Below are 56,265 nucleotides of genomic sequence, written 5' to 3' on the forward strand. Positions count from 1 at the left end.
CCGGTTTCGAGGCGGGGGCCGCAAGGCGTCCGAGTAAATCTCCACGTGTGGGACGTCCCGGATGTCACACTCACTAATCATAGCGCTTAACGGCATTCGCCGGCGTCCCACACACCTCCTGCTTAGGCGAGGTGACCTGCTCAAACCTCCAGCCGCTCGCGGCGTGGAGATTTTGGTGCGGGTGGTCACAGGGCAGGGTTTGTTAATGGGGCCGAGCCACCATGGGCGGCCCGGCAGGCTGAACGAGCTGTGTATCCGCCTGACCTGACGATGAAGCAGGAGGCTCACTTGCGCCCGGATCGGGATCGCCACGCCACACGTCTCAGAAACCGGTTTCGCGCCGTGTCGAACCGGGCGATGCGCCGACAGCGGCTGGTTCACAGCTTGCGCGTCTGGGGGCTTCGCCTGGCGCTGGCTGGATCGGCGGCGGTGCTGGTCTGGTTCGTGATCGCGAGTTTGAGTCCCTGGCCGGTACCAACGACATTGCGCCACCTCGCGGCCAGCCAGAATTGCGATACAGCCCGCGCCGTCGACCTGGCACCCGCACGGCGCGGTGAGCCAGGCTATTGGGCCGAAAACGACCGCGATCATGACGGGATTGCCTGCGAGGCCTGGCCTCCGGACCGGCAGCGCGTCCTGCGTTAGCCGCCGGGGCAGACCAGGATATGGTCGTCAAACACCGCGCCGACCAGCAGCACACCATCGCGCATCGCCGCGACGCTTGACGCGTTGAGCGAGCCGTCCATCACCAGCAAGGCCGTCTCGGTCTCGCCGGTTTGCGGGTTGAGCCGCACGGCGTGGGCGGGGGCCATGGCGCCGGCATCAGCGGCATGGGCGACGAAGTCGAAGATGCGCGGATGGCCGCCAATCCACAGATCACCGCGCTCGTCGATCTCGATATTGTCCGGCGCGGTTGGCACGGGCAGGACCCGATTGGCGCTCAGCGCACCGCTTGCCGGATCGCGGTCATAGACCCGCACCCGGCGGGCCAGCAATTCGGCGACATAGAGCTCGGTCCCGTCGGCGGATATATTGATACCATTGGCATAGGCGATGCCGTGGGCGGCCATATCGCCATTTGTGCCGTCAAACCAGGAGACGCTCGAGAGCGGCAGGCCGAAATAGGCTTCCAGACTGGCCATGATGCCGGAGTGATAGGCGCGGTCATTGGTGGCGTAGAAACTGCGCGGACCGACGGCGAGCACGTCATTGGGCGAGAGCAGGGCCTCATGACTGATGCTCTCGACATAGCTCAACAGGCCGTTCTCGCCGACATCAAAAATTTCGACCGCGTGGGCGCCGCCAGCCGTGTCGAAACTGGCGCGGTGATTGATGACGAAGAGCCGCTGGCTGCCATCGGCGCCGGTCCACAGGCTGATGCCATGGGGGTGGAAATCATCCGGCGCATCGCCGGAGACCTCCCAGACGGTATCGCGTTGATCGAGGTTGAAGGCATAGATCCCGCCGCGCTCGCCGGTGCGGCGATCATCGCTGGAGACGAAAACGAGACCGGAGGCGGGGTCGATGGTGATGTCTTCCGTGCCCGGCCCGATGTTCAGCGCGGTGCACTGACCCGGCGTCACCGGCGTCAGCTCGGCCATCATGCCCGAGGCGGGAATGATGACAATCGCCATCCGCGCCAAGGCGACCACGATGATCAGGCCCACAATGATGAGAAAATTACGCATGACATGCCCCCCGGAAATCAAGCTCGAGCCGTCACCCTAGCGCATTTTCGCGGCCTGGATATAGCCGGTCTTCCTATCCCTGACGGCCGCGCTTGCCTTGAACGCTTGCCTTCACCTTCTTGGTGAAGCCGCGCTTGCGGGCCCGGGCCTCCGATGGCGTTTCCGAGTTGTAACGGTCCTCGGCGAGGAGTTTCTCCCAGCGCTGGAAACGGTCGGCATCGATCTCGCCGGCCAGAATCGCCGCCTGGATGGCGCAGCCCGGTTCGGATTGATGGGCGCAGTCGGAGAATTTGCAGGTCGTCGCCAACTCTGTCAGATCGGAGAAGACCCGGTCGATGCCGTCACCGCTCTCGCTCATGCCGAGTGAACGCATCCCCGGCGTGTCGATCAGCCAGGCGCCGGAACGGGTCGGCCGCAGGCTGCGCGCCGTGGTGGTGTGACGGCCCTTATTGTCACCCTTGCGATTGCCTTGTGTCTCGCTGGTCTCATCGGTCAGCCCGTTGAGAATGGTTGATTTTCCAACCCCGGACGAGCCGACCAGGGCGGCGGTGGCGCCGGGCTTGAGCCAGGGCGATAGCCGGTCGAGCGCTGCCGGGTCACGGGCATCGAGGGTGATGGCGCTGACATGCGGCGATAGCGCTTCAGCCTGGCGGACATAATCGTCGGCATTGTCGACCAGATCGCCCTTGGTCAGAACGATAAGCGGTTCGGTGTCGCTGCTGGCGGCCAGGGTGAGATAGCGCTCGAGCCGGGCCGGATTGAAATCGGCATTGCAGGAGGTGACGATGATCAGGGTGTCGACATTGGCCGCGATCAGCTGATGCATCAAAACCGTGCCGGCAGCGCGGCGGCGCAGCACCGAGCGCGGCTCCAGCGCCCGTACGACCCGGTTCTCGTCTGGATCGACCAATACCCAGTCGCCGACCGCCAGATCGCCGACCGGGATATTGCCAGGCAGGGTCAGGGTGATCTCGCCATCCGGCGTCATCGCCTGGACCCGGTCGCGATGGACATCGCACAGCCGTGCCGGCGGCGTTGCCTCGATCTCGCCGGCGTCCAGCTGGGTCGCGAAAGAGTCTGACCAGCCGAGTGCGGCGAGTGATGCGTCTGTCATGGGGTCTGGTTCCGGTTGTGGTGCTGCTGCATTATCGCATGCGTCACCCTTGTGCAGCAATGGCCCGGCGGTGGGTCATGTGTCGCAGACGCGATAGCCGGCCCGGAGCACATCCACTGTCACGCGCGGCGTCAGCACATTGACCATGCCCGCAGAACCCGGATCGCGGCGGCTATAGCCGTCAAAACTCCAGGCGAAGATCGCGCCGCGCCGTTGGACGAGCGCCTCGGTCTGACCCGGCAGGGTGAAGAATGCAGCATCAGGCAGGGTGTCGAACTCAGCGAGGTGCGTGATCTGTGTCCGGCTTCGCGAATTGACCCGGTCGGCCTGCAGGAGCCGGTTCATCGCGGAGGGTGAGGGACGTTCACCCAGTTCCGGGCGGGCGCGGCCAAAGGCCCGCTGGAAGGCGATGTAATCATCATGGCGGCACAGGCCGCAGGGCCGGTGGCCGGCGGCCAGGGCGACGGCCTCATCGGTGAAGAAGAGCTCGGTATAGACGCCCGGCTTCATGATGGTGCGATTCCAGTGCTTGAAGCTGAGGCGGCAAATGACCCAGGCCTGGTGCGCCCAGCGCCGATTGCCAAGTTGGCGCCGGGCGTCATGCAGACAGCCACGATTGCCCATCCGCGTGCCGCGCGCCGGATGGGCGAGGATTTCCCCGAAGGGAGAGACCCGGTTCTGAAGGGGCATGGCGGCTCCGAGATCTGACGGCCGCACACTAGTCACGGAGCCGCCATGATACAAAGTGCGACTTGCGCGCATCCGGCGAACAGTGTTCACTTTTGGTCTGGACCGCCCGTCCATGCCGCAGGAGCGCATTCATGTCCGACGAACACTTCGATGTCCTGATTGTGGGGGCCGGCATTTCCGGCATTGCCGCGGCCTATCATCTGCAGACCCGATCACCGGACCGCAGCTATGCGATCCTGGAGGCACGCGATGCGATTGGCGGGACCTGGGACTTGTTCCGCTATCCGGGGATTCGCTCCGACAGCGACATGTACACGTTCGGCTTCGCATTTCGGCCCTGGACCGATGGCAAGGTGTTTGCCGATGGCCCGGCGATCCGCGAATATGTCTCAGACACAGCGCAACGCAACGGGATTGAGGACAAGATCCGTTTCGGCACCCGGGTCGCGCATGCCGACTGGGATAGCGAGGCGGCGCGCTGGACGGTGCGTACCGAACGCGGCGAGGATGGGCAGCGCAGGAGCTTCACCTGTAATTTCCTGATGATGTGCTCGGGATATTATCGTTACGAGCATGGCTATATGCCCGATTTTGCCGGGATGGAGGATTTCTCCGGCGCCATCATTCATCCCCAGCTCTGGCCGGAAGATGTCGATTATACCGGCAAGAAAGTCGTGATCATAGGTTCCGGCGCGACGGCTGTGACCCTCGTGCCGGCCATGGCGGAAAAAGCGGCGCATGTGACCATGCTGCAGCGCTCGCCGACCTATATTGCTGCGCGGCCCTCACGCGACGGGTTTGCCGATTTCATGCGCAAGATCCTGCCCGAGAAGATCGCCTATTCGGTGACGCGGGCGAAGAATGTGCTGTTGAACATCTATATTTTTCAATTCTCCCAATCCTATCCAGCCTTGGTCAAACGCGAGGTGATGAAGGCGATCCGGATACGCCTCGGCCCGGACTTCGATGTCAAAAAGCATTTCTCACCAAGCTATAACCCGTGGGATCAGCGCTTCTGCCTGGCGCCGGATGGCGATTTCTTCGACGTGCTGGCCGATGGCTCCGCCTCGATCGTCACCGACCAGATCGAGTGTTTCACCAGGACCGGGATCAAGCTGAAATCCGGCGACGAGATCGAAGCCGATCTGATCATCCCGGCGACCGGGCTGGAGATGCAATTGCTCGGCGGCATGACGCTCAGCGTCGATGGCACCATGGTTCGCGCCGCCGAAAAGGTGACCTATCGCGGCATGATGCTCAGTGATGTGCCCAATTTTGCCATCGCCTTTGGCTATACCAATGCCTCCTGGACGCTGAAGATCGATCTGACCTGCGAACGCGTCTGCCGTCTGCTCAATCACATGGCGGCCAGGGGATATGATTATTGCGTACCGACACCCCCGGCAGATCTGGAGACCGTGCCTATGCTCGATTTCTCATCGGGTTATGTCCAGCGGGCAATGGCGCATCTGCCGCAACAAGGCGTCAAATCGCCTTGGCGGACCTATCAGAATTATGTCCAGGACATGCTGACGATCCGCTTCGGCAAGCTTGAGGACGGCGCCATGAAGTTCGGCCGGGTCGGCGACACGGCGCAGCAGGCTCCGGCGCTGGAAGCAGCGGAGTAGCCGGCGTCGTCTCTGCACGATTTTTGCGAATGTGGTCTTGATCGGGTCATTTCAGGCGGAGCTTTGACTTCACGGAGCGGTTGGCTGGACATATTATCCAATCGGGGCCAAGGTGACGGGATCAAGCCATCGAGACTGATCATGACGCGCGCCATCGCCCTTCCCCTCGCAGATCAGAAGCGGATCCGTATCCGCCTGCTCGGCCTGGCCGCGCTCATCTTGATTATCATCGGCCATAGCCTGACCGGAGCGCCGCTCGCCCCTGCCTGACATCATGGAGATGTTGCCGCAGACCGAACCTCGCTCCGACCGGGCGAGGTTTTTTGTGTCCTTGCTCCGGTATCCCTCCCAGACCACCCGCCAGTGAGCCCGCCATGACCGATGAATTTTCTGCCGAATTCGACTTTGTTGCCGATTGCCATGCCCGCGGTATGGGGGGCGTCCTGCACACGCCCTGCCAGAGCGCCGAGGCGCTGAGCGAGCTGACCGGCTGCGATATCCGGGTGAAGCTGGAGAATCTCCAGGCCACGGGCTCCTTCAAGGAGCGCGGCGCCTATGCCAAGCTGATGAGCCTGGGCGCAGAGGAGCGCGCCCGCGGCGTCGTCGCGGCCTCGGCCGGCAATCATGCCCAGGGCGTGGCACGGCATGGCCGGTTGCTCGGCATTGATACGATGATTTTCATGCCGGTTGGCACACCGGCGATCAAGGTCAATGCCACACGCAGCCTTGGTGCAACCGTTGAGTTGGCGGGCGCCGATTTCGATGCTTCCAGCCAACTGGCCCGGGATTATTGTGCGGCGCATGGTGCGGTGCTGGTGCATCCGTTCGATGATGCGCTGGTGATGGCCGGGCAGGGGACATTGGCAACCGAGATGCTCGCCGATCAGCCCGATCTCGATGTGATCATCGTACCGATCGGTGGCGGCGGGCTGGCCTCCGGGGTCGCGCTGACCGCCCGGCGCATCAAGCCGGATATTGAGATTGTCGGCGTGCAGGCGGACCTGTTTCCGGCGTTCCACAATCTGTTTCACGGCAGCGAGCGCCCGGTTGGCGGCATGACGCTGGCCGAAGGTATTGCCGTGCGCGAACCCGGCGCGCTGACGCGGCGGATCATGGCTGCGATGCTTGATGATGTCCTGCTGGTCGATGAGCGCGCGATCGAACGGGCGCTCAATCTGTTTTTGACGCGGCTGCGGGTCTTGCCTGAAGGGGCCGGGGCGGTGGGGCTGGCGGCGGTGCTGGCACATCCGGAACGCTTTGCCGGCAAGCGCGTTGGCCTGGTTCTGACCGGCGGCAATATTGATACCCGGCTGCTATCCTCGCTCTTGCTGCGCGATCTGGCACGATCGCGGCGGCTGGCGCGCTTCCGGATCGAGTTGATCGATGTGCCCGGCCAGCTCTCCTCGGTCTCGCACGTCATTTCTGAAACTGGCGGCAATGTGACCGATGTCGCCTATCACAAGACCTTCTCCGATCTGCCGGCCAAGGTGACCTATATCGATATTTCGCTGGAGGCTCAGGATGCGGCCCATATGGACCGGGTGCATGCCGCGCTGCGCCAGAATGGTTTCAAGGTGGAGTTCGCCGACTATTGAGGTTGCGTCAGGCAATTGTCTGTTCGAAAATGGTTTTTTGTGATCGTTCGGCCTGGCGCCCGGCGTGTGAAACCATGTGTTTTCAACGGCTCAGACCCAGACGCGACAAATTGCCATACCGATTTTGTGGAATCACGAGATAAACAGGCCATGAGCTGGCCAAATCATCGGGGGCATTGATGCAATCGCCGCAGACACTGAACCGTAGCGGGCTGGATTTCAGCACCGCCATCGTATTGTTGATTACCGTCTTCGGAGCCCTGTGGGCGCTGTTTGCGGCGGCGTTCGCGCCGGACGCGGCCATGAAGGGACAGTCATGGCTGATCCTGGGCGGCTTTCTGACCGGTATTCTCCTGCTGGTCGGCAGCATCACAAGCGGCGGCGTTGAAACCGACGAGCGCGAATACAACGAGAATTTGATCAAGGCCGGGGTGATTGCCTCGCTGTTCTGGGCGGCTGCGGGCCTTCTGGTCGGCGTCATCATCGCCTTCCAGCTCGCCTTTCCGATCCTCAATATCGAGGATTGGGGCTTTACGAGCTTTGGCCGCCTGCGCCCGCTTCACACCTCCGCGGTGATTTTCGCCTTTGGCGGCAATGTGCTGATCGCGACCTCCTTCTATGTGGTCCAGCGCACCTGCCGTACCCGGATCGCCGGCGGGATCTGGCCCTGGTTCGTTTTCTGGGGTTATCAATTCTTTATCGTGATGGCCGCATCGGGCTATTTGGTCGGGATCACCCAGTCGCGCGAATATGCCGAGCCGGAATGGTATGCAGATATCTGGCTGACCCTCGTCTGGGTCGCTTATCTGCTGGTCTTCCTGGGCACGCTGTGGAAGCGCAAAGAGCCCCACATCTATGTCGCCAACTGGTTCTACCTGGCCTTCATCGTCACCATTGCGATGCTGCACATCATCAATAATCTGGCGGTGCCGGTCAGCTTCGTCGGCTCGCGCAGCTATTCGCTCTTCTCCGGTGTCCAGGATGCGCTGACCCAGTGGTGGTATGGCCATAATGCCGTTGGCTTCTTCCTCACCGCCGGTTTCCTCGGGATCATGTATTACTTCATCCCGAAACGGGTGAACCGGCCGGTCTACTCCTACCGTCTGTCGATCATCCACTTCTGGTCGCTGATCTTCATCTACATCTGGGCCGGTCCGCACCATTTGCACTATACGGCGCTGCCGGAATGGGCGCAGACGCTGGGCATGGCCTTCTCGATCATGTTGTGGATGCCGTCCTGGGGCGGGATGATCAACGGTCTGATGACGCTCTCGGGCGCCTGGGACAAGCTGCGCACCGACCCGGTCGTACGCATGCTGGTGATCTCGGTCGCGTTTTACGGCATGTCGACCTTTGAGGGTCCGGTGATGTCGATCCGCGCCGTCAATGCGCTGTCTCACTATACCGACTGGACCGTCGGCCATGTGCATTCCGGTGCGCTCGGCTGGGTCGGTTTTGTCTCCTTCGGGGCGCTGTATTGCCTGGTTCCGTGGCTGTGGAAGAAGGCCGGCATGTATTCCAAGGCGCTGGTCGACTGGCACTTCTGGATCGCGACCTTTGGCATCCTGCTCTACATCACCTCGATGTGGGTCGCGGGCATCATGCAAGGTCTGATGTGGCGCGCCTATAACTCGCTCGGCTTCCTGGAATACTCCTTCGTGGAAACCGTCGAGGCGATGCATATTTCCTACATCATCCGCGCGGTCGGCGGCCTGCTCTATCTCGCTGGTGCGCTGATCATGATCTACAATGTCTATCGCACCATCCGGAGCGATGTGACCGAAGCGGATGAGTCGGTATCGCCTCAACCCGCGCAAATTCCGGCTTAGGGGGAGATGGCTATGTCAAAGGGCAAAAGCCTGTGGAGCGAACTCCACAAAAAGCTGTTCGAAAAGAACTCGCTCATCCTCACCGTCGGCATTCTCGTCACCGTCTCGATCGGCGGCATTGTCGAAATCGCACCGCTCTTCTATCTCGACTCAACAATCGAGGAAGTGGACGGCATGCGGCCCTATACGCCGCTGGAGCAGCTGGGACGCGACATCTATGTCCGTGAGGGTTGCTATAATTGCCACTCGCAAATGGTCCGGCCGCTGCGCGACGAAGTCGAGCGTTACGGTCATTACTCGCTGGCCGCCGAGAGCATGTATGACCACCCCTTCCAGTGGGGCTCGAAGCGGACCGGTCCGGATCTCGCCCGCGTTGGCGGGAAGTATTCCGACGAGTGGCATCGCGACCATATGCGCGACCCGCGCTCGGTGGTGCCGGAATCGATCATGCCCGCCTATGCCTTCCTGGCGGAATCGACGCTGGACTATCACAATGTCGCCGCCAATCTCCGTGCCCTGCGGGCGGTTGGTGTGCCCTATAGCGATGAGATGATCGAAACCGCTGCGGCCGATATCACCACGCAGCTCGACCCCTACGCATCGGATTATGACGGCTTCCTGGCGCGTTATCCCGGGGCGACCCTGCGCGATTTCGACGGCAACCCGGATCGGGTTACCGAGCTCGACGCGATGGTGGCCTATCTGCAAGTGCTTGGCACCATGGTGGACTTCTCCACCTATGAGGCCGAAGCCGACCAAAATCTGAGATAGGGGCGCACCATGTATTCTCTTCTCGCCAGTTTTGCGCAGACTTGGGGCATGTTGCTGTTCGTGGCGCTCTTCACCGGCGCGCTCACCTATGCGCTGTGGCCCAGAAACCAGCAACGCTTCGACGAGGCGGCCCGTCTGCCGCTCGATGACAGCGATGAACCCATTATCGAACGTGCCAGCGAGGACCAGGCCCATGTCTGATCACGAGGAAAACCGCGAAACCGACGCGCATTCGGGAACCGAAACCACCGGCCATGAATGGGACGGGATCAAGGAACTCGACACGCCGCTGCCACGTTGGTGGCTATATACCTTCTATGCCTGCGTCGTGATCGGTGTGGTCTATATGATCTTCCTGCCGGCGATCCCCGCCTTGCCGGGCCTGTCTGGCAGTGGCAGCGATCACACACGCGGCCTCAGCAATAATTCCGAACGCGCCAATGTCGCCGCCGCCATGCTCGATCTGGAAGCCTCACGGGCCGAAGGTTTCGAACGCCTGCGTGGCACCTCGATCGACGCGATCGAAGATGATCCCGATCTGCTCGGTTTCGTCCGCGCAGCGGGCGATGCGGCGTTCGGCAATTATTGCTCGACCTGTCACGGCTCCGGCGCCCAGGGTTTCGTTGGTTATCCCAATCTCAATGATGATGTCTGGCTGTGGGGCGGGAGCTATGACGAAATCCGTACCACGATCCGCTTCGGCATTCGCAGCGAGCATCTCGATACGCATTTCTCGCAAATGCCGGCCTATGGCCGTGACGGCCTGTTGACCCGGTCGGAAATCGGCGATGTCGCCGATTACGTCCTTTCCCTGTCGGGGCAGGACCGTCCCGCCGATGCGGTGACCCGCGGCGGCGCCACCTATGCCAGCCAGTGCGTCAGCTGCCACATGGCCGATGCCACCGGTGACCGCACCCAGGGCGCGCCCAATCTGATCGACCAGGACTGGCTTTATGGCGGTACGCGCGATCAGATCGTCGCCACGATTTATCGCGGGCCCTATGGCGTCATGCCTGCCTGGGAAGGCCGGCTCAATGACACAACGATCGATGCCCTGGCCGCCTATGTTTACCTGCTGGGCGGCGGCGAAGCTGCGGCAAGCAGTCCCACGGGTCAGTAAGTCGCATCGCCTAAACCCCACCAACCGGATTTAACGCCGCCATGTCTGAGACTCAAAAACGGAGCATGGCGGCGCCCGGGGTCACCCGTTCGAAAGCCAAGGCGGTCAATGCGGCCGAGGAGCGTGAGCTCTACAAGAAGCGCGAGCCGATTTATCCCAAGCTGGCGCATGGCAAGTTCCGCTTCGTCAAATGGGTCGTCATGGCCGCCACGCTGGCGGTGTATTATCTCGTGCCCTTCCTGCGCTGGGATCGCGGCGCCGACGCGCCCGACCAGGCCGTTCTGATCGATTTCGCCGGCCGGCGTTTCTATTTCTTTTTTATCGAGATCTGGCCGCAGGAAGTCTATTATATCACCGGCCTGCTGATCCTGGCCGCGCTGGCGCTATTCCTCGTCACGGCCTTGTTCGGCCGCGTCTGGTGTGGCTATGCCTGTCCGCAGACGGTGTGGACCGACCTTTTCATCATGGTCGAGCGTGCCTTTGAGGGGGATCGCAATGCCCGCATCAAGCTCGACCGCGCGCCCTGGAGCTTCAACAAGGCCTGGCGCAAGGTTGGCAAGCACGCCATCTGGCTGGTGATCGCGGCGGCAACCGGTGGCGCCTGGATCCTGTATTTTCACGATGCCTATGAAACGCTGGCGAATTTCTTCACCGGTCAGGCTGAAATCTCGGCCTATCTCTTCTTTGCCGGCCTGACCTTCACCACCTACGTCCTGGCGGGCACGATGCGTGAGCAGGTCTGCACCTACATGTGCCCGTGGCCGCGCATCCAGGCGGCGATGACGGATCGCGAAGCGCTCAACGTCACCTATCGCATTGATCGCGGCGAACCGCGCGGTGCTCACAAGAAATCCGATCCCTGGGAAGGGCGGGGTGATTGTATCGATTGCATGCAATGTGTCGCGGTCTGTCCGATGGGGATTGATATCCGCGACGGCGCCCAGCTGGAATGCATCCAGTGCGCCCTGTGCATCGATGCCTGCGATGATGTCATGCTCAAGGTCGATCGGCCCACCGGGCTGATCGCCTATGAGACCGATGACAATATCGACCGTTTCCAGGCCGGGGAGAAACCGCGCTATCGCTTCGTGCGGGTCCGCACCCTGGTCTATGCCGTGGCGCTGGTTCTGGTCGCCGCCGTGATGCTGGCCGGCCTGCTCAACCGCACCGAACTGGACCTCAATGCCGCGCGCGACCGTAATCCCAATTATGTCCGCCTGTCTGACGGATCGATCCGCAATGGCTACACCATCAAAGTGGTCAACAAGGCCAATGCGCCGCGGGCGCTCGACCTGGTGGTCGACGGAGATCCGGCCCTGATCGTTCGCGTGCTGGGCGCTGCTGACGAGACACCGATGCGTCTCAATATCGAGGCGGACAGGACACGCGACTTCGTGATCTACCTGACCCTGCCGCCAGGCGCGGTGGATGTGCCGCGTGAGGATATCATGTTCCGTGTCGTCGATCCGGCAACTGGCGAAAGCGCCCAGACCCGATCGGTTCTGGTCACGGGGCTGGCCCAATGAAATCCTTCCTCAACCCGCTGCGCGGCTGGCATGTGCTGGTGATGATCCTGATGTTTTTCGGGGTCACGATCGGCGTCAATGCGACCTTCATCACGCTTGCCCTTCAGACCTTTCCCGGCGAGGATGTGCCGCGCTCCTACGTCCAGGGCATCCATTACAACGACACGCTGGAGGCGCGCCGGCGCCAGGTCGAACTGGGCTGGACGGCGAGCTTCAATGCCGTGGACGGCCGATTGGTGCTGGCGGTCGACGATGCGGCGGATCGCCCGGTTCCCGGATTGTCGCTGAACGGCGAAATGGTCCATCCGGACACGACAACCGCTTGTCCGCTGGACTTCGCCGAAGGGCAGGATGGCCTGTATCGGGCACAGCTTGCGTGTGAAATGGCCGGCCGCTGGCGGGTGCGGGTGAGTAATAGCGGCGATGCGCCGTTCGAGGTGGAATACGAGTTGTGGCTGCCCTGATTGCTGCGTTGCCCGGTTCTGCTGCGGGCCAGGCCGACCCCCAGGCCTTTGTGCGCCGGAGTGAGGGGCGCTCGCATCTTGATCTACTGGTGCGCGGCGCGACCTGCGCCGGCTGTATTGCCCGTATCGAAGCGGGCATGCTCGCCGATGATCGGGTTGAGCAGGCGCGGCTGAATCTCTCGACCGGGCGCCTGGCCCTGGTCTGGCGCGGTGACGCATCGGCCGCGCGCGGCTTCATCGCCAGGCTGGGCGAGATTGGCTATCCGGCCACGCCCTATGAGCCGGAGAATGACAGCGATCCCCAGAAGGAAGATGAGCGGCGTCTGCTGCGTGCGCTGGCCGTTGCCGGCTTTGCGATGGCGAATGTGATGCTGCTCTCGATCTCTGTCTGGTCCGGCGGGCTGGAAATGACCGAGGCGATGCAGTCCCTGATGCACCGCATCTCGGCCCTGATCGTGTTGCCGACGGTCGCCTATTCCGGCCAACCTTTTTTCCGCTCGGCCTGGTCGGTGCTCAAACACCGCCACGTCAATATGGATGTGCCGATCTCCCTCGCCGTGCTCCTGGCCTGCGGGCTTTCGATCTATGAGACCTTTATCGGCCATGGCGAGACCTATTACGACGCTGCCGCGATGCTGCTCTTCTTCCTGCTGATCGGGCGTTTTCTCGACATGCGCCTGCGCGCCAAGGCCAGCCAGGCGGCGCGCGGGCTGGCGGCGATGCAGGCCGCGACCGCCAATCGTCTGCGCAGCGATGGAGCGATGGAAGCCATTCCGGCGCGCGATGTTTGCGCTGGCGATCATCTGATCCTGGCCGCCGGCGACCGGGTGCCGGTCGATGCGGTGATCATCGATGGCGAGGGTGCGCTCGACGGCTCCCTGGTCAGCGGCGAGACCGCGCCGGTCGAGGCCCGGCCTGGCGTGCAGGTCTTCTCCGGCATGCTCAATACCGACGGCAAGCTGGTGGTGCGAGCCAGTGCCGACCGCGATAATTCGCTGCTGGCCGAGATCACCCGCATGGTCGAGGCCGGTGAACAAAGCCGCTCGCATTTCGTTCGCCTGGCCGACCAGGCGGCGCGGCTCTATGTGCCGTTGGTGCATTCGCTGGCACTGGCGACGGTGATTGGCTGGGCGGTGCTGGGCGGCGATTTGCGCGTCGGTATTATCAACGCCATTGCCGTTTTGATTATCACTTGCCCCTGCGCGCTGGGACTGGCCGTGCCGGCTGTTCACGTCGTCGCCTCCGGGCGTCTGTTCAAAGCGGGTGTGCTGGTCAAATCCGGTGATGCGCTGGAGCGGATGGCCAGGATCGACACGGTCGTCGTCGACAAGACGGGCACGATGACCGAGGGCTGTCCGCGCCTGCTCGAGCCGGAGGCTCTGCCCGATGGGATGCTCGAACTCGCAGCGCGTCTGGCCCGTACCAGCCATCACCCGCTGTCGCGCGCCGTGGCCGATGCGGCCGGCATGGGCCCTGCGGCCCGGGATGTGCGCGAGATCGCCGGTGGTGGTCTGGAATGTGTCGAGGACGGTCAGCGTTTGCGCTTCGGCTCGGCGCGTTGGCTCGGGATTGAGGCCGCCAGCGACCCGCATTCAGAGGCCTGGCTGATCGTCGATGAGGGCGAGCCGGTTCGTTTCCGTTTCCAGGACCGCCTGCGCAGCGATGCCCGTGAGACGATTGACGGCCTGCGCCGGCGCGGTTGCCGGATCGAATTGCTGTCCGGTGATCGCACCGGTCCGGTCGCTGCAATCGCAGGCGAGCTTGGAATCGAGGACTGGACCGCCGAGCTGAAACCGCAGGACAAGATCGCCCGCATCGAAGCGCTCAGGGCTGACGGTGGCCGCGTGCTGATGATTGGCGACGGCATCAATGACGCACCCGCCCTGGCGGCGGCCGATGCCTCGGTTTCGCTGGCTGCGGCGGCGGAGATATCCCAGGCGGCGGCGGATTTTGTGCTGCAGGGCAATAAATTGACCGGTTGTCTGGTCGCACTCGATATTTCACGTTCGGCCCGGCGCCGGGTGCTGGAGAATTTCTCCCTGGCGGCGGGCTATAACATGATCGCGGTGCCGCTGGCGGTGATGGGGATGGTCACACCCCTGATCGCCGCGATTGCGATGTCCGGCTCGTCAATTCTGGTCACACTCAACGCCTTGAGGCTCGCACGCCGATGAATGCCCTGATCTGGTTGATACCTGTCGCGCTCGGACTGGGCTTTCTCGGACTGGTCGGCTTTCTGTGGAGTCTGAAAACGGGTCAGTTCGAGGATCTCGATGGCGCCGGTGAGCGCATCCTGATCGATGACGACAAGCCGCTGCAGCCGCGGCCTCAGCCCGCAGAGGCCGGGGACGAGGCAGAGGGCGAGGGCGCGAAATCCTTGTAGGCATGCCAGCTGGCATGGGCCAGCCAGGGGAAGACGAGTGCCAGGCCGATCAGGAAAAAGGCCGTGCCGGCGACGGTCATGAAGCCGATCAGCCAGGCCCAGGTGAACATCACAAAGGGCTGGCGGCGCACGGCGGTGACACTGGCGACCAGCGCGGTGACCGCATCGACGTCCTGGTCGACCAGCATGGGAAAGGCGATCGCCGAAATGGCGAAGGCGATGCCTGCCAGCAGCGAGCCGACAAGGGTGCCGAGCACAAGCAGGGTCATCCCGGCCGGTTCGGACAGCGAGAATTCCAGGAAAGGTCCCGGCGAAAGCGGGGTGCCGGGGGCGATGATGACGAACATGAATTGCGCGATCTCAAGCCAGGCCATGAGCAGCAGCAGCAGGAGCAGGGACAGAAACGCGATCTGGGTAATGCGGTCGGGAAAGCGCGAAATGATGACGCGAAAGCGCGGGGCTTCACCGCGTTCGATCGCGCGGCTGACCTGGTAGATGCCGATCGCCAGGGCTGGAGCAATCAGTGCGAAGCCGCTTAGCGCCACCGGTGCGACGGCGCCGAGATTGAGTGCCCAGAGCCCGCCAGTGATCAGCGCGCCAATGCCGACGAAGATCAGACCATAGCTCAGGCTGACGCGGCGTGCCCGCATCATGTCGGCCCAGCCAGCCTTGAGCCACATCCAGGGCGCGTCGCGCCGGACTTTTTGAAGTGTGATCATCGTGTCATGCGCTCCAGAATGGCCTGTCTCATATTTCCCCGGTTCGCCGGATTATGCCACACTTTAATTGGGCTTATTGTGGGTTGGACCACAGCACGGCCCGCCAGGATGCTTTGATGGACCCGATTGTGCAATTAAGTCTCGCCGGGGGGCTGCTGGCCGGCTTTGCCTCGAGCCTGCACTGCGCCGGCATGTGCGGCGGCATTGCCTCCGGCCTCATGCTGACCCTGTCGCCGGATGGCGATACCTCGACGCGCGCGCGCACCCTTCTGCTCGCCCAGATCGGCCGGGTGGCAGCCTATGTGGTGGCCGGTGCGATTGTCGGTCTGATCGGGTCGAGCGTGTATTTTTCCTTCGACCGCGCCGAGGCGCATCTTCTGCTGCGCTGGGCCGGGGCGGTGACGCTGGTCTATATCGGTCTTTCCGTCGCCGGTTGGGCACCAAGCCTGGCCGGGATGGATCGTATTGGCACGCGGGTCGTTTCAATGCTGCGCGTGCCTTTGGGCGGTGCGTTCCAGACGGCCAGCCCGGTGCTGGCCGGCTTCGTCTGGGGCTTTCTGCCCTGCGGCATGGTCTATGCGGCGCTGTTCTACGCCATGCTGTCGGGCTCGGCCGGCGGCGGCGCGGCGATCATGGCCGGCTTCGGGCTCGGCACAGTGCCAGCTGTGATCGGTGCCGCCTTCGGCGCCCAACTGCTGATGGGGCTGTCGCAACGGCCCGGCCTGCGCCGCAGCGTCGGGCTGCTGATTGTCGCGCTGGGTGTCGCGTCGGCGGCGATTCCGTGGCGCGCAGTTGCCGCGTTTTGCGGCATTGATCTCGGCTAGCGTCTTGTGAATTGGTATGAAATTCTGGGGAGGACCGGAATTTCGCGTGCGATTGCACCGCTCGGGCGCTATGGTAAAAAATATCGGGAATGGGGAGATGTTGGTATGTTGAATTGGCGCAAGGGGGCTGCGGCTCTGGTTCTGGCTGCAGGTCTGGTCGGGTGTTCCGGGCAGGACGCGGATGTCCAGGGGCCTTCGCTCGAGACACGTTCCGCCGATGCGGCTCGCGCTGTCACCGAACCCGCTTCGAATTTTGCCTTCCTGCGTTATGAAATCGATGTCCAGGGCGATGCGCCCCGGCTCTGCCTCGGCTTTACCCAGCCGCTCGACCCGCAAGCTGATTATGAACCCTATGTCGCCCTTGAGCCGGAACGCCCCGTCGCGATGGCGGTCAGTGGCCAGTCGCTTTGTCTGGGCGGGCTCGCCTTCGGTGAAGGCCAGTCGGTCACGCTGCGTGCGGGCCTCCCCTCCGCCGACGGCCGCGGTCTGCCCACCGACGAGCAGATCGAAATCGATTTCGGTGACCGCCCGGCCTATGTCGGTATCGCGGGTGACGGGGTCATCCTGCCGCGCCTGGAGGCTGACGGCCTGGCGGTCGAGACCGTCAATATCGATACCGTTGAAGTCACGGTCTGGCGTGTCACGGATCGCGCCCTGGCATTCCGTTCGATCACATCGGGCTTTACCGCCGGATTTGACGAGTATGACTGGCAATCCGAGGAGGAGAGCCCATTTCCGGTCGCCGAACGCCTCTGGCAGGGCCAGATGGACACGGCCGGCCCATTGAATGCGCCGGTCACGACGGTCTTCCCGCTGGCGCAGACGATCGGACGCCTGCGTCCCGGTGCCTATTACATCCAGGTCAGCGATGCGGCCGAGCCCGAGGATGGTTATCACGTCCCGGCGCGCTCGAGCCGCTGGCTGGTCATCACCGATCTGGCCCTGACCGCCTATCGCGGCCGCGACGGCATTGATTACGTGGTGCGCTCGCTGCAGACGGCGCAGCCCGTGCCCGGCGTGCGCGTCGAACTGGTGGCGCGCAGCAATGAAATTCTCGGCACGGCGACGACCGATGCCGCCGGGCGTGCCCGCTTCGCCGGACCCTTGATGCGCGGTGAAGACGGCAATACGCCCCGCCTGCTGACCGCCTATGGCGCCGACAATGACTTCGCCGTGCTCGATCTGCAGCGTAATCCGGTCGATCTAAGCGGGCAGGACATCGCCGGCCGCGACCGCAGCGAAGGTGCGGACGGCTATTTCTATCTCGACCGCGGCATTTACCGTCCTGGCGAGCAGGTCCATATCGCCGCCATGCTGCGCGATGCCCAGGCGGTGTCGATCTCCAGCCGCTCCGGCGATCTGGTGCTTTACGGTCCCAATGGTATTGAGGCCGCGCGCCAGCGTTTTGAAGGCGCGCCGATCGGCGGCACCGTGTTCTGGGATTATGACCTGGCACGGGAATCCGCGCGCGGCGAGTGGCGTCTTGATGCCATGCTCGACGGCTATGGCCTGATCGCCCAGACCCGGTTTTCGGTCGAGGACTTCGTGCCGCAGCGCATCGCCCTGGATCTGAGCGCCGACGACTCAACGCCGATGCGGGCCGGTGAGGTCCGCGATGTCGAAGCCAATGTCCGTTTCCTCTATGGCGCCCCCGGCGCCGGTCTGCCGGTTGAAGGCACGATCCGTATCGAGGTCGATCCCAACCCATTCCCGGATCATGCCCGTTTCTCCTTCGGCCGTTATGATGAGAGCTTCCGCGAAACCAGCCACGACTTGCAGGATACGATTGCCGATGGTGCCGGACGTGCCGTGCTGCGCATCGATCCCGAAGGCGAGGGCGAGGGCAGCAATGCACCGTTGAGAATTCGCACCGTGATTTCCGCAATCGAGCCGGGCGGCCGTCCGGTGGCTGACGATGTGCGCATTCCCTACCGTCCGCGCGAGCTTTATCTCGGGCTTGATGCCCAATTCGATGGCCGTCTTGGCAATGATCGTGCCGCCAGCTTCGACCTGGTTGGCCTCAATGCCCTGGGTGAGATGCGCGCTGCCCGGGTCGAATGGCAGGTCATCCGCACCGACTGGAATTATGACTGGTACCGCACCGAGGGTGGCAGCTGGCGCTGGCGCCGGACCCAGAACTCCGTCGTCGTCGAGGATGGTGTGGAGGCCCTGTCAGCCGACACCGTTTCCCGGATCGACACCGCCGCCCTGTCCTGGGGCGATTATCAGCTGGTCGTCACCGATATCGAATCCGGAATTTCGTCCAGCACGCATTTCTGGGTTGGCTGGGGCCGGACCTCCTCGACCGGTGATGATGCGCCGGATCGGGTCCGCCTTGCCGGACCTGACCAGCCTGTCGCCGCCGGAGAGATGGCGACGATCAGTATTTTGCCGCCCTATGCCGGTGAAGCCGAAATCGTGATCGCCAGCGATCGCGTCCTGGCAACGCAATCCATCTCCGTGCCCGAGCAGGGCGCTGAAGTCAGCTTCCGCGTCACCGAGGAGTGGGGCGCGGGTGCCTATGCGATGGTATCCGTCTTTACGCCGCGTGACCCTGTGGCGCAGCCTCGTCCGCGCCGCGCTGTCGGTGTGACCTATCTCGCCGTCGATACTGGCGACCGCGAGCTCGCACTCAGTCTGGATGCGCCGGAGGTGGCGCGTCCGCGGCAGCCGCTCGATATTGCGATTACCGCGACGGGTCCGGTGCGCGCCGGGGCCTGGGTGACCGTGGCGGCGGTTGATGAGGGCATTCTCGCACTGACCCGTTTTGCCTCACCCGACCCGGTGGGCTGGTATTTCGGACGCTCCTCGCTGGCGGTTGATCTGCTCGATGATTACGGTCGGCTGCTCGATCCCAATCAGGGTGCAGCTGCGCCTGTGCGCACGGGCGGCGACCAGATTGGCGGCGCTGGCCTGACGGTCGTGCCGACCCGCACCGTGGCGTTGTTCTCCGGCCCGGTCGCCTTTGATCGCGCCGGAAATGCGACCGTGACGCTGGATATCCCCGACTTCAATGGCGAGCTTCGGCTGATGGTCGTTGCCTGGTCGGGCACCGGCCTTGGCCAGGCTTCACAACCGCTGACCGTGCGCGATGAAGTCCCTGCCGAACTCATCCTGCCGCGCTTTCTGGCGCCTGGCGATTCCAGCATGACGACGCTGACCATCGACAATGTCGAAGGCGCTGCCGGTGTCTATGCCGCCGCGATCACTGCGTCTGGTGCGGTGACCGCGTCGAGCGAAGACCAGATCGATCTGGCCAGCGGTGCCCGTATCGACCGGCGCTATCCGGTCAATGGAGCCGATGCCGGTATTGGTGAGGTGGGATTGAGCGTCGACGGCCCGGCCGGTTTTGCCGTTTCGCGCAGCTATCCGATCGAAGTGCGTTCGGCCTGGTTGCCGTCATCCGAAGTAGTCCGTGGCCGTGTCGAGCCCGGTGAAAGCTGGTCGCTCGACAGTGCGACCCTTGCGGCTTTCCTGCCCGGTTCGAGCGAGGTCACGGTCAGCTTCTCGGCGACGCCGCTGGATGAGCATGCCCTGCTGCGCTCCCTGAGCCGCTACCCCTATGGCTGCACCGAGCAGATCACAAGCCGGGCCCTGCCATTGCTCTATGCTGAAGGCCTGGCGACGCTGTCGGGCGCGGACGGATTCGACCAGTCCCGCGCTCAGATCCAGGAAGCGATCTCGACCCTGCTGAGCCGCGAAGCGGCGGATGGCACGATCGGCCTGTGGCGAGTGGGCGATCGGGGTGCGAGTCCCTGGCTCGGCGCCTATGTCGTCGATTTCCTCGCACGCGCCAAGATGGCCGGCTATACGGTTCCTGACGCGGCGATGGAGCGCGCCTATGCAGCGCTCGAGCATGTCGCGGCCCAGGAGCTTTGGCGCGCCTCGGGCTATGAATCGACGGTTCACCGCTGGGTCGGTCAGACCGATACGGCGCAACGCCTGTCAGACCGGAGCGCAGCCTACGCACTCTATGTTCTGGCCCGCGCTGGCCGCGCCGACCGCTCGCGTCTGCGCTATATGCATGATGAGCGGCTCGACGCGATTTCCAGCCCGCTGGCTCGTGCCCAGATCGGCGCGGCGCTGTTCATGATTGGTGACCGCGCGCGCTCGCATAATGCCTTCCTGCACGCCGAAGCCGCTCTGGGTTATTCCAATCCGGGCGATTGGTATCAGACCTCGCGGCGCGATCTGGCTGGCGTTCTCGCGCTGGCCGCGGAGGCGGATGAGAGCGATCTGGTCGGCCGGCTGGCCGAGCGTGTCGCCATCGAATTGCCGGAGCCAGGTCGTTTGACGACCCAGGAGAAGGCCTTCCTTCTGTTGGCAGCCCAGGCATTGTCAGCCGGTACCGAAGCGCTGGCCATCGAAAGCGGTGCCAGTGATGCCGCGCCAGGGCAGCGCGAATTCCTCCTGACGTCAGGTGAGCTGACCGGCGCCACAGACTTCGTGAACGGCGGCAGCAACCCGGTCTGGGTGACCCAGATTGCACATGGTGAAACCCTCGAAGCACCGGCGCCAGTCGCCGAGCAACTCGTCATCGCCAAACGCATCCGGGCAATGGATGGCACTTCGGTGGATTTGACGAAACTGGTGCAGGGCGACCGGTTGATCATCGACATCGAACTGGCTCCGAGTGAGCAGCGGACAATCCCGGCGATTCTCGTTGATCTTCTGCCGGCGGGGCTGGAAATCGAGGCGATCCTCCGCCCCGAGGATGCCGGCCCCAATGGCGTTCATGCCTGGCTGGGGACGATTGATGATCCGCGGATCGCGGAAGCCCGCGACGACCGGTTCGTTGCGGCCATTGACCTGCGATCGGGACGTCCGGCGCGGCTCGCCTATATCGTCCGTGCCGTGACGCCCGGGCAGTACACGCTGCCCGGCGTGGTGGTCGAAGACATGTATCGGCCGGACGTATTTGCCCGCAGCGTGACCGGTCAGGTCGTCATCCGGCCACGCGACTAGGCTATGCCGGGGCTGGGGCGGATATATTGGGGCATCGTTGGCGCCGTGGCGGGGCTTGTCCTCCTGCTGGCTCTCGACGAGACCTTCCCGCCGCCGCTCGAACAGGCTGCCGCGCGATCACAGCTGGTCCGCGATCGGGATGGCGAGCTGTTGCGCGCCTTTCCTGTCGCCGATGGACGCTGGCGGCTGGCCGCTGATCTCGATCATATCGATCCGGATTTCATTGCCGCGCTGCTGGCCTATGAAGATGCCAATTTCTACCGCCATCCCGGTGTCGACCCGGCAGCAGTGGTTCGCGCCGCCTGGGAAGGTTTGCGGGCCGGGCGGGTGGTGTCAGGGGCTTCGACCTTGAGCATGCAGGTTGCGCGTCTGCTCGAACCACGGCCGCGCACATTTGCCGCCAAATTGCTGCAGATGATCCGCGCCGCGCAGCTGGAATTCCGCCTGACCAAGCGCGAGATTCTCGAACTCTATCTCACCCTGGCACCCTATGGCGGTAATCTGGAAGGGGTGAGGGCGGCGTCCTGGGCCTATTTTGGCCGGGAGCCCGATGCGCTGACCATTGAACAAATCGCGCTGCTCATCGCCTTGCCGCAATCGCCCGAGGCGCGTCGGCCTGACCGTCACCCGGAGGCGGCAGTCGCGGCGCGCGGCCGTGTACTTGACCGGCTGGCCCGGGTCGGGCTCGCCCGCACGACGGCGCAGGCCGATGCTGCTCTTGATCCGGCGCCGCAGCGCCGGGCCTTTCCCGGTGATGCCTGGCAGGTCGCCGAGACGCTGGCGCAGCAAAATCGTGATCGCACCGATATGGTGACGACGCTGGATGCCAGCCTGCAGCGGGCGCTGGAACAGCAGGTCCGCGATAATCTTCCGATCGGTGATCGCTCGGCCCAGATCGCGGTGATGGTGGTGGAAACGCAAAGCCGCGCCGTGCGGGCCGCGGTGGGCTCGTCAGGCCGCGATCGGCCGGGCGGCTGGATTGACCTGACGACACGGCCCCGATCCCCCGGCTCGACACTGAAACCCTTCATCTATGCGATGGCGTTTGATGATGGGTTGGCGGCGCCGGACACGCATATCGCGGATCTGCCACGCCGCTTTTCCGGTTATCAGCCGGATAATTTCGACCGTCGTTTTCGCGGTGATGTCACCATCGCGGAGGCCTTGCAGCACTCACTCAATATTCCCGCCGTGAGTACGCTCGATGATGTTGGCGCGCGGCGGTTTTCAGCGGCGCTCGGTTTTGCCGGGGCGAGGCCGGAACGTCCGCATGGGGCCGGGCGTGATGACGGGCTTGCCGTGGCGCTGGGTGGTGCCGGCCTGAGCGTGCGCCAATTGGCAGGGCTCTATGCTGCGCTTGGCGATGGCGGCCAGGCCCGGCCATTGCGCTGGCTGGAGGCTGAGGAGGAGCTCGAAGCCGGAACCGGCTTTGCCCTTGTGAGCGCGGAATCGGCGCGCGAAATCCTCACAATATTGCGCCGGGCACCGCATCCGGGCGGACGCATGCCCGCCAGCCTGACCACGGCGGCTCCGGAAATCGCCTTTAAAACAGGTACATCATACGGGTTTCGCGATGCCTGGTCGGCGGGTGTATCCGATCGCTATACCGTGGTGGTCTGGGTGGGAAGAGCCGATGGTGTCCCGCGCGAGGGGATTACCGGACGCGAGGGGGCGCTGCCGCTTTTGTTCCGGGTGTTCGACCTGATTGATAGTCTTGAGCCGACGCAGGCCCGGCCGGTTCGCGATGACAGCGAATTGCCGCCGGCGCCTCAAACCCTGGCCCGTTTTCAGCTCGACCCGGCGCCGCAAATCCTGTTTCCCCCTGATGGATCAGAGGTTTGGGCCGAGCGACCCGGACGCGGTTTCGTGCTGGCTGCGCAGGGACAAAGCGGAGTGAACTGGTATGCCGACGGCGAACCGGTTGGACGCAATGCGCTGGGCGATGCGGTCTGGTATCCGGACGGGCCCGGCTTCTACCTCGTTGAAGTTGTTGATAATGAAGGGCGTCGCTCGCGGGCGCGCGTACGTATCCGGATGGATAGCTGACCGGAATCGCGATCCGGAGGCACCCGTTTGTGAACGGGAGGCAGGCGGCGGCCGGGCCCTGCCACTCGCCTATCGTGTGACCACTGGATCCCTGCTGCCGACTTGCCACCCGCCAACCGCTTGCTGGCTGCAAGCTCACCCCAGCCCGGTTGGCAAGGCTTGCGACCGATGTGCACCGCGCCGGCAATGCCCGGTCGAGGCGCGCCGGCTTGCATGCCGACCCGAATGAGGCAAACTGGGTCGCAATAAGGGGAGTTTTGAAACATGCGCCATTTCCTGCTTGCGGCCATGACCGCCATTCTTGCCGCACCCGCCGTTCTCGCCCAGGACGCGCCGCAATGGGCGCTGGTCGTCCATGGCGGTGCCGGCGTGATTGAACGCGGTGCAATGACACCGCAAACCGACGCGGCCTATCGGGCTGCGATGGCGCGGGCGCTGGCGACCGGTGAGGGCGTCCTCGAGGCCGGCGGGACGGCGATTGATGCGGTCGAGGCCATCATCCGCGAATTCGAGGATGATGCGATGTTCAATTCCGGACGCGGCGCGGTGTTTACCGCTGCCGGCCGCAATGAGCTTGATTCCTCGATCATGGATGGCCGCGACCTCAATGCCGGCGCGGTGGCCGGCGTGACCTCGGTCCGTCACCCGATCTCGCTGGCCCGGGCCGTGATGGAGCACTCCCCGCATGTGATGTTGCAGGGCGAGGGCGCCGAGACCTTTGCCGGCGAGCAGGGCCTGGAAACTGTTCCGCCCGCCTTCTTTTTTACCGAGCGCCGCTGGGCGTCACTGGAAGGTGAACTGGGACGGCTCGGACTGCCGATCCCGCACCGGCCCGAGGGCGCTCCGGACCCGGAGCCGGTCGATGAGGGCGCCTTGCTGCGCGATAGCCGTGAGCATCGCTTCGGGACGGTGGGCGTTGTTGCGCTCGACACCGACGGCAATATCGCTGCGGGCACGTCGACCGGCGGTACGACGGCCAAGCGGTGGGGCCGGGTCGGTGACAGTCCGATTCTCGGCGCCGGCACCTATGCGAATAATGAGTCCTGCGGGGTTTCAGCGACCGGGACCGGCGAGTATTTCATCCGCCTGACAGTCGCCAGCCGGATCTGTGCCCTGGTGGAGTTCGAAGGGCTGGCGCTGCAGACCGCGGCTGACCGGGTGATCCAGGATGAGTTGACGGCGATGGGCGGCGATGGCGGCATTGTCGCCTTGACGCCGGGCGGGGAGATCGCCTGGAGCTTCAACACGCCGGGCATGTACCGGGCACGTCTGAGCGCCGGCGGCGAACCGCTGGTGGCGATTTATGGCGATGAGGAATGAGACGGCGCCCGGCTTCGCTGCGGGCCTGACCTGCGCGCCTAGAGCACCGAGGCTGCGCCGCGGGTGAAATAGGCATTATCAGCCTTCATCTGCTCAATGATGTGGTCATAGGCGGCGCGAATGCGGCCGCTCTTGCGCACGGTCTCATGTGCGACCACCCAGAGGTCCAGCGAGGAATGGAAGTCGGGCAGGACGCGTTCCAGGTCTGGGTATTGTCCGGCCAGGCGGTGTGAAGTGACGCCGATGCCGAAACCGGCCTCGACGCCGCGCACATGTGTGGTCGGGCTATTGGCCCGGAAAGCGATATGACTGGGCAGGACGGGCGCGCCCTCCGCAGTGCTCGGCCAACCAAAATAATCGCCCATCGACCAGCCGACACAAGTGTGGTCGGCCAGATCCTCGACCCGGGTCGGCCTGCCTTGTCTGTCCAGGTAGGCTTTCGAGGCATAGAGCCCGGCCCCGACCGTGGCACCGCGCCGGCCGATCAGGCTTTGCTGGGTCCCGGGCCCGTTCCAGCGCAAGGCAATATCGGCTTCGCGGTCGGCGAGATTGGCGGAGTGATTCTTGATCGATATCTCGACGCCAATCCCGGGATTCCTGTGGTGAAAGCTGACGAGGGCACGCGGCAACCAGTCAGCACCAATTCCCTCCGACGCGGAAATGACCACCCGGCCTGACAGACTCTGGTCCTGGGCGACGACGGCGCGCTCGATGGCGGATGCCTCTTCACGCATGCGTGCGGCATGGGCAACCACTTTCTGGCCGAGCGGCGTCAAACGCGACTGCCCGTTCTCTCGCTCGAATACGGGTTCGCCGAACCGCTGTTCGAGCGCCTGCAGGCGGCGGGTTACGGTGGGCTGACTGACGCCAAGCTGATGCGCGGCGGCCGTCAGGCTGCCGGCTTCGGAAATGGCGAGGCAGACGAGATAATCGGACCAATCTTCCATTCAAATATGTATATCTATGATCATGAATTCGTCAATTCCATTCGAAGAACTTAGTTCTCAAAATGAACGCTGTTCACTCATGGAGTTTCCGATGTTCCGTTCAATCCTTCTGGCAAGCGTGCTTGTCGCCGGCGCTGCCAGTGGTGCCCAGGCCCAGGCCTGCGATGCCGCGCCACAATTTGCCGCTCACCGGACCGCCAATGGCCTGGTGCGGGCGCAGTATAATGCCGTCACGCGCAGCCAATGGCCGCAAGCCATCCACTTCGGCCAGGAAGTCGCCGGTTCCGGCGCGGCCTCGGGGCAGCGCGCTGCTGCGCTGAGCAATCTGTGCTACGCCTTTGCGGCGACCGGCGAATATGCCCAGGCCGTTGAAGCCTGTAATGCCGCGATCGAACTGCGGCCGGATGCCTGGCGCGCGATCAATAATCGCGGTGCCGCCCAATGGCTCGCCGGCGACCACGCCGCAGCGACGACCGATTTCAATGCTGCCGCGGCTCTGGCCGGGAATGAAGACGAAGTGCAGGCGAATCTTTCCCTCGCCCAATGCGGCTAGGCTTGGCGGCCCCCTGTGGGCCATCAGCCCTGTAATCGCAGTCATGCGGGCCGGAGCCATTGCTCCGGCCCGTTTTTTTGCTGACAGAGCTGTCTTCTAATGCGGCAGTTTTGCCAGTAAAACATCGGTTCGCGCCGTCCGCTGTGCCGATTCCGGCCAGCAGGACACTCGCCGCCAGTCCTGCCGATTGCGGGGCGCAGAGCCGAAATGAGGACTGATGACCCAAGGGCCTCCACACAAACTTGCGGCGGGCTATCGCCGCTTCCGTTCCAAGAGTTACCCGGCGGAACGCGCCCTGTACCAATCGCTGTCCGAAGGCCAGAAACCGCACACGCTGGTGATTGCCTGCTCCGACAGCCGCGTCGACCCGGTCCATATTTTCGGTGCGCATCCGGGCGATCTCTTCGTGGTGCGCAATGTTGCCAATCTCGTACCGCAAATCGATCTGGACGGCGGCCGTCACGGCGTCTCGGCCGCCCTGGAATTCGCGGTGAAGCGGCTGGCCGTCGAACATGTCGTGGTGATGGGGCATGGCCGCTGCGGCGGGATCGAAGCCTGTGCGATCGGCCTCGACAAGCTTGATAGCCAGTTTCTGGGCCCCTGGCTGGAACCGCTCCAGCCGGCCCGCGACGAGGTGATCGCCCGGGTGGGCGAGGACAGCCTGGCGACGGTTTGCGATCAGATGGAATTGCTGGCGGTGGAGCATTCGGTCCGGCGCCTGCATCAATTCCCCTTTGTCACCGAAGCGATCAAGACGCGCGGCATGCAATTGCACGGCGCGCGCTTCTCCATCGCTTCCGGCATTCTGGAATGGATGGATGCTGATGGTGTGTTTGTGCCGGTGGTTCCGTGAACCCGGCACGCCCATGATGCGCATGACCGAGCCCGGACCGGCAGGAGTATCGCCGTGAGTAAACTGCCCCAGATTGCCGCCGACCCGCTCTGGTTTCCCGATGCGCATGACGCCAACAGCCATGCCTTGCGGCTGAGCCGGACCAACCGCAAGGCCTTGGCCGAGGAAGCGTTTCTCGATGATCGCTGGGACCGGACCGGGGCCGCGCAAGCCGCGCACCCGGTCAGCGATTTCGCCAGTCTTGTGGCGCCGAAACGGGCGCCGCGCTTCATCTGGCACACGGCGTTTTGCGGCTCGACCCTGCTGGCGCGCTGTCTCGACAAGCCCGGCAGCAATCTCAGCCTGCGAGAGCCCGCCGTGCTGATGAGCCTGGCGAATATGAAACGCACCCAGGGTGCCGAGGCGCTGCGCCGCGAGCTCGGCCCGGTGCTGGCGCTGCTGGCGCGACCCTTCGTGCGCCGCGAACATGTCACGATCAAGCCAACCAACACCGTCAATAATCTGATCGGTGATGTCGCTGCCCTGCTGCCGGATGCGCGTCATTTGCTGCTCTATTCCGAGCTGCGCGCCTTCCTGCTCTCCATCGCCAAGAAGGGTGAGCCGGGGCGGGCCTTTGCGCGACAATTATTCACGATTTTCGCGATGGACGGCCATCCGATCGCCCAGACCCAGCCGCGCGAATTGCTCAAGCTCACCGATCTCCAGATCGCGGCGCTGGTCTGGCACATGCAGGTCGCCTGCCTGCTTGAGGCAGCCCGTACGGGCGGTGCTGACCAGGTGGCCTCGCTCGATGGTGACCGTTTCCTGCACGCGCCCGAGCCGGCCCTGATCGCGGTCGATGAATTCCTCGGTCTCGGCCTGGGCAAGGCGCACGCAGGTCAGATGGCGTCCGGGCCGATCTTCCAGCGCGACTCCAAGGATCAGGCGCAGGCCTATAATGCCGGCCGCCGGGCTGCAGAGGCCGAACAGGCCGCGGCCTCGATCGGGCCGTCGCTCGATGCCATTATTGAATGGAGTTATGGCCTGTTTCCGGCGTCGCCGCGGCCAGGACACATGCCGCATCCATTGCTGGCGAACTGACGCGGCTTGCGCCACACTGCTGGCAGGGCAAGCCTTTGGGAATTCACTAGAAGGGAAGTCAACGCACATGAAACTCGCCTCGCTCAAAAACGGCCATCGCGACGGGAAGCTCGTTGTTGTATCGAAGGATCTGGCCTGGTGCACCGATGCCAGCCTGATCGCGCCGACGCTGCAGGCGGCGCTTGATGACTGGGATCGCTGCGAACCGGCCCTGCGTACGCTCGCCGAGCAGCTCGAGCGCGAGACGGTGCCGTCGGAGCGCTTCCATGAGCGCGAAGCGCTCTCGCCATTGCCGCGCGCCTACCAGTGGGCCGATGGCTCGGCCTACGTCAATCATGTCGAATTGGTGCGCAAGGCCCGCAATGCGGAAATGCCGGCGACTTTCTGGACCGATCCCTTGATGTATCAGGGCGGCTCCGATGCCTTCCTGGCTCCGCGTGAGGATATCCCGCTCGGCGATGAGGCCTGGGGCTGTGACATGGAAGGCGAGATCGCCGTCATCACCGGCGATGCGCCGGCCGGGTGCTCGCCGGACGAGGCCGCCAAGGCGATCCGTCTGGTAATGCTGGTCAATGATGTGTCCTTGCGCGGTCTTATCCCGGGCGAGCTGGCCAAGGGGTTCGGCTTCTTCCAGTCCAAACCGCCATCGGCCTTCTCCCCCGTCGCCGTTACGCCCGACGAACTCGGCGCGGCCTGGGACGGCAAGAAGCTGCAGGGCGAATTGCTGGTGAAATATAATGGCGAGCTGTTCGGCAAGGCCGAATGCAGCACCGACATGACCTTTGATTTCGGTGAGTTGATCGCCCATCTCGCCAAGACGCGTCCTGTCACGGCGGGCACGATTGTCGGGTCCGGCACGGTGTCCAACAAGCTCGATGGTGGCCCGGGAAAACCGATCTCTGAAGGCGGCGTCGGCTATTCCTGTATTGCCGAGATTCGCATGATCGAGACGATCCAGAACGGCAAGCCGGCAACGCCTTTCATGAAATATGGCGATACGGTCCGCATTTCGATGAAGGATGCCGACGGGCATCTCATCTTCGGCGCGATCGAGCAGAAAGTCGTCAAGGCCTGAAGGGCGGGCCAGCCGGTATGAATGGCAAAGGCCAGGACCGTCACCGGTCCTGGCCTTTTTTCATCTTGGTCGCCGGCGTTGCCGTGCCGCGCTGCCGGCGCGTACCGTCAGATCGCGCTGGCCGGACGCGGAATGGCGGCAGCGCGCGGGCCCGCAGTCCGGCGCGATTTTAGTCCCAGCGCCAGCAGGGGTGCGAAACCACCCACCCGGAGTGTCACGATCTGGAACACGACGGGGGCACCGAGACCGGCAATCATGCCCAGCGCCAGACCCAATGAGGCGTCGGGCATGCCGATGAAATTATAGACCATCTGCAGGCCGAGCGCGCCGAACATATGGTAGAGATAGATCGAGAAGGAATACTGGCCGAGCCAGGCCAGGGGCGCGATCGAGAAACGGTGCATGATCAGCGCGCCGGAGAAACTCAGGCCCAGGCCCAGCGCGACGGCATCACGGCGCAACAGCTCATGTCCCGGATCGGTGAGCACGATATAGGCGTGGACCGCCAGCATCGAGACCAGGCCGCCAATCAGGACCGTCGAGACCAGCTGACGCGGCAATTGTGCGACCTTGGCCATTTCCATCCGGTTGATCACCAGTCCGAGCGCGAAGAAGGGCGCCAGATAGGGCGTGTGGAAGAAGGAGAAGAGTTTGATCTCGCCGCCAAACGGGGTCAGGAAAAGCACGGATGTGACCACCAGAAAGCCGATCGCGACCTGCAGCGGCGCGCGCGGCCAGATCCAGTCCAGCGCCGCGATGACGAGGAAGATCGTCAGGATGGAATGCAGGAACCAGAAATGCGCATAGGGCTCCAGATAGACCTGCCAGAAATCGCCCAGCGGCACGGCGTAAGCCCCGCCGAGCACAGTATTGACGACGGCAAAGGCGGTGGCCGCGAACAGATAGGGCAGGACCAGGCGGCGGCCCTTGCCGGTCAGGAATTTGCCGCCTTCACCGCGCCGGAGCGGCCGGTAGGCATAGACGAAGCCCGACAGCATGGCGAAGAGCGGCATGCGCAGATGGAAAAACAGGGCCGAGAACATGGCGAAGGGGTGATCCCAGTCGAGCCGCAGGCCGTGTTCGGGCGCTTCGCCAATGACATGGAAGGCCACCAGCAGGACGCAGGCCAGCCCGCGCAGCGTATCGATTCCCATATTCCGCTTGTCAGTCATCAGCTGCGCTCCTGGTCCAGACGCCGGATGTCTCAATCCGGGCACAGCTCGGGAGGACAGCAAGTCAGGGGCCAGAAATGGCCATTTGGGCGGTGCGGCCCGGCTGTTGTGAGAACAGGGTTTATGCCGGGTTAATTGGAGACTTGCGGCAGGTCGCGCAGAATGTAGCGCGTGCCGTCAAAGGTCTCGAAGGCCTCGTCGATCTGCGGATGGCTGATCGGTCCGTTCTCGGCGTCCGGCAACAGGTTCTGCTCGGAGACATAGGCACCGTAATAGCTGTCCTCATTCTCGGCCAGCAGGTGATAGAAGGGCTGATCGCGATCGGGGCGGACTTCGGCCGGGATCGATTCATACCATTCCTCGGTATTGGAAAATTCGGCATCGACATCAACGATGACGCCGCGAAACGGGTAGAGGCGGTGACGCACGACATCGCCCAGGCCAAATTTTGCTTCTCGCATTTCCATCACAACACTCTGAACCTTGCCGGTTAATTTCGCATGGGCCAATCGCAGTCGGTGCTGCGGGTGTGGTGCCCCCGGATCGCGCCTGCTTGCGTTACGCCGCCTTGCGGCCTTGTCGAAGACGCGTATGCTGATCATGAAGACTAAATCAGGCCAGATCGTGTTGCGCCAGCCTTTGCAGGCGCACCGTACTGGCGAGAGGACTGACATGGCGGAGCCTACGCCCCCGGACAATCCGGGGACCGGATCCGCCGCACGCAAGCGGAGCGGACGGCGTCGGCCGACCATTCCCGTGTACGGCGCGATCGATCTGGGGACGAATAATTGCCGCATGCTGCTTGCGCAACGCACGAGTAGCGGGTTTCAGGTCATTGACGCATTTTCCCGCGTCGTTCGCCTCGGCGAGGGGCTGAATGCGCATGGTGTGCTCTCCGAGGGCGCCATGGACCGGGCCGTCGACGCCTTGCGCGTCTGTGCCGACAAGCTTGGCCGTCATGCCCAGATCCGTCACCGGGCGATTGCCACCCAGGCCTGCCGCGAGGCGACAAATGGCGTCGCGTTTCTTGAACGGGTGAAGGCGGAGACCGGTATTGCCTTCGACCTCATCACGCCCGAGGAAGAAGCGCGCCTGGCCCTGCATGGCTGTCTCGACCTGCTCGATGAGGACAAGGATGCGGCGCTGGTGATCGATATCGGCGGCGGTTCGACCGAATTGTCCTGGGTCGATCTGGCCGCCTGGCGCGAGCGCGGCGGGCTGCAGAGCGGTGGCCGGCCGCCGGTGCGCTCCTGGAGTTCGACCCCGGTCGGCGTCGTCACGCTGGCGGAGCGCTTCCCCGAGCGCGAGGATCGTGAAGCCTGGTATCAAGACATGAAATCCTATGCCCGCCAGCTGATGAAGACGCCGCGCGGTGCCCGCTCCATGCGGTCGCTCTTCTCGGAGGGTCGGGCGCATCTGGTCGGCACATCGGGCACCGTGACCTCGATCGCCGGTGTGCATTTGCGTCTGCCCCGCTATGAGCGCGCCAAGGTTGACGGTTTGTGGATGAGCTGCGCCGAGGCCGAAGCCGCCTGCACCCGGCTGCGCGTCCTCGATCTGGCGGGACGCTCGAAGGAGCCGACGATTGGCCATGACCGGGCCGAGCTGGTGCTGGCGGGCTGCGCGATCTATGAAGCGGTGGCCGAGCTGTGGCCGGCAGAGAATTTGCGCGTCGGCGATCGCGGCCTGCGCGAGGGCTTGTTGCTCAATCTGATGCGCCGTAACAAATCACGCCGCCGCAAGAAAAAATCGCCGGGAGAGACCAGCACATGAGTGGACCTTCGGACGAAGACGACGACAACAAGCCCGCCGGCGATACCCCGCCGGTTGATGATAATCAGCGCCGCCGCCGTGTCGGTGGCCCGGTCACCAAGGGCGGGGATAGCCGCGCCTCGAAACAGATGTTCGAGCGCGTCAAGACCGCGCGCGGCCGCAAGACCTCCTCGAAAAACTGGCTGCAGCGCCAGCTCAACGACCCCTATGTCAAGAAAGCGCAGATGGAGGGCTATCGCTCCCGCGCCGCCTACAAGCTGATCGAGCTGGATGAGCGCTTTCGCTTCATCAGGCCGGGCATGCGCATTGTCGATCTCGGCTCGGCGCCGGGCGGCTGGCTGCAGGTCTGCGTCAAGAAGGGCGTGTCGGAAGTGATCGGCATCGACCTTCTGCCGATTGACCCGATCGATGGCGCGACGATCTTCGAGAAGGATTTCACCGAGGACGACGCGCCCGACATGGTCAAGGCGGCGATGGGCGGACCGGCCGACGGGGTGATCTCCGATCTGGCGCCCTGGACGACCGGCCACAAGAACACCGACCATGTCCGCATTGTCGGCCTGGTCGAGCTGGCGGCCCTGTTCGCCTTCGAAACCCTGAAACCGGGCGGTTTCTTCATCGCCAAGGTCTTCCAGGGCGGCGCCGAGGGCGAATTGCTCGAACAACTCAAACAACGCTTCGGCAAGGTGCGCCATTTCAAGCCGGCCTCCAGCCGTTCGGAAAGCGCCGAAACCTTTCTGATCGCGATGGGCTTCAAGGGCTGAGGCGGGTTTTCCGCGGCAAACACTCTGCCAGTCTGTCACCCTGTCATTGCGGGGTTGCAGCCCTGCCAGTAAAGGCCTAGGTGCGATGACAGGGCGCATGGCAGAGCCTGTCAGCCTGCCACCGAAGTACCGGCCCCGCGCCTGCACAATGCCCGCCGCCTGGCGGCATTCCGGCGCGGCGCGGACGCGTTTTTGGTTATCAATCGACGATGTCAAAGAGCGAAATCGCCACGATTATAACCGCGTGCCGCCAGGGGGCGGACAAGCTGGACCGCGAGGGGATACGGCAGCTGTGCTGCCGGTGCGGGTTGGCGCTGGCGTGTTGATGTGAGGCGGCGTGCGGGGTCTGCCCGTCACGAGCCGGGGCGGGGTTGGTAATGGTATTGCAATTTGGGGATTTAGGGCCGCCTAATTGCGTGTGTCCCCATTTACTTGAACAACGTCTTGAGAAACGACAACTAGGGAGGTCGAGTTCGTGCGAGCTCGCGAAGTGATGAAGCAAAACTCAGGACATGCCTGCAGCGATACGGTCCCAGTCTTGCTCAACTTGTTCAGCCCCGCGGTTGTTTGTCCCTCGAGCCCCGGGGTGAGGAACAACGTACGCGAGCGAGGTTCCAACTTCGAACGGTCTCTCAATCATCGCATTGAAACTTGGAGCAAGTGGCAGGCGGAGAACATGTCTCAGCGTGTCCCCAACGCACCTCCCCAGACAAATTACAATCAAGGGCGAAACGATGCGGACTTGCGGCAACAAGAAATGCTCTGCGGCCCACCGGGCTGCTGCAACGGGCAACCGAGCCCCCATGTCGCCAAGCTTGATGAGAGGCATCATGTTGGTCGCGTAGACCTCATCCCAACGAAGCCCGAGCTTCGAATGGAGCAGCCTTTGCAGGTTGTTGTTGGTGGGTAGCGCCGGATCATACCCGAAGCGCTTGATCTCAGAGTTTGGAGGGGCGCCAAGCAAGTCGGAAGCGGCCCAGTCTTGCCCCACAATCATAACGTCACTGCCGACATTTCCCGCTGACAAAGACCACGGCGAAACGACATCGCACTCGTAGTAGCCGTCATGGAAGTCGGTGAGATTCGCGAAGCCCGGCCAACTGGCCTGCTGTCGGGCCTTAGCCAGAGAGAGCAGCTGACCTTTCTTCGTGTTTTCCACCATCCTTCTAGATCTCCTATGCGTTCGCACAGCGATTCTTTGAGATTACCGCAGACCGGCGTTCAGTCGAGTTGGCCAACTGAATAGCCCCGCAAATAAATGGTGACAGGCACCATATTCCCAAGTCAGCGCTAGCATTTGCCTCAGAAACGCGCGGCTAACAGTGCCCGTCGACCAAATAGGTGCCTGTCACCATTTATTTAGAGAACGTTATCGAAGGCAATATTCCGCAACAAAACTTCCATGTCGATCTCCCGTCTGCTGCCCTTGCCGGTGTCGGCGGTTCGCAAGCACCCGCCATCAACGCTGGAGCACGAAGAGTGTTCACTAGCGGAGTGGGCGAAACAATAGGAGCTATTGGTGAGGGGGTGTGCACAGGGGTTGCTGAGTTTTTGGGAGATATTGCTGGAGATAAGTTGAGTGATGCCGACATTATCCCAGTAAACTTCAGGCTTACGGATGAGAACGGAGAGTGGGCACCTGGACTCGTTACAAACGAATACCTAAGTGACGTGGGAGGTCATTAGATTGATGCCGTACTTATTGATGATTCTAATTGGCCTTGTCGCCTTCCCTATACAGGCTGTATGGCGAGCCATAAATGCAAAGTGGTCCGGACCCATGCTCGCAATAGTGGGAATATTGTACTATTGTGCTAGCTTGCTAATAATTGGAGTCGTAGTAGTTTTGTTAGCGCCGTCATTTCTAAGAGAATCAAGCGCAGGATATGAATACGTAGCTCTGATTTTGGCATTTTCTGCGAGTTACATTGCAGCATCTATCATCGCGTCAAAACAGATGACAAAACGGTGAGCGGATCATGCTATTAGCATAGTACTCAGGAAAAATGGGGACATGGCCGTAATCGCGGCTGGTCACGCTCCGGGTCTATAGTGCGGGGTCTGCGTAGAGCAGGAATAAACGGGGACACACGCAATTTATTGCGCCACCGGCCATATCACCGACACCGATACCGGCATGGTCTACATGCAGGCCCGCTATTACGACCCGGCCATCGGACGGTTCCTGTCGGGCGATCCGGTGGGATTTGCGAGCGGCGGGCCGGGGTATTTCAATCGCTATGCCTATGTCGGGAATGATCCGGTTAATGGGGTGGATCCGACGGGGAGGCGGTCGAGACCATCTGGGATGCCGCGAATGTTGCGATGGGCGTGGCATCGCTGGTTTCGAATGTGAGCCAGGGCAATTTCGGCGGCGCAGCTGTCGACCTGGTTGGTGTGGTCATTGACGGGGCTGCAACGGCGGTCCCCTTCGTGCCCGGCGGCGCGGGGACCGCAATCAAGGTGGGAAGGGCTGCGAATGCCGACGCCGATGCTGCGCGCGGCGCTGACCGGGCGGCCGATGCGGCGCGACGTACGTGCTGTTTCGTCGCCGGAACGCTGGTCGACACCGAAGACGGCCTGCGCCCGATCGAAGAGATCGAAGCCGGCGATCGAGTCTGGTCCCGCGACGCCGAGACCGGCGAGACGGCGCTGCAACCTGTCACCGATCTCATTCGTCGCCATGAGCGTGTGATCTGGGACGTCGAGCTGGTCGCCGCAGACGGCGCTCATGAGCTTTTTGAAACGACGGACGATCACCCCTGGTGGATCGCCGGGCGCGGCTGGTTTGCGACTGAGGAGCTGGTGCCGGGTTCGGCGGTTGTCACCCGTGACGGCCGCGGGATGGTCATCGCCCGGGTGGAGCAAACGGACCGGGTGGATGCGACGTACAACCTGACGGTTGATGCGTTTCATACATATTTTGTGGGCGACCAGCGGGTGCTGGTGCATAATTGTGATCGCTTGCCCAGGCCGCCTAGAGGGCCAGGGAGCGTCCCTAGGGATCAGCGTGATCCGCAGCGCACATTTAGCCCGTCCGACCGAGCGGCAAAACGGGAACAACAAGGCAGTCAATGCGCCAACGGTTGCGGAACTGAAATTGACGCGTCAAACTCGCAGGGGCATCATATTGAGCGGCATGCTGACGATGGTCCAACAACATCTGAAAACCACGCAGAGGTATGTACTGATTGTCACAGACGATTGCACTCGCGAGATGACTAAGAACAATGATTGTGCCGGTAATGAAAGATTTGGAAAAAGAGCAAGCTGTACCAACAGAATGGCGCCCGGTATTATGCGAAATTGTAGATGCAATAAGAAATAATACCTACGACTTTAGCTCAGCTAAATACGGGGTAGATGCATTGCCTGAGGCGCGTGCAAATCAAATAACGAACAACATAGAAGATTACGGGTGTGAGTTGGATCGAATTACCGATGAAGTATGGAGCTCGTCGGTATGTCGGTGGCAAGATGGGTATTGGGATTTGTTGGTGGATCTGCGGACGAAGGAAGAGGGATTAAGCGATCTGGCGCTAATAGTCCGTGTGTTTGACGAAGCGCGCTATAGATTTGAAGTTATGTCGGTGCATGTTCCATAAGGATAAAACGGGGACACACACCATTTATCGCTGAGAACATCCCCGTTCAGCGAACCGGCTCGATACGCCAGCCTGTCGCGCTTCGCCCACGCTGACAGCAGGTTTGTCGTGGAATAAGTGGGGACACACGCAATTTATTGCGTCCTGCGCCTGGCGGGGCGCACAATGGTGCGGCTCTCCGAAACCTCGTCCGGCACGGCGGCGATCTTCACCCATGGCGACCATCTTGGCTCACCGCTCGCTGCCACCACGTCCAGTGGCGGCCTGCTGTGGCCATCTTTTTACTGGGACTTGGGACTACACCCCCTTCGGCGAGGCGCGCCAGCAGCCCGTCGCCAATGAAGAGGGCGACAGCTTCACCGGCCATATCACCGACACCGATACCGGCATGGTCTACATGCAGGCCCGCTATTACGACCCCGCCATCGGGCGGTTTTTGTCGGGCGATCCGGTGGGGTTTGCGAGCGGCGGGGTGGGGTATTTAACTAGCTGGGCACACACGTAATTCTCCAGAACAACGGCGCGCGTCCCCGCTCATTCAGCCGCCATTTGTGCAAACTTGTCCTGCCAGGCGGTCATCGTGGCGCGGTTATCATGGTCCCAGGGGTGGAAACCCGGCTTGTACCAGGACCAGTATGTGCCCCAACCCTTGCGGAACAGGCCCGGTTTGAACAGGAGATACCACAACACCCGCGCCCGCGCTGTCCACGGGCTGACGCCGTCGGCGATCAGGAGTTTCGAGGCATAGCGGCTGATATTCGAGGTGAAGAGCAGGGTCACGATCATCATCACCCGGGTGCGCAGAAAATAGCGCTGCCGCGGCGTCCACTTGGCGGTGACTTGCTGGTAAACGTCGAAGGCGACGGCCTTGTGCTCGGTCTCTTCCAGCGCATGCCATTGCCACAGGCGCAAGATGTCCTCGTGTGTGCCCTCGAATACACTGCCATCCTCGAGGGTCACATCGGCCATCATGGCGGTGAAATGCTCCAGCGCGATGGTCACGGAGAGCATGGCGACCGGGCCGCGCTCGCGGGTGATGCGGATGCGGTCGCGGATTTCCGTTTCAATCTCGTCGATCGGATAGTGAGCCCGGTCCAGCCCGCCATTGAGCGCCACATGTTCGCGCGAATGGATCGCCTCCTGTTTGATGAAAGCCTTCGCATCGTCCAGCAGCTTGCCCGACAGCTCGCCGCGATAATGGCGCACCGCATCCATGAAGAGGCGCTCGCCATCGGGAAAGGTCAGCGACATCGCATTGAACACCGCCGTCGCCACTGCATCGCCGCCGAGCCAGGCTTTGCCTTGTGCGGCCTCGGTCGCGAAATGGATATCGCGGGGCGTGATGGTGAGCTCGTTGGGCGGGGTGGTTTTGGTGGCGGGGCGGGGGGCGGTCATGGGCGATATCCTGAAGGCAGGACGCCATAATGAACGCTGTTCACTTCACGCGCCAGCCAAAAAGGACGGGCGCAGAAATCACGTCTTCCGGGGCGTCTGATCCGCCCGAACAGCCTTCTTCAGCATCGCCCGATAGCCCGGCGCGCTTGCGCCTTCATAGCCGTCGAAATAGCCGCGCTCGCTCAGCAGGCGGTTGAGCTTGGGCAGATGATAGGGCGGGATCGCCGCAAAGAGATGATGTTCGAGGTGGTAGTTCACATAATTGGGCGCGACCAGCGCGCGTTCGATCCAGTTGGCGTGGGTGGTGTGGGTATTATTGCGCGGCTCGGTGTCGAGCCGGTTGATGGCGACGCCATGCTCACCGATATGGCGCAGGCGCATGACGGCGGGGAAGATAAAGATCCGCGCCGCCCACCACAGGCCGATCGCCCACAACGCACCCGCGGCATAGAGCGCGATCATCATCACCAGCTGGAAGACAAGAAAGGGGAGTTTTGCCTCCAGCGTCGGGTTTTGCCATGAGCCGATCAATTCGCGCATCCCGGTCTGGCCGGTGAGGTCGCGGATGAATTTGCGCCGCAGGCTGGCGCGCGTGACGGGATAGTCCTTGACCAGGCCCTTGTCGGGATCCTTGTCGGTGCCGGCATATTTATGGTGGTCGAGATGATAGCTGCGATAGGCCAGGAAGGGCGCATCAATGGCGGCGCCGCCAATCCACTTGCCGACGAATTCATTGAGCGCGCGGCTGCGAAAGAGCGAGCGGTGGGCACAGTCATGCATGATGATGGCGAAGCTGAGCTGGCGTCCGCCGAGCAGGGCGATGGCGATCAGCAGGGTGAGCGGATTGGGCCAGGCGATGGCCAGCGCATAGGCGGCGATCACGAGGGCCATATCGCCCGCCAGCATCACGGCGCCCTGCCAGTCGGTCGGGCGTGACAGGACGCGCAGCTCCTCGCGTGACAGGCAATCGGACAGGCTGGACGTCATGGCAAATCCTCCATCATCACTATCGCGCAAAATCCAGCGCTCGGCCAGCGGCGCCCGGACGACCGTGCCGGCGCCGCCCCGGCCGGGATTGGCGGGTGACAAGGCCTTGATTTGCGTCGATTATGGCCCGCAGGCATGGGGCTCAAGAGCAAGGCGTGATGGCGTTGAAATTTGTCGATCGACGCGGCGTGCTGGCGGGGCTCGCCGCGATGGCGCTGATGCCGGCGGCATCGCCGGCGCAAAGGCGGTCGGGCCGGGCGATCGTGATCGGTGCCGGCGTGGCCGGTCTGGCCTGTGCCCGCGACATGATGCGCGCCGGTCTGGATGTCGTGGTGCTCGAGGCGCAGGCGCGCATCGGTGGCCGCCTCAAGACCAGTCATCAATGGGAAGGTCTGCCGGTGGAACTGGGGGCGTCCTGGATTTATGGCGTGACCGGTAATCCCGCTGCCAGCATTGCCCGCAGCGCCGGCCTCGACCTGCAGCCCGTCGATTTTGCCAACCGCGCCGTTTATGAAGCCGGCTCCGGCCCGCTCGGCCCCCGGGCCCTGGCCCGGCTGGAAGCGGTCGAACGCCGGCTTGAGCGCCACATGCAGAACACGCCGGGTGAAGCCCTCGCCCGCGCCTGCCGCACACGGCCGCGGGGCACGATTGCCAATCGGGTGGCGCGCCAGGTCAGTCTCGATGCGACCGGTGCGAGCCAGCATCAAAGGGCCCAGTTTGCGATCAATTCCATCGTCGAACATGAATTCGGCACGGATTTCGAACATCTCTCGCGCTGTTTCTGGACCGAGGGCGAGGCCTTGCCCGGCGGCGATGCCTGGATAGCGGGCGGGTTTGACCAGTTGGCGCAATCGCTGGCGGACGGGCTCGATATCCGGCTCGGGCAGCGGGTCGAGCGCGTTGATTATCAGGGCAATGGCGTGGCCGTCACGACCGCCAACGGGGTCGAGCAAGCCGATGTCGTCATCGTGACGGTGCCGCTGGGCGTGCTGCAGGCGGGCCATATCCGTTTCGAACCCGGACTGCCGGAAACCAAGCTCGAGGCCATCAATGCCCTCGGTTGCGGCGTGCTCAACAAATGCGTCCTGCGTTTCGATGCGGTCAGCTGGCCGCGCAATATCGAGATTTTCAACCGGCTCGCCGATGCGCGCGGCGAATGGAGCCAATTCGTCAATCTCGGCGCTTTTGGCGAGGGCGGGGCGATCATGGCCCTCAATGCCGGCTCCTTTGCCCACGAGCTCGAGGCGGCCAGCGATGCGATGACGGGCCGGCTCGCGCTGGAGGCCTTGCGCTCGATGTTTGGCTCGGGGTTTCCCGAATTCTCGGCCTTGCAGGTCACGCGCTGGGCTGGTGATGAGTACGCGCTCGGCAGCCATTCCTTCCCGATCGAGGCGACGCGGGCCGACACCCGGATTCGCCTGCTCGATGCGGTCGATAACCGGATATTCTTTGCCGGCGAGGCGACCTCGACCAATGCGCCCGGAACGGTCCACGGCGCGCTGCGCTCGGGCCGCGCCGCCGCCGTCGCCGTCGTCGAGCGCTAGGCGCGCTGGCGCTTCGGCCAGACGCGGCCGGCGACCAGACCGGCAAGGACAGCCCAGACCGGCAGTGCGCCGAGCAGTCCGGCCTGGCCTTCAAACATCGCCGCAGTGCCAAACAACACGATGATCACCGCGCCGCCGCGGACACGGCGGCGTTCGAGCGGTTCGCCATTGGCATCGCAGACGCTGGTGATTGCCGGGCAGGTCAGGATGAAAATCGCGCTGAGCGCGGTCACAATCAGAGCGGCGAGGCTCCAGGCCGGGTCAATCAGGCCCAGCGGCTCCAGTGTCAGCGGTGTCCACTCGCCGCCGCGCTGGACGACGGCGAACATCGAAAATCCGGTCGCGAAGGCGGCGAAGACGAGGTTGAGCGTGCGCTTGCGGTCATAGAGCAGGTCGATCGCCATCGCGAAAGCGGCGATCAGGCCCATCGCCCAATAGCCGTCAACGAATACCGCCAGGCCGGCCAGCACGGTGACGAGCGCGAGATCGGTGAGCTTGGCGGCTTGTCCCACCGTGCGCACGACGATGCGGGTCGCCATCAGCACGAGGGCGAGCACCCACAGGGCGGGGGTATAGCCCAGCGCAATGGCGGCGACCGTCAACGCCATCGCGATGAAGGCGGCTTCATTGCGGTCGGGATCAATCTCGCGGCCCAGCGCCCAGGCCAGAAAGGCCGATAGCAGCCCGCCGAGCCCGGTTGCGGCGCCGCCGGCCAGTCCGGCGTCGCGCAGGAGGAAGGCAGCGGCGCCGGTGACCAGGGCGATCAGTGGCAGAAGGATCAGCACGGCCCGATTGGTCGGATATTGCGGCTCCAGCGGGCGCGCGATCGACGACAGGCGGTAGATCGGCTTGGACATGATTGGCTCCTCGAATCCCTGTGATCTATCATGGCGCGGATCGGGCCGCGCGCGAAGAACAGTCTTGCGATTTCGCGGCCATGCGCTTTAGTGGCGGCAAGGCGTGCGCACCAAGCCGCCCGGCGGCAAAGGGCAATGGCATGATCTGGGCAATCCTGGTTTCCTTCGCGATCTGTTCGGTCACGATGGTGGTGCATATGGTCGGACTGGTCGTGCTGATGGCGGTGATGCGCGCCCGCACCGGCCGCATCCGCCCGCATCAGAGCATGGTGCGCCAGACCGGTTTCATCATGTTGATCGTGTTTGGCCTGTTTGCGATTCACGCCGTCGAGATCTGGTCCTATGCGCTGCTCTATCTGGCGCTGGGCGAGTTTTCGACGCTGGAAGCGGCGCTGTATTTCGCCACCAGTACCTTCACCACGCTCGGTTATGGCGATGTGCTCCTGTCCCAGGACTGGCGCCTGGTCGGGGCGATCGAGGGCTTTAACGGCTTCCTGCTGATCGGCTGGTCGACGGCATTCCTGGTGACGGTGATCGGGCGATTGCGGGCAATCGAGTTCGATTGGCTCGATCATCATCTCGAAGGCGACTGACCGGTTACACACCATGACTTGCCGCGGGGGCCGGAGCCACGTTAAACCGGGGGTCTACCGGGCGTCCGCCCGTCTTGCCTGGGGCTTTGATGTTCAAGAAAATCCTGATCGCCAATCGCGGTGAAATCGCCGTGCGAGTTATCAAGACCTGCCAGCGTCTGGGCATTGCGACTGTGGCTGTCTATTCGGAAGCGGATGCTGACAGTCTCGCCGTGGAAATGGCTGATGAGGCCGTCTTCATCGGGCCGCCAGCGCCGGGCGAGAGCTATCTGCGCCTGGAGAAAATCCTTGAGGTGATCAAGCAGACCGGGGCCGATGCCGTGCATCCCGGCTTTGGTTTCCTGTCCGAGAATGCCGCTTTCCCGATTGCGCTCGAGAAGATCGGCGTCGCCTGGATCGGGCCGAATGTGCATGCCATCGAGGCGATGGGCGACAAAATCCGCTCCAAACAACTGGCCGCCAAGGCCGGCGTGTCGACGATTCCCGGTGCCGATGGTGAAATCGCTGACGCCGACACGGCTGTCGCGGCCGCCAATGCGATTGGCTATCCGGTCATGCTCAAGGCCTCCGCCGGCGGTGGCGGCAAGGGCATGCGTATCGCCCGCAACGAGACCGAGACCCGCGAGGGCTTCGTGGCTGCGCGAAATGAGGCCAGGACGGCCTTCGGCGACGAACGCATCCTGATCGAGAAATTCATCGAGGAGCCGCGTCATATCGAGATCCAGGTGCTCGGCGACAAGCATGGCCATGTGATCCATCTCAATGAGCGCGAATGTTCCATCCAGCGCCGCAATCAGAAAGTCCTCGAAGAGGCGCCATCACCCTTCCTGGATGCCAAGACGCGCGCCGCCATGGGCGAACAGGCCGTCGCGCTTTCGGCCGCCGTTGATTATGACAGCGCCGGCACGGTTGAGTTCATCGTCGACAAGGATCGTAATTTTTACTTCCTGGAGATGAATACGCGGCTGCAGGTGGAACACCCGGTCACCGAGATGACAGTGGAGCTTGATCTGGTCGAACAGATGATCCGCTCCGCCGCCGGCCTGCCGCTTGAACTCACCCAGCGCGAGGTCAAGATCAAGGGCTGGGCCGTCGAGGCACGGCTCTATGCCGAAGACCCTTATCGCGGCTTCCTACCTTCGATCGGGCGGTTGAAACGCTACAGCATGGCCAGTGAAGGCCCATTGGGCGAGGGCGAATTGCGCATCGATTCCGGCGTGCGGGAAGGCGACGAGATATCGCTCTTCTATGACCCGATGATCGCCAAGGTGATCGGCTATGGCAAAACCCGCGACATCGCCATCGACACGCTGGCAGCCGCCCTCGACCGGCTGCATGTCGAGGGGCTGCAATCAAATGCCCCCTTCCTGTCCGCCGTCCTCGATGAAGCCGATTTCCGCGCCGGGCGCATCCATACCGGCTATATCGACCAGCATTTCCCCGATGGTTTCCATGGCACGGCGCCGCGCGAGGATCAGCTGACCTGGATGGTATGTGCCGCCGCCTTCGTTCACGAGACCTTCGTGCGCCGGGCCGCACAGATCGAGGGGCGTGTCACGCCGCCGCCGGCACCGGGGCCGCGCGAATGGGTCGTCTTGATGGATGGACGCCGCTTTCCGGTCGAGATCGAACTGGGCGGGACGGGCGAGGCACGAATCTGGGCGCCGACGCTGGCTGAAAAGCCGTTTGAGCTGACGACCGGCTGGCGTGCCGGTGCGCAATTATTCGAAGCCGAGATCGATGGCCAGGCCTTCGCGCTCGAATTCTCCGACCGTACGGAAGGCTATCGCCTGCGCCATCGCGGCTATGCGGCCGTGGCGCTGGTGTGTTCGGCGCGTTCGGCGGAGCTTCATCTCCTGCTGCCGGAAAAGGAAAAGGCCGACACGTCGAAACTCGTGCTCAGCCCGATGCCGGGGCTGGTGGTCTCGATCGCGGTTGAGGCCGGCCAGGCGGTCAAGGGCGGCGAAATCCTGCTGGTCGTCGAGGCGATGAAGATGGAGAATGTCATCCGCGCCGAGAAGGACGGCGTGGTCAAGGCCGTGTCGGTCACGCCGGGGGCGTCCGTCGCTGCCGACGAGACGATGATCGAGTTCGAATAGGGATGCAAAAATTCAACCGACCGGCGAATTTGACTTCACAATTTCGGCTATTGGGGTAGGCTCCGCATTCGATATGGGGAGACAGACATGAATGATCTGATCAAGCGCTTTACGACTTTTGACAAACTGATAGCCACCAGTTTGATCAAATTCTTGTACTGGATTGGCCTCGCAGGGATTGCGCTCAGCGTGATCGTCGGGATTTTCGGGGCGATCGGAGCAATGACACAGAGTTTCCTCGCCGGGCTCGGCATGTTGATTGCGGTGCCCCTCGGCGGCGTGATCGGCTTGGTTTTCTGGCGCTTCATCTGCGAGATCTACATCGTCATTTTTGGCATCTATGACCGCTTGGGTGAAATCCGGGACAAGTAGTCCCGGAACACTGCGATCGCGACGGGTGAACCTCTGATTCGGAGATTGACGCGGGGGCGGCGGTCATTAGGGATAGCAGGCATCGTCAATGATTGTCTGGCCGCCCATGAATCCGCTCGTTCTGTTTCTGCCCGTCTATCGCGCATCGGTGACGGCCTATTTGCTTGGGCTTGTGGCCCTGGCCTTGCTGGACGCAATGCGGATGCAGTTCGGGCTCATCCTGATTCCCTCGGGCATTGCGCTGATTGCGATCTGGTTCTTCGTCTATGCCCTGCACGCCAATCGCCGTCGCCATGCGGGGCGGGAGCCGGCGCTCGCTGTGCTGCCGGTTCTGGCTGCAGTGCTCGCCAAGGGCGTCGCTGCCGTGATCGGGATTTTCCCGGGCCTGGTTGCGGCCATGACAGATTTTGCCGAGCGCAATGGAGTCGATACCGCAGACGACCAGGCCTTCGCCGCAGCCATCAGTCAGCCCGGATTCCAGGAAGCCTTCCAGAATGACTTGCTGACCCAACCCGAATTGATGGACACGCTGACCGCGGGCATGGCCTGGCCGTCCTGGATTGGCTTCTGGCTGGTGATTGCCCTGTTTGCGATCTGGTTCGCGCGCCTGCGCCCGCCGGTCGCGCCGTCAGTCTCACCGGGCATGTAAGGTCCCGGCCGGCTCAGTTTCAGCCAGCACAGGCGGCGACACCATGCGCGCCGGGCCGAAAATCTCGTTGAAGCCGAGGTGAAGCGCTGCGTCAAAATCCGTCATAGAGGCCTTGATGCCGAGATCTGCCAGACTGGTAACGCCGTAGAGCGGGTTGGAGATGCCGCACGGCGTGATGCCGCTGAAATGCGTGAGATCGGGCGCGATATTGAAGGCGATGCCATGGAAGGACACCCAGCGGCGCAGGCGCACGCCAATGGCGGCGATCTTGTCTTCGCGGCCATCGCCGCGTTCGACCCAGACGCCGACCCGTCCCTCACGCGTGCCGGCATCGACGCCGAAACTGGCGGCGGTCGCGATCAGCCAGCGCTCCAGATTGCAGACGAATTTGCGCGCATCGCGGCCACGCTTCGTCAGATCGAGCATGACATAGGCCACCCGCTGGCCCGGCCCGTGATAGGTGTATTCACCCCCGCGGCCCGTTGTGTAGACGGGGAAGCGGTCGGGCATCAGCAGATCGTCCGGCTTGGCCGAGGTGCCGGCCGTATAGAGCGGCGGGTGTTCGAGCAACCAGACCAGCTCGCTGGCCTCACCGCTCGCGATCGCCGCAACCCGGGCTTCCATGATTGCAACAGCGTCGGGATAGGCCACCGGCTGTGGTGAAACGGCCCAGTCGACCGGATGTGCGGCATTTTCCATTTGTCTTAACCCTGCGGAAACCGGTTCGGTCAAACATCATCATTCCAGCGAGAAATCGCAAGTCCAGGAGTGTTTGTCCTTGAGCCAGCTCGGCGCCGTTCAGATCGAGATTGCCGTCCTTCTCGGGCGCTCGAAAATGCCAATCCAGCAATTCCTGCGGATGGGCCGCGGAGCCGTGATCCCGCTCGACAGCGGCGAGGACGACCAGGTCTGGATCCTGGCGAACAACCACCCCATCGCTCGCGGCGACGTGGTTTTGCAGGGTGATCGCATCTCGATCACGATTTCCGGGGTCGCAGATGCCAATGAATTCTTCGCAGCTGCTTAAACTGCGGTATTAAGCACTTCACAAGGCGAGGGGATGTTGCTATCTCCGCGCCTCTTCCACGTGCGGTCGTGGCGGAATTGGTAGACGCGCAGCGTTGAGGTCGCTGTGGGGTAAAACCCGTGGAAGTTCGAGTCTTCTCGACCGCACCATTACTTCTCGAAACTGCCTGCAAATATTCGGCGCAGCGAGCCCTGGCTCTCTCGCCTTTGCGGTGCTTGCGTCCTAGTGTGCCGCTGAATCATCCAGCGCATGGAGGGCCCCTTGAGCGACACAGCTTTCGAAGACGACCTCTATCGCACGGGTTCCGCCCGCGCTGATACGGATCCTGAATTCGTCGCCGAGCTGCGGCAGGCCATCTCTGACCTTGACGGCGATCTGATCCGGCAGCTGCTGGCCCCTTTGCATGCAGCCGATATCGCGGATGTGCTGGAGCAGCTATCGGCTGGTCAGCAAGGCATTATTGCTGAACTGACTCCGGATATCTTCTCCGGCGAGGTGCTCTCGGAGATGGATACGGGCACGCGCGAAGTCGTGATGGATTATCTCCATCCGTCGCACCTCGCTGCCGCCATCGCCGAACTCGACAGCGATGATGCGACGGACGTCGTCGAAGAGCTCGACGATGTCCGGCGCGCTGCCGTGCTGGCGGAAATCTCCGACATCAACCGCGAGGCGGTCGAATCGAGCCTGGCCTTTGATGACGAGACCGCCGGACGCTTGATGCAACGCGAATTCGTTGCGGCGCCGGACTTCTGGACGATCGGCCATGCGATCGATCACATGCGCGAATCCGCCGATGATCTGCCCGACAAGTTTCACGACCTCTTTGTGGTCGATACCGGGTTTCGGCCGATTGGCGAAATTCCCGTTTGCCGCCTGCTCAGCGCCCGGCGCGATGTCCACCTGGTCGACATCATGGAGCCGCCGCGCATCCTGGTGAAGCCGGAAACCGATCAGGAAGAAGTCGCCTATCTGTTTCAGAAATATCACCTGGTCTCCGCCCCCGTGGTCGATAGCGCCGGGCGTCTCACCGGTATGTTGACCGTTGAGGACATGGTCGAGGTCATCCAGGACGAGAACAAGGAAGACATGCTGGCGCTGGCCGGCGTGAACGAGGCCGACCTGGCCGATACCGTGCTGCGCTCGGTACGTTCGCGCGCGCCCTGGCTTTTGGTGAATCTGTTCACGGCAATCCTCGCCTCGGGCGTTATCGCCCTGTTCGAGGGGGCATTGGAGCGCGTCGTGGCGCTGGCCGTGCTGATGCCGATCGTCGCCTCGATGGGCGGCAATGCCGGGACGCAATCCCTGGCCGTTGCCGTCCGGGCAATTGCGGAACGCGATCTGACAGCCGCGAACTCGATGCGGGTGATCTGGCGCGAGCTGGCGACGGGCACGATCAATGGCGTGATCTTTGCCGCGCTTATTTCGGTCGTGACACTGCTCTGGTTCCAGGACTGGGAAATCGCCGCGGTGATCGGGATAGCGATGATCGTCAACCTATCCCTGGCAGGGCTGTCGGGCATTTTGATCCCGCTGGGCCTGGTGCGTGCGGGGGCCGACCCGGCCGTCGCCTCCTCGGTGTTTGTGACGACGGTGACGGATGTCGTCGGCTTCCTGGCGTTTCTGGGACTGGCGACAATCGTCTTGTTGTGATGATATCGGTCCGGGTGCCGGGCGGAATATTGGTGGTGTAATGGTGCATTTGATCAATTTGCTTGCGGTTGCGGCCCTGTTGTGGACGCCCGCAGCCATGGCCCAAGGTCAGGGGCAAGGCCAGGGCCAGGGGCGCTGGGAATCGGCGGCCCGTCTTGATGTGCCGCGCGCCGGCCTGGCTGTGGCGGTGCTGGACGGGCGGCTCTATGCCGCGGGCGGTGCCGGACTGACGTCGCCGCGTGCCGAATTTGAAGTTTTCGAACCCGAACTCAATCGCTGGATGCCCGCAACGGCATTGCCGCGCGGGCTGGAGCGGTTCGGCATGGCAGCGGTCGCTGGCCGCATTTATGCCGCTGGCGGTTACGCGCCCGGCGAACTGGGTGTCGAGCCAACCGCCTCGATGTGGTCCTGGTCGCCTGAGGGTGGCATCTGGCAGAGCGAAGCCGCCATGCCGGGGCCCAAGGCGGATTTCTCGATGCTGGCCTATAACGACAGGCTCTACGCGATCGGCGGCACGCGCGATGATAACAGTATCTATGTTTTCGATCCCGAGGGCCGTAGCTGGGAAACCATCGAGATCCCCGATGACCTCACCCGGCGCGGCGCCGCGATCGTCGCATTCGGTGATCATATCTATGTCATTGGCGGCTCGCTGAGCGGCGAGCTTTCAGCCCGCGTCGATATTTATGATCTGGAAGCTGATGCCTGGACGGCGGGGCCCGACCTGCCCGGCGCCAGTACGGGTATTGCCGCAGTGGCCCATCATGGCCGCCTGCACGTGCTGGGCGGTACCGGCACTGACGGCGAGCAAAGACTGACGCTGCGGCGGCATGCCTCCTGGCAGCCCGGTGAGCCGGGCTGGCGCAGCGAGCCTGATCTTCCGACACCGCGCACGGCGGCCGATGCGGCTGTCCTCGAGGGCGGTATCTATCTGATCGGCGGCGGAAGTGGCGGTGGGTTTTTTGCCCCCTTTACCGCGATGGATACGACGGATGTCTTCCTCAATGAGGCCAGCTAAGCCGTCCGGCACCGGGCTTGCAGTCGCTCTGTATTGATGCAGCGACGGGTCTCGAAACAGGACACGATGAAACCGCAAATAAAATCCTCTCCGGCGGCCCGCGCACTGATTCAGCGGTTCGAGCCCTATCGTGAACTTGCTGCCCAGGGCAGTGACGGACGCTGGCGTGTCGGCTTCGGGCACCGCGCCGCTGCCCGCGAGGGTGTGCGCGTGTCGCGCGATGATGCAGCCCTGCTTCTGATCTATGATGTCATGCAGGCCGAAGCCGCGGTGGACGAGATTTTTCCGGCCCGGCTTCCCGATTTTCAGCGCGACGCGCTGACCTCCTTTGTTCATGACATCGGAGCGGCCGCATTCCGCAATTCCGATGTCGCCCGCTATATGTTTGAGGGCCGCGTCGAGGCCGCCGCCGAGGCGCTCGCCAGCTATGGCGAGAGCAATTCGGCTCGCCGCGAAGCTGAAAGCGCCATGATACTGGCCGGGCTCGCCCCGGAGGGCCGTGCCGCGCGCAAGCCGGCCATGGTCGATGTCGTCATCAAGGTCGAGCATGCCGACGAAGCAGATCAGTCGGCCGCAGCGGCCGCGCCGGCCACGCGCCCGGCCTTGCCCGGTTCGATCATGCCGCCGCCGGCGCCGCCGGTTCTGAGCCGTCAGCTCGCCGCTCGCCGTGAAGCAGAACAGGAAATTGCCCGCATCCTCGCGACGGTCGGTGCCATGCCGCACGAGGACGAGGCGGATGCGTCAGAGGCCGTGCGCCCCGATTCTGCGCCCGAACCCGAAGCCATGCCGGACGCGGAGGCCATCGCCAAACCGGCACTTGCGCCAGAGCCCGAGCCGGAGCCAGAGCCGGCGGCTGAAGCTCACATTGAGACTGAAGCAGACGTTGAGCCAGACGCTGAGGCTGAGACTGAGACAGACCAGAATACAGGGCCGACAGCCGAACAGGTCGATGAACCCGACGACGAGACCCGGCAGGGCATCATTGTGCCGGAACCGCGTCTGCCCGAGCCGCTTGAGGCCGAGGAGAACGGATCCGCTGCTGAACCTGCGGACAGCCCGGCGCCGGCTTCGGCCCAGGTGATTGCGCGCATGTCGCAGGAAATTGCCCAGGTTGAAATTGAAATCTCCGGACGGCAGAGCGCTCAGGCAGACACGGCAGCGCAGGACGACGCCCTGCCAGCCGGTGTCACGCTGGGTTATGTCTTTGTCCGCACGATTTCCGCTTCGCTGGTGCTGCCAAGCGAAGACCAGGCTGAGACCGCAGCGGCGCAGGCCGACCTGTCTGCGGACGATGACGTAGTAGAGCCGGACAGCGATGCGGCCGAAGCCGTGACTGAGGTCACCGCGCCGGCCGACGATCAGCAGGCCGATGAGCCTGAGGCCGAGCACGAGGCCGTGCCAGATGCCGTGCCCGAGTCAGACGCCGAGCAGGAAGCAGAGCACGAGCCGGAATCAGTGTCCCCGGCTGCCGCCGAAGAAGTCGCTGATGCTGGGGGTGCCGACCCGGCCCTTGCTGCAGCGGCGATCGTCGAGCGCACGCTGGCGGTTTCGGGGCAAGGCTCGCCGCCACCGCATCCAGCGGACACACCCGCATCGAGCAATGGCGCCGTCGGCGATATTGCCGGCGAGGGCGGCCAGTCCCGCGCCGACGAACGGGGGATTGCCCATATCGATGAGCTGGCGGGCCTGTCGCAACCGGCTGATGCCAGCGGTGGCGATGATGATGACGCCCTGTCGCCGAGCGATCTGGTGGGTGACACAGACATGTATATCGAGAGCAAGCCTGCGACGCCGTCGCGTGAAGAAGATGGCTGGGGCTTCGTGGTCACGCTGATTGCCGGTCTGGTCGTTACCGGCGCCGGGGTGCTGGATATATATGGCGACTGGCCGCGGGTCTGGGTCGAGCGCGATCCAACCTGGGGTGTGCTGGCAGCGGTGGGCGGCGCCTTCCTGGCCGTCACTGCGGGCTGGATGCTGGTATCGGTACTGGCGGCCAAGCGCCGACGCCGCCGCGCGAGCTAGGCCGGAATGGGCAGGCTGCGATCTTGACGGCCCCGGCCTGAGTGCTATGTCGCTGGGCATGATCTCCAATCAATATCCTTCCCTCGACTTCGACCTCGGTGAAACGGCGGACATGATCCGCGACACCGTCCGTTCCTTTGCGTCTGACGAGATTGCGCCGCGGGCGGCCGAAATCGACCAGTCCGACGTGTTTCCTGCTGATTTGTGGGAGAAAATGGGCGCTCTCGGCCTGCTCGGCATCACGGTGCCGGAGGACGATGGCGGCACCGGTCTGGGCTATCTCGAACATGTCGTGGCGATGGAAGAGATCAGCCGCGCCTCGGCCTCGGTCGGCTTGAGCTATGGCGCCCATTCCAATCTCTGTGTCAACCAGCTGCGCCGCTGGGGCAATCCAGAGCAAAAGGCGCGCTATCTGCCCAAGCTGATCTCCGGACAGCATGTCGGTGCGCTGGCCATGTCGGAACCGGGCGCCGGGTCCGATGTCATCTCCATGCGGCTGAAGGCGGAAAAGCGTGGTGATCGCTATGTGCTCAATGGCAGCAAGATGTGGATCACCAATGCGCCGGCCGCCGATACGCTCGTTGTCTATGCCAAGACGGATATGAGCGCCGGCTCACGCGGGATTTCCGCCTTCCTGGTCGAGCGCGATTTCAAGGGCTTCTCCGTCGCCCAGAAACTCGACAAGCTGGGGATGCGGGGTTCGGAAACCGGCGAGCTGGTGTTCGAGGATTGCGAAATCCCGGAAGAGAATGTGATGGGGCCGCTCAATGGCGGTGCCAAGATCCTGATGTCCGGGCTCGATTATGAGCGCGCCGTGCTGTCGGCTGGCCCGATCGGCATCATGCAGGCCTGTATGGATGTGGTGATGCCCTATGTGCGCGAGCGCAAGCAGTTCGGCGAATCGATTGGCTCCTTCCAGCTCGTCCAGGGCAAGCTGGCGGACATGTATGTGCAGATGAATGCCGCGCGTTCCTATGTCTATGCCGTGGCGAAGGCTTGCGATCGTGGCCTGACGACCCGCAAGGACGCCGCCGGTGCCATTCTCTACGCCGCCGAAGCCGCGACCCGGATGGCACTCGATGCGATTCAGCTGCTGGGCGGCAATGGCTATATCAATGAATATCCGACGGGCCGCTTGCTGCGCGATGCCAAGCTCTACGAAATCGGAGCCGGCACATCGGAAATCCGGCGCTGGCTGATCGGACGCGAATTGTTCAACGAGAGCGCCTGATTTCGGCCCGGCGCTGCGCTGGACCGGGGCAGGGGAATGGCGCTAGGGTCGTGACCTCGTTGTTGCGATGAGGGTCTTCATGCGCATCTTGATGCTTGCTGCCAGTCTGTCGATTGGCTTGTCCGCCTGCGGCGATGCGCAGAAATCGGAAGCGCCGGACGTCCAGTCCATGCCCATGCTCTCTGCAGTCAACACGATCGAGGCCTGCCTGGGCCGTTATCCCGATCTTGCTGCGCGTGAAACCGAATGCATCGGCCAATACGCCAATACCTGTATGAGGCTGAGCGGTGACGGTGAGACCAATGCCGGCATGATCCGCTGTACGGTCGGCGAATATGAAGCCTGGGATGACCGGCTCAACACCGCTTATGGCGCCTATATGCAACGGCTCGAAGCCCCTCGCGATGCCGGCCTGCGTGAAGCCCAGCGGGCCTGGATGGCCCTGCGCGATGCCGATTGCGACTTTGCCGCCTCGGCCTATGAGGGCGGCTCGATGCAGCCGCTGGTGAGTGCCGGTTGTCATCGGGACTATGCTGCGCGGCGCACGCTTCTCCTGCTCAGCTGGCTGGAAGGCCCGCCTTACTGAGACCGGCGACTAGCCGACGCGCGCGGGCAGGCCAAGCCGGGCACGCATGTCATCGCTCAATCCCGCGAGCATGCCCTGGGCTGCCTCGAAACCCGCTTCCAGCGATTCGTCATAGCGGGCCCAGTCGCGCAGATCGACCGTGGTTTCCGGCAGGATCAGCAGATCGGCCGCCTCACGTCCGGTGTCGCGGTCATCGGCAACACCGACCGTCGCCGCACGCATCAGCAAGGAGGCAATGGGCGGCAGGGATTTGAACCCGTTCTTTCGAACCCAGTTGAAGAAATTGGGCGGGTCGATGAAATCCGCCGGATCGAGCCCCTGGGCGCGGCTGACATCGACGCCGACCACCGAGCCGCGATGGAAAGCGCGCATCTCGCGGGCCGGGAAATTGGTGAAAACGGCGCCATCGACCAGGATTTGCCCGTCCTGGACCACCGGCGGCAGCAGGCCGGGGATTGCGACGGTCGCCCGCAGGGCTTCGCGGACCAGGCCGCTGCGGTGCACGAAAGGCCGGCCGGTGGCGAGATTCGAGGACAGGCAGAAGAAGGGCCGCACCATGTCGGCAATCTCGGCATCGCCGAAATGCTCTTTCAGACGGGCATTGACCTTGCGGCCCCTGGCCAGGGAGATGACCGGGAGATTCCAGTCATCCAGCGGGTTGGAATCAACGAAGGCGCGGCGGATCCGGTCCTCGAGCTCGTCATCATTCCAGTCCAGCCCGATCCCGGCGGCAATAATACCGCCCATTGAGGCGCCGCCGACGAAGTCAAACTTCATGCCCGCTTCGCGCAGGGCGCGGATCGCACCGATATGGGCATAGGCCCGCGCGCCCCCGCCCGAGATGATCAGGCCAACCGACTGGCCGGTCAGCGTGCGTGCAAGCCGGTCTGCATCAATGCGGTCATGCTCCTGACGCCAGTGGAAAACCCGTGCCGCGTCAGACGCCGAAGCCCATTCCTGCGGGCGCGATGCCGCTGTGGTGCCGCCGAAGTGCAGCATGACGATATCGATCAGCTTGAGCTTGGCAGCAGGTGAGGGATCATCGGGCAGGAGCGGCGTGGAGGGGCGCGCATCGGAGCGCGCCAGGAGCCAGATCCGGTCCGCCCGGCCCATCGCACGCCGGGCCCAGACCGGATCGCCCAGGCGTGCGGTCAGCAGCACAATGTCGTGGCGCGTCTCGAGCGCTTCGAGGCGGCTGCCGCTCCATTCCGCGTGGCTGTCGTCACAAATGACACACGTCTTGCCCAGCCGGGCGAGCGCTTCCTTCAACTCGGCGGCCCGGTAGGCCAGGTCAATCGTTGGCGAGCTGCTGATCAGCGCGAATACCCGGGGCTCTGCGGCGACATTGCGCTGGGTGCCACGCAGGCGGGCCAGCATCATCCGGGCCAGCTCGCGCATCAGGCTGGCATGTTTACGGGTCAGCTTGTCGAAGCTTGCCTTGGGCAGGCGCACCAGCTCGGTATCGCGCAGGGCGTAGACGCTGGCACTATGCGGGCTTTCGTCGAGCAGTGACATTTCGCCGACTGGCTCGCCGGCACGGATATAGCCGATCAGATTGGGTCGCCCGAGCGCCCCGCCGCGAAACGCTGCCAGCGCGCCCGATCGCACCAGATAGAATGCATCGGCCGGATCGCCTTCGCGGAACAGCATTTGTCCGGCCGGAAGGCAGAACCATTCAACCTCGGCCTCAACCGCATTGAGGGCGGATTTCTCGACGCGCTTCAGGAAGGGCAGGAAGGAGAGGGTGAGTGCCATGAGGTGTCGGGCGAATCTTCAAACGGGTTGTCAGGCCCGCACAATGGATGATTCGCAGGAAATCATGGACTGGCACCCAGCGCAAAGCTCGAAATTGCGGGGCTTAACCCGCGGCGGTGGAATTCACGTCGCGATCAGAAGCGACGGCGAATCACCAGATGGGCCACCGGACGGAATGAACGTGCCTGCGTCTCGCCGACGGCCTGGCGGTCCATATTGTCGAGATCGTCGAGCAGGGTCATGGTCTCGCCGGTATCCTGGTCGAGGATCTGCAACCGGTCGCGGCCGCGGTCCTGGAAATAGGCACCGCCCTCGACGGTCAGGCTCCACTGGTCGAGATTGCGTACGGTGATGCCGGCACCGAGATAGCTCGTCAGTTTTTCCAGCCCGGTCTCGCGCAGGTCCTCTGTCAATTCGGCGTGCGGAAAACCGGCCCAGGCGGGGCTTCCAGCCTGTTGGGTCCAGGCCGGAACGGCATTGCCATAGAGCGGGCGCACGGCGCCAGCCGACAGGTAGAATTCATCGCCAAACGGGAAGAAGTCGACTTGCCCGGTCAGTGTGGTGATATCGGTTTCCAGGATCGGGGTGCTGGGGAGAAGGCCAATTGCCGGTGCCGCTTCCTCACTGGAGAAGTGCCAGCGCAGCAGGGCCGAATCGCCCGTTTCCCCGATGCGCGTCGTCCAGGACTGCGAATCCTGCAGGGCCTGGGCCGAAGTGGCGCCTGAGGCCAGTATCGACATGGCGGCAGCCAGTGCAAAACGCGAAACCATGGACACCTCCCTGAGTGTTATCCGGCCCTGAGTGTTATCCGGCCCTGAGTGTTTTTGGCGGTCAGAAATCTTTGTTCCTGAAGCCTGCGCTCCACCCCTGAATCAGAAGTTAAAGTGCCGACATTGATGGTTTCAAGCCATCTTATGGTTGCCAGACTATGATGAAATCGAGCGCGCTCCAAGGCTGATCGTGGAGCGCTGAAGGATTATCATATGCACGTCCGGCCCTTGCCAAGGCAGGCAAGGGCCGGACGATATTGCCCGGTCGCTGGGGAGTGATCGGGCGATGGGTGGGGCGCGGTCAGTCCAGATAGGCCAGCGGATCGATCAGCTCGAGATTCGGCGCCGAATCGATGAATTGGTCGAGCAGGTATTTATGACCGGCGCCATAGACGACCAGGACCCGTTCGCCCGGCCCGGCGAGCCGGGCGATATTGGCGAAGATGTGCAGATTGCGGCCCCACCAGACCTGCATCTGCTCGGCGCCGACAGGATTGTCGGCTGCCCCCATCTGGGCGGTCAGAAGGTAGAGCGCGTGATAACCGGCCATCTCGGCTGAATTGGTCTCGATCAGCCGGTCCAGTACCGGACGTGCCGCCTGGTCCGGCGATTCCAACTGCGCCTGGATCGGGGCCATGAAAGCGTTGAACCCGGCGAGAAGGTCATCCTGGCCGGCCGCCTCGGCCGCGGCAAACATGCCGCCAAAATCCATCTCGCTCGCGTAATCAACGGCATAGACCTGATCCAGGTCCAGCCGTGCGGCGAGTGCCAGGCCGATTTGCTGTCGTTCATTGACGGCGAGCGCGCCTTCGCCAGCTCGGTATCGCCGGTAGGTCGCGTTGAATTCCGACTCGTGTTCGGGGGGCAGCTCGACGAGAATCCGGGTCGGAGCGAAGGTTTCGAGACGGTCGAGGACGGTGGCGATCTCGGCCTGCCGTTCCGGGCTCAGGTAGTCGACGACGGGAGAATTGACGTAATCGCTGCCGCCGCCGGTGAAGTGAAACGTGCCCAGCACCATGATCGCAGGTGGGGCCACGGGTTCATTGGCCGGTGGATTCTGCGCCAGGGCTGCGGAGCTCATGGCCAGGGCCATGAAGAGGATTGCGGTGTGACGAAGCATGGCTGGGTCCCGTGTTTGTGATTGCTCGGACCTGTGATGCCCGGGGCGGGCAATTTGGATGCACGGGTGATTGCCTTGATGCG

53 protein-coding genes and 1 tRNA gene are annotated in these 56,265 nt (G+C 63.3%); 39 read left to right on the forward strand and 15 right to left on the reverse strand.

What is annotated here, in order from left to right:
- The first annotated feature begins 288 nt into the window (after window positions 1-288).
- Window positions 289-645, forward strand: coding sequence for an excalibur calcium-binding domain-containing protein (locus ACN0YJ_RS08780; RefSeq protein ID WP_417495963.1), 357 nt, complete (start codon window positions 289-291; stop codon window positions 643-645).
- Here the strand turns inward: ACN0YJ_RS08780 and ACN0YJ_RS08785 are convergent.
- The 3 genes from ACN0YJ_RS08785 to ACN0YJ_RS08795 form a co-directional block, all read right to left on the reverse strand.
- Window positions 642-1,688, reverse strand: a complete 1,047-nt coding sequence (locus ACN0YJ_RS08785; protein WP_417495964.1) for a strictosidine synthase family protein — start codon at window positions 1,686-1,688, stop codon at window positions 642-644. The two genes, ACN0YJ_RS08780 and ACN0YJ_RS08785, sit on opposite strands and share 4 nt — an antisense overlap.
- A gap of 73 nt (window positions 1,689-1,761) precedes the next feature.
- A complete protein-coding gene (gene rsgA, locus ACN0YJ_RS08790) occupies window positions 1,762-2,802 on the reverse strand; it encodes a ribosome small subunit-dependent GTPase A (protein ID WP_417495965.1) in 1,041 nt (346 codons plus the stop codon).
- Window positions 2,803-2,877: 75 nt separating this feature from the next.
- Window positions 2,878-3,492, reverse strand: coding sequence for a hypothetical protein (locus ACN0YJ_RS08795; protein ID WP_417495966.1), 615 nt, complete (start codon window positions 3,490-3,492; stop codon window positions 2,878-2,880).
- A gap of 131 nt (window positions 3,493-3,623) precedes the next feature.
- On the opposite strand from ACN0YJ_RS08795, the gene ACN0YJ_RS08800 reads away from it, so the two are divergent.
- From ACN0YJ_RS08800 to ccoS, 11 genes are all read left to right on the forward strand, one after another.
- Window positions 3,624-5,120, forward strand: coding sequence for a flavin-containing monooxygenase (locus ACN0YJ_RS08800; protein WP_417495967.1), 1,497 nt, complete (start codon window positions 3,624-3,626; stop codon window positions 5,118-5,120).
- Between the two features lie 141 nt (window positions 5,121-5,261).
- Complete coding sequence (locus ACN0YJ_RS08805; RefSeq protein WP_417477016.1) at window positions 5,262-5,390, forward strand: hypothetical protein; 129 nt, start codon at window positions 5,262-5,264, stop codon at window positions 5,388-5,390.
- 104 nt (window positions 5,391-5,494) lie between these two features.
- Window positions 5,495-6,715 carry a threonine ammonia-lyase gene (locus ACN0YJ_RS08810; RefSeq protein ID WP_417495968.1) on the forward strand — a complete coding sequence of 407 codons (1,221 nt, stop codon included), beginning with the start codon at window positions 5,495-5,497 and terminating at the stop codon, window positions 6,713-6,715.
- Between the two features lie 179 nt (window positions 6,716-6,894).
- Window positions 6,895-8,544 carry a cytochrome-c oxidase, cbb3-type subunit I gene (gene ccoN, locus ACN0YJ_RS08815; RefSeq protein ID WP_417495969.1) on the forward strand — a complete coding sequence of 550 codons (1,650 nt, stop codon included), beginning with the start codon at window positions 6,895-6,897 and terminating at the stop codon, window positions 8,542-8,544.
- A 12-nt stretch (window positions 8,545-8,556) separates the two neighbouring features.
- On the forward strand, window positions 8,557-9,315 hold the full coding sequence (ccoO, locus tag ACN0YJ_RS08820) for a cytochrome-c oxidase, cbb3-type subunit II (RefSeq protein ID WP_417477019.1): 759 nt from the start codon (window positions 8,557-8,559) through the stop codon (window positions 9,313-9,315).
- A gap of 9 nt (window positions 9,316-9,324) precedes the next feature.
- A complete protein-coding gene (locus ACN0YJ_RS08825) occupies window positions 9,325-9,516 on the forward strand; it encodes a cbb3-type cytochrome c oxidase subunit 3 (protein ID WP_417477020.1) in 192 nt (63 codons plus the stop codon).
- Window positions 9,509-10,435 carry a cytochrome-c oxidase, cbb3-type subunit III gene (ccoP, locus tag ACN0YJ_RS08830; RefSeq protein ID WP_417489891.1) on the forward strand — a complete coding sequence of 309 codons (927 nt, stop codon included), beginning with the start codon at window positions 9,509-9,511 and terminating at the stop codon, window positions 10,433-10,435. The genes ACN0YJ_RS08825 and ccoP overlap by 8 nt, the downstream gene beginning before the upstream one ends.
- 41 nt (window positions 10,436-10,476) lie before the next feature.
- A complete protein-coding gene (ccoG, locus tag ACN0YJ_RS08835; protein ID WP_417489890.1) occupies window positions 10,477-11,961 on the forward strand; it encodes a cytochrome c oxidase accessory protein CcoG in 1,485 nt (494 codons plus the stop codon).
- Window positions 11,958-12,425 (forward strand): FixH family protein, encoded by a 468-nt coding sequence (locus ACN0YJ_RS08840; protein ID WP_417495970.1) that lies wholly within the window; start codon window positions 11,958-11,960, stop codon window positions 12,423-12,425. Before ccoG ends, ACN0YJ_RS08840 begins: the two co-directional genes overlap by 4 nt.
- Window positions 12,413-14,599, forward strand: coding sequence for a heavy metal translocating P-type ATPase (locus tag ACN0YJ_RS08845; protein WP_417495971.1), 2,187 nt, complete (start codon window positions 12,413-12,415; stop codon window positions 14,597-14,599). Before ACN0YJ_RS08840 ends, ACN0YJ_RS08845 begins: the two co-directional genes overlap by 13 nt.
- A complete protein-coding gene (ccoS, locus tag ACN0YJ_RS08850; RefSeq protein ID WP_417495972.1) occupies window positions 14,596-14,808 on the forward strand; it encodes a cbb3-type cytochrome oxidase assembly protein CcoS in 213 nt (70 codons plus the stop codon). Before ACN0YJ_RS08845 ends, ccoS begins: the two co-directional genes overlap by 4 nt.
- Here ccoS and ACN0YJ_RS08855 read toward each other — a convergent pair.
- Window positions 14,754-15,527, reverse strand: a complete 774-nt coding sequence (locus tag ACN0YJ_RS08855; protein ID WP_417495973.1) for a DUF2189 domain-containing protein — start codon at window positions 15,525-15,527, stop codon at window positions 14,754-14,756. The genes ccoS and ACN0YJ_RS08855 overlap by 55 nt on opposite strands.
- A gap of 116 nt (window positions 15,528-15,643) precedes the next feature.
- Here ACN0YJ_RS08855 and ACN0YJ_RS08860 point away from each other — a divergent pair, with 116 nt between their 5' ends.
- The 4 genes from ACN0YJ_RS08860 to ACN0YJ_RS08875 all read left to right on the forward strand — a co-directional run bounded on the left by ACN0YJ_RS08860 (window position 15,644) and on the right by ACN0YJ_RS08875 (window position 24,682).
- Entirely contained in the window at window positions 15,644-16,351 is a 708-nt protein-coding gene (locus ACN0YJ_RS08860; protein WP_417477027.1) for a sulfite exporter TauE/SafE family protein, read from the forward strand.
- Between the two features lie 105 nt (window positions 16,352-16,456).
- Entirely contained in the window at window positions 16,457-21,316 is a 4,860-nt protein-coding gene (locus ACN0YJ_RS08865; protein WP_417495974.1) for an alpha-2-macroglobulin family protein, read from the forward strand.
- A 3-nt stretch (window positions 21,317-21,319) separates the two neighbouring features.
- On the forward strand, window positions 21,320-23,362 hold the full coding sequence (pbpC, locus tag ACN0YJ_RS08870) for a penicillin-binding protein 1C (protein ID WP_417495975.1): 2,043 nt from the start codon (window positions 21,320-21,322) through the stop codon (window positions 23,360-23,362).
- A 264-nt stretch (window positions 23,363-23,626) separates the two neighbouring features.
- On the forward strand, window positions 23,627-24,682 hold the full coding sequence (locus ACN0YJ_RS08875; RefSeq protein WP_417477030.1) for an isoaspartyl peptidase/L-asparaginase family protein: 1,056 nt from the start codon (window positions 23,627-23,629) through the stop codon (window positions 24,680-24,682).
- 38 nt (window positions 24,683-24,720) lie between these two features.
- Here the strand turns inward: ACN0YJ_RS08875 and ACN0YJ_RS08880 are convergent, their stop codons facing one another.
- Complete coding sequence (locus ACN0YJ_RS08880) at window positions 24,721-25,629, reverse strand: LysR family transcriptional regulator (RefSeq protein WP_417495976.1); 909 nt, start codon at window positions 25,627-25,629, stop codon at window positions 24,721-24,723.
- Between the two features lie 91 nt (window positions 25,630-25,720).
- On the opposite strand from ACN0YJ_RS08880, the gene ACN0YJ_RS08885 reads away from it, so the two are divergent.
- From ACN0YJ_RS08885 to ACN0YJ_RS08900, 4 genes are all read left to right on the forward strand, one after another.
- Window positions 25,721-26,182 (forward strand): hypothetical protein, encoded by a 462-nt coding sequence (locus ACN0YJ_RS08885; protein ID WP_417477032.1) that lies wholly within the window; start codon window positions 25,721-25,723, stop codon window positions 26,180-26,182.
- 217 nt (window positions 26,183-26,399) lie between these two features.
- Window positions 26,400-27,035: a carbonic anhydrase gene (locus tag ACN0YJ_RS08890; protein WP_417477033.1), complete on the forward strand. Its 636-nt coding sequence runs from the start codon at window positions 26,400-26,402 to the stop codon at window positions 27,033-27,035.
- Between the two features lie 54 nt (window positions 27,036-27,089).
- The gene (locus ACN0YJ_RS08895; protein WP_417495977.1) at window positions 27,090-28,115 is read left to right on the forward strand and encodes a hypothetical protein; all 1,026 of its coding nucleotides are present in this window, start codon (window positions 27,090-27,092) and stop codon (window positions 28,113-28,115) included.
- Between the two features lie 67 nt (window positions 28,116-28,182).
- Window positions 28,183-29,190, forward strand: a complete 1,008-nt coding sequence (locus ACN0YJ_RS08900) for a fumarylacetoacetate hydrolase family protein (protein ID WP_417495978.1) — start codon at window positions 28,183-28,185, stop codon at window positions 29,188-29,190.
- A gap of 107 nt (window positions 29,191-29,297) precedes the next feature.
- Here ACN0YJ_RS08900 and ACN0YJ_RS08905 read toward each other — a convergent pair whose 3' ends face one another.
- Together ACN0YJ_RS08905 and hspQ are read right to left on the reverse strand one after the other, a co-directional pair.
- Window positions 29,298-30,362 carry an acyltransferase family protein gene (locus ACN0YJ_RS08905; protein ID WP_417495979.1) on the reverse strand — a complete coding sequence of 355 codons (1,065 nt, stop codon included), beginning with the start codon at window positions 30,360-30,362 and terminating at the stop codon, window positions 29,298-29,300.
- 131 nt (window positions 30,363-30,493) lie between these two features.
- Window positions 30,494-30,829 carry a heat shock protein HspQ gene (gene hspQ / locus ACN0YJ_RS08910; protein WP_417477037.1) on the reverse strand — a complete coding sequence of 112 codons (336 nt, stop codon included), beginning with the start codon at window positions 30,827-30,829 and terminating at the stop codon, window positions 30,494-30,496.
- 328 nt (window positions 30,830-31,157) lie between these two features.
- On the opposite strand from hspQ, the gene ACN0YJ_RS08915 reads away from it, so the two are divergent.
- Together ACN0YJ_RS08915 and ACN0YJ_RS08920 are read left to right on the forward strand one after the other, a co-directional pair.
- Window positions 31,158-32,135 carry a Ppx/GppA phosphatase family protein gene (locus ACN0YJ_RS08915; RefSeq protein WP_417495980.1) on the forward strand — a complete coding sequence of 326 codons (978 nt, stop codon included), beginning with the start codon at window positions 31,158-31,160 and terminating at the stop codon, window positions 32,133-32,135.
- On the forward strand, window positions 32,132-32,899 hold the full coding sequence (locus ACN0YJ_RS08920; RefSeq protein WP_417477039.1) for an RlmE family RNA methyltransferase: 768 nt from the start codon (window positions 32,132-32,134) through the stop codon (window positions 32,897-32,899). Before ACN0YJ_RS08915 ends, ACN0YJ_RS08920 begins: the two co-directional genes overlap by 4 nt.
- A 505-nt stretch (window positions 32,900-33,404) precedes the next feature.
- Here the strand turns inward: ACN0YJ_RS08920 and ACN0YJ_RS08925 are convergent.
- Window positions 33,405-34,061 carry a uracil-DNA glycosylase family protein gene (locus ACN0YJ_RS08925; protein ID WP_417477040.1) on the reverse strand — a complete coding sequence of 219 codons (657 nt, stop codon included), beginning with the start codon at window positions 34,059-34,061 and terminating at the stop codon, window positions 33,405-33,407.
- Between the two features lie 179 nt (window positions 34,062-34,240).
- On the opposite strand from ACN0YJ_RS08925, the gene ACN0YJ_RS08930 reads away from it, so the two are divergent.
- From ACN0YJ_RS08930 to ACN0YJ_RS08950, 5 genes are all read left to right on the forward strand, one after another.
- The gene (locus tag ACN0YJ_RS08930; RefSeq protein WP_417477041.1) at window positions 34,241-34,585 is read left to right on the forward strand and encodes a hypothetical protein; all 345 of its coding nucleotides are present in this window, start codon (window positions 34,241-34,243) and stop codon (window positions 34,583-34,585) included.
- Window positions 34,586-35,015: 430 nt separating this feature from the next.
- A complete protein-coding gene (locus ACN0YJ_RS08935; RefSeq protein ID WP_417496005.1) occupies window positions 35,016-35,255 on the forward strand; it encodes an RHS repeat-associated core domain-containing protein in 240 nt (79 codons plus the stop codon).
- Window positions 35,231-36,124, forward strand: a complete 894-nt coding sequence (locus tag ACN0YJ_RS08940; protein ID WP_417495981.1) for a polymorphic toxin-type HINT domain-containing protein — start codon at window positions 35,231-35,233, stop codon at window positions 36,122-36,124. Before ACN0YJ_RS08935 ends, ACN0YJ_RS08940 begins: the two co-directional genes overlap by 25 nt.
- Before the next feature lie 20 nt (window positions 36,125-36,144).
- Entirely contained in the window at window positions 36,145-36,504 is a 360-nt protein-coding gene (locus ACN0YJ_RS08945; protein ID WP_417495982.1) for a hypothetical protein, read from the forward strand.
- A 214-nt stretch (window positions 36,505-36,718) separates the two neighbouring features.
- Entirely contained in the window at window positions 36,719-37,009 is a 291-nt protein-coding gene (locus ACN0YJ_RS08950) for an RHS repeat-associated core domain-containing protein (RefSeq protein ID WP_417477043.1), read from the forward strand.
- Window positions 37,010-37,038: 29 nt separating this feature from the next.
- Here the strand turns inward: ACN0YJ_RS08950 and ACN0YJ_RS08955 are convergent, their stop codons facing one another.
- Window positions 37,039-37,899, reverse strand: coding sequence for a metal-dependent hydrolase (locus tag ACN0YJ_RS08955; RefSeq protein ID WP_417495983.1), 861 nt, complete (start codon window positions 37,897-37,899; stop codon window positions 37,039-37,041).
- A gap of 78 nt (window positions 37,900-37,977) precedes the next feature.
- Window positions 37,978-38,988: a fatty acid desaturase family protein gene (locus tag ACN0YJ_RS08960; protein WP_417495984.1), complete on the reverse strand. Its 1,011-nt coding sequence runs from the start codon at window positions 38,986-38,988 to the stop codon at window positions 37,978-37,980.
- A 56-nt stretch (window positions 38,989-39,044) separates the two neighbouring features.
- Here ACN0YJ_RS08960 and ACN0YJ_RS08965 point away from each other — a divergent pair, with 56 nt between their 5' ends.
- Window positions 39,045-40,430: an FAD-dependent oxidoreductase gene (locus tag ACN0YJ_RS08965; RefSeq protein WP_417495985.1), complete on the forward strand. Its 1,386-nt coding sequence runs from the start codon at window positions 39,045-39,047 to the stop codon at window positions 40,428-40,430.
- Here ACN0YJ_RS08965 and ACN0YJ_RS08970 read toward each other — a convergent pair.
- Window positions 40,427-41,287 (reverse strand): hypothetical protein, encoded by an 861-nt coding sequence (locus ACN0YJ_RS08970; protein ID WP_417495986.1) that lies wholly within the window; start codon window positions 41,285-41,287, stop codon window positions 40,427-40,429. The genes ACN0YJ_RS08965 and ACN0YJ_RS08970 overlap by 4 nt on opposite strands.
- Before the next feature lie 140 nt (window positions 41,288-41,427).
- On the opposite strand from ACN0YJ_RS08970, the gene ACN0YJ_RS08975 reads away from it, so the two are divergent.
- From ACN0YJ_RS08975 to ACN0YJ_RS08990, 4 genes are all read left to right on the forward strand, one after another.
- A complete protein-coding gene (locus tag ACN0YJ_RS08975; protein ID WP_417490138.1) occupies window positions 41,428-41,880 on the forward strand; it encodes an ion channel in 453 nt (150 codons plus the stop codon).
- Between the two features lie 89 nt (window positions 41,881-41,969).
- The gene (locus tag ACN0YJ_RS08980; protein WP_417495987.1) at window positions 41,970-43,979 is read left to right on the forward strand and encodes an acetyl-CoA carboxylase biotin carboxylase subunit; all 2,010 of its coding nucleotides are present in this window, start codon (window positions 41,970-41,972) and stop codon (window positions 43,977-43,979) included.
- Between the two features lie 87 nt (window positions 43,980-44,066).
- Window positions 44,067-44,351 (forward strand): DUF4282 domain-containing protein, encoded by a 285-nt coding sequence (locus ACN0YJ_RS08985; protein WP_417477050.1) that lies wholly within the window; start codon window positions 44,067-44,069, stop codon window positions 44,349-44,351.
- Window positions 44,352-44,457: 106 nt separating this feature from the next.
- Window positions 44,458-45,000, forward strand: a complete 543-nt coding sequence (locus tag ACN0YJ_RS08990; RefSeq protein WP_417490135.1) for a hypothetical protein — start codon at window positions 44,458-44,460, stop codon at window positions 44,998-45,000.
- Here ACN0YJ_RS08990 and lipB read toward each other — a convergent pair.
- Window positions 44,986-45,699, reverse strand: a complete 714-nt coding sequence (gene lipB, locus ACN0YJ_RS08995; RefSeq protein WP_417495988.1) for a lipoyl(octanoyl) transferase LipB — start codon at window positions 45,697-45,699, stop codon at window positions 44,986-44,988. The genes ACN0YJ_RS08990 and lipB overlap by 15 nt on opposite strands.
- 79 nt (window positions 45,700-45,778) lie before the next feature.
- Here lipB and ACN0YJ_RS09000 point away from each other — a divergent pair, with 79 nt between their 5' ends.
- The 7 genes from ACN0YJ_RS09000 (at window position 45,779) to ACN0YJ_RS09030 (ending at window position 52,537) form a co-directional block, all read left to right on the forward strand.
- Entirely contained in the window at window positions 45,779-46,027 is a 249-nt protein-coding gene (locus ACN0YJ_RS09000; RefSeq protein WP_091771596.1) for a FliM/FliN family flagellar motor switch protein, read from the forward strand.
- A 62-nt stretch (window positions 46,028-46,089) separates the two neighbouring features.
- Window positions 46,090-46,176: transfer RNA gene (locus ACN0YJ_RS09005), tRNA-Leu, on the forward strand.
- A 112-nt stretch (window positions 46,177-46,288) separates the two neighbouring features.
- A complete protein-coding gene (gene mgtE, locus ACN0YJ_RS09010; RefSeq protein ID WP_417477053.1) occupies window positions 46,289-47,680 on the forward strand; it encodes a magnesium transporter in 1,392 nt (463 codons plus the stop codon).
- Window positions 47,681-47,720: 40 nt separating this feature from the next.
- Entirely contained in the window at window positions 47,721-48,698 is a 978-nt protein-coding gene (locus ACN0YJ_RS09015) for a Kelch repeat-containing protein (protein ID WP_417477054.1), read from the forward strand.
- A 66-nt stretch (window positions 48,699-48,764) separates the two neighbouring features.
- Window positions 48,765-50,720: a glycoside hydrolase family protein gene (locus tag ACN0YJ_RS09020; protein ID WP_417495989.1), complete on the forward strand. Its 1,956-nt coding sequence runs from the start codon at window positions 48,765-48,767 to the stop codon at window positions 50,718-50,720.
- Between the two features lie 58 nt (window positions 50,721-50,778).
- The gene (locus ACN0YJ_RS09025) at window positions 50,779-51,951 is read left to right on the forward strand and encodes an isovaleryl-CoA dehydrogenase (RefSeq protein WP_417495990.1); all 1,173 of its coding nucleotides are present in this window, start codon (window positions 50,779-50,781) and stop codon (window positions 51,949-51,951) included.
- Window positions 51,952-52,030: 79 nt separating this feature from the next.
- Window positions 52,031-52,537: a lysozyme inhibitor LprI family protein gene (locus ACN0YJ_RS09030; RefSeq protein ID WP_417477057.1), complete on the forward strand. Its 507-nt coding sequence runs from the start codon at window positions 52,031-52,033 to the stop codon at window positions 52,535-52,537.
- A gap of 9 nt (window positions 52,538-52,546) precedes the next feature.
- Here ACN0YJ_RS09030 and ACN0YJ_RS09035 read toward each other — a convergent pair whose 3' ends face one another.
- The 3 genes from ACN0YJ_RS09035 to ACN0YJ_RS09045 all read right to left on the reverse strand — a co-directional run bounded on the left by ACN0YJ_RS09035 (window position 52,547) and on the right by ACN0YJ_RS09045 (window position 56,182).
- Complete coding sequence (locus ACN0YJ_RS09035) at window positions 52,547-54,292, reverse strand: patatin-like phospholipase family protein (RefSeq protein WP_417495991.1); 1,746 nt, start codon at window positions 54,290-54,292, stop codon at window positions 52,547-52,549.
- Between the two features lie 134 nt (window positions 54,293-54,426).
- Window positions 54,427-55,062: a hypothetical protein gene (locus tag ACN0YJ_RS09040; RefSeq protein WP_417477059.1), complete on the reverse strand. Its 636-nt coding sequence runs from the start codon at window positions 55,060-55,062 to the stop codon at window positions 54,427-54,429.
- 301 nt (window positions 55,063-55,363) lie between these two features.
- On the reverse strand, window positions 55,364-56,182 hold the full coding sequence (locus ACN0YJ_RS09045; protein WP_417495992.1) for a DUF5694 domain-containing protein: 819 nt from the start codon (window positions 56,180-56,182) through the stop codon (window positions 55,364-55,366).
- Between the last annotated feature and the right edge of the window lie 83 nt (window positions 56,183-56,265).

Origin of the sequence: Maricaulis sp. (assembly GCF_048270095.1) — a bacterium.
Classification (GTDB): domain Bacteria; phylum Pseudomonadota; class Alphaproteobacteria; order Caulobacterales; family Maricaulaceae; genus Maricaulis.

Excerpts from the sequence above, each read along its gene's own strand:
- ACN0YJ_RS08785 (WP_417495964.1), bottom strand. The coding sequence starts at position 1,688 with ATGCGTAATTTTCTCATCATTGTGGGCCTGATCATCGTGGTCGCCTTG.
- rsgA (WP_417495965.1), bottom strand. The coding sequence starts at position 2,802 with ATGACAGACGCATCACTCGCCGCACTCGGCTGGTCAGACTCTTTCGCG.
- ACN0YJ_RS08795 (WP_417495966.1), bottom strand. The coding sequence starts at position 3,492 with ATGCCCCTTCAGAACCGGGTCTCTCCCTTCGGGGAAATCCTCGCCCAT.
- ACN0YJ_RS08800 (WP_417495967.1), top strand. The coding sequence starts at position 3,624 with ATGTCCGACGAACACTTCGATGTCCTGATTGTGGGGGCCGGCATTTCC.
- ACN0YJ_RS08805 (WP_417477016.1), top strand. The coding sequence starts at position 5,262 with ATGACGCGCGCCATCGCCCTTCCCCTCGCAGATCAGAAGCGGATCCGT.
- ACN0YJ_RS08810 (WP_417495968.1), top strand. The coding sequence starts at position 5,495 with ATGACCGATGAATTTTCTGCCGAATTCGACTTTGTTGCCGATTGCCAT.
- ccoN (WP_417495969.1), top strand. The coding sequence starts at position 6,895 with ATGCAATCGCCGCAGACACTGAACCGTAGCGGGCTGGATTTCAGCACC.
- ccoO (WP_417477019.1), top strand. The coding sequence starts at position 8,557 with ATGTCAAAGGGCAAAAGCCTGTGGAGCGAACTCCACAAAAAGCTGTTC.
- ACN0YJ_RS08825 (WP_417477020.1), top strand. The coding sequence starts at position 9,325 with ATGTATTCTCTTCTCGCCAGTTTTGCGCAGACTTGGGGCATGTTGCTG.
- ccoP (WP_417489891.1), top strand. The coding sequence starts at position 9,509 with ATGTCTGATCACGAGGAAAACCGCGAAACCGACGCGCATTCGGGAACC.
- ccoG (WP_417489890.1), top strand. The coding sequence starts at position 10,477 with ATGTCTGAGACTCAAAAACGGAGCATGGCGGCGCCCGGGGTCACCCGT.
- ACN0YJ_RS08840 (WP_417495970.1), top strand. The coding sequence starts at position 11,958 with ATGAAATCCTTCCTCAACCCGCTGCGCGGCTGGCATGTGCTGGTGATG.
- ccoS (WP_417495972.1), top strand. The coding sequence starts at position 14,596 with ATGAATGCCCTGATCTGGTTGATACCTGTCGCGCTCGGACTGGGCTTT.
- ACN0YJ_RS08855 (WP_417495973.1), bottom strand. The coding sequence starts at position 15,527 with ATGATCACACTTCAAAAAGTCCGGCGCGACGCGCCCTGGATGTGGCTC.
- ACN0YJ_RS08860 (WP_417477027.1), top strand. The coding sequence starts at position 15,644 with ATGGACCCGATTGTGCAATTAAGTCTCGCCGGGGGGCTGCTGGCCGGC.
- ACN0YJ_RS08865 (WP_417495974.1), top strand. The coding sequence starts at position 16,457 with ATGTTGAATTGGCGCAAGGGGGCTGCGGCTCTGGTTCTGGCTGCAGGT.
- pbpC (WP_417495975.1), top strand. The coding sequence starts at position 21,320 with ATGCCGGGGCTGGGGCGGATATATTGGGGCATCGTTGGCGCCGTGGCG.
- ACN0YJ_RS08875 (WP_417477030.1), top strand. The coding sequence starts at position 23,627 with ATGCGCCATTTCCTGCTTGCGGCCATGACCGCCATTCTTGCCGCACCC.
- ACN0YJ_RS08880 (WP_417495976.1), bottom strand. The coding sequence starts at position 25,629 with ATGGAAGATTGGTCCGATTATCTCGTCTGCCTCGCCATTTCCGAAGCC.
- ACN0YJ_RS08885 (WP_417477032.1), top strand. The coding sequence starts at position 25,721 with ATGTTCCGTTCAATCCTTCTGGCAAGCGTGCTTGTCGCCGGCGCTGCC.
- ACN0YJ_RS08890 (WP_417477033.1), top strand. The coding sequence starts at position 26,400 with ATGACCCAAGGGCCTCCACACAAACTTGCGGCGGGCTATCGCCGCTTC.
- ACN0YJ_RS08900 (WP_417495978.1), top strand. The coding sequence starts at position 28,183 with ATGAAACTCGCCTCGCTCAAAAACGGCCATCGCGACGGGAAGCTCGTT.
- ACN0YJ_RS08905 (WP_417495979.1), bottom strand. The coding sequence starts at position 30,362 with ATGACTGACAAGCGGAATATGGGAATCGATACGCTGCGCGGGCTGGCC.
- hspQ (WP_417477037.1), bottom strand. The coding sequence starts at position 30,829 with ATGGAAATGCGAGAAGCAAAATTTGGCCTGGGCGATGTCGTGCGTCAC.
- ACN0YJ_RS08915 (WP_417495980.1), top strand. The coding sequence starts at position 31,158 with ATGCTGCTTGCGCAACGCACGAGTAGCGGGTTTCAGGTCATTGACGCA.
- ACN0YJ_RS08920 (WP_417477039.1), top strand. The coding sequence starts at position 32,132 with ATGAGTGGACCTTCGGACGAAGACGACGACAACAAGCCCGCCGGCGAT.
- ACN0YJ_RS08925 (WP_417477040.1), bottom strand. The coding sequence starts at position 34,061 with ATGGTGGAAAACACGAAGAAAGGTCAGCTGCTCTCTCTGGCTAAGGCC.
- ACN0YJ_RS08945 (WP_417495982.1), top strand. The coding sequence starts at position 36,145 with ATGAAAGATTTGGAAAAAGAGCAAGCTGTACCAACAGAATGGCGCCCG.
- ACN0YJ_RS08950 (WP_417477043.1), top strand. The coding sequence starts at position 36,719 with ATGGCGACCATCTTGGCTCACCGCTCGCTGCCACCACGTCCAGTGGCG.
- ACN0YJ_RS08955 (WP_417495983.1), bottom strand. The coding sequence starts at position 37,899 with ATGACCGCCCCCCGCCCCGCCACCAAAACCACCCCGCCCAACGAGCTC.
- ACN0YJ_RS08965 (WP_417495985.1), top strand. The coding sequence starts at position 39,045 with ATGGCGTTGAAATTTGTCGATCGACGCGGCGTGCTGGCGGGGCTCGCC.
- ACN0YJ_RS08970 (WP_417495986.1), bottom strand. The coding sequence starts at position 41,287 with ATGTCCAAGCCGATCTACCGCCTGTCGTCGATCGCGCGCCCGCTGGAG.
- ACN0YJ_RS08975 (WP_417490138.1), top strand. The coding sequence starts at position 41,428 with ATGATCTGGGCAATCCTGGTTTCCTTCGCGATCTGTTCGGTCACGATG.
- ACN0YJ_RS08980 (WP_417495987.1), top strand. The coding sequence starts at position 41,970 with ATGTTCAAGAAAATCCTGATCGCCAATCGCGGTGAAATCGCCGTGCGA.
- ACN0YJ_RS08985 (WP_417477050.1), top strand. The coding sequence starts at position 44,067 with ATGAATGATCTGATCAAGCGCTTTACGACTTTTGACAAACTGATAGCC.
- ACN0YJ_RS08990 (WP_417490135.1), top strand. The coding sequence starts at position 44,458 with ATGAATCCGCTCGTTCTGTTTCTGCCCGTCTATCGCGCATCGGTGACG.
- lipB (WP_417495988.1), bottom strand. The coding sequence starts at position 45,699 with ATGGAAAATGCCGCACATCCGGTCGACTGGGCCGTTTCACCACAGCCG.
- ACN0YJ_RS09015 (WP_417477054.1), top strand. The coding sequence starts at position 47,721 with ATGGTGCATTTGATCAATTTGCTTGCGGTTGCGGCCCTGTTGTGGACG.
- ACN0YJ_RS09020 (WP_417495989.1), top strand. The coding sequence starts at position 48,765 with ATGAAACCGCAAATAAAATCCTCTCCGGCGGCCCGCGCACTGATTCAG.
- ACN0YJ_RS09025 (WP_417495990.1), top strand. The coding sequence starts at position 50,779 with ATGATCTCCAATCAATATCCTTCCCTCGACTTCGACCTCGGTGAAACG.
- ACN0YJ_RS09030 (WP_417477057.1), top strand. The coding sequence starts at position 52,031 with ATGCGCATCTTGATGCTTGCTGCCAGTCTGTCGATTGGCTTGTCCGCC.
- ACN0YJ_RS09035 (WP_417495991.1), bottom strand. The coding sequence starts at position 54,292 with ATGGCACTCACCCTCTCCTTCCTGCCCTTCCTGAAGCGCGTCGAGAAA.
- ACN0YJ_RS09040 (WP_417477059.1), bottom strand. The coding sequence starts at position 55,062 with ATGGTTTCGCGTTTTGCACTGGCTGCCGCCATGTCGATACTGGCCTCA.
- ACN0YJ_RS09045 (WP_417495992.1), bottom strand. The coding sequence starts at position 56,182 with ATGCTTCGTCACACCGCAATCCTCTTCATGGCCCTGGCCATGAGCTCC.